53 protein-coding genes (1 of these 53 running past the window's edge) are annotated in these 57,671 nt (G+C 39.5%); 19 read left to right on the top strand and 34 right to left on the bottom strand.

Going from position 1 to position 57,671, the window contains the following annotated elements; translation table 11 throughout:
• The first annotated feature begins 21 nt into the window (after positions 1 to 21).
• Positions 22 to 435 (top strand): VOC family protein, encoded by a 414-nt coding sequence (locus AB4128_RS03555; RefSeq protein WP_055023276.1) that lies wholly within the window; start codon positions 22 to 24, stop codon positions 433 to 435.
• Between the two features lie 20 nt (positions 436 to 455).
• Positions 456 to 851: a VOC family protein gene (locus tag AB4128_RS03550; RefSeq protein WP_372036858.1), complete on the top strand. Its 396-nt coding sequence runs from the start codon at positions 456 to 458 to the stop codon at positions 849 to 851.
• A gap of 90 nt (positions 852 to 941) precedes the next feature.
• Here AB4128_RS03550 and AB4128_RS03545 read toward each other — a convergent pair whose 3' ends face one another.
• The 7 genes from AB4128_RS03545 to AB4128_RS03515 all read right to left on the bottom strand — a co-directional run bounded on the left by AB4128_RS03545 (position 942) and on the right by AB4128_RS03515 (position 9,055).
• Positions 942 to 2,381, bottom strand: a complete 1,440-nt coding sequence (locus AB4128_RS03545) for a DEAD/DEAH box helicase (RefSeq protein WP_372036856.1) — start codon at positions 2,379 to 2,381, stop codon at positions 942 to 944.
• A 186-nt stretch (positions 2,382 to 2,567) separates the two neighbouring features.
• Positions 2,568 to 3,062, bottom strand: a complete 495-nt coding sequence (ilvN, locus tag AB4128_RS03540) for an acetolactate synthase small subunit (protein ID WP_055023273.1) — start codon at positions 3,060 to 3,062, stop codon at positions 2,568 to 2,570.
• Positions 3,062 to 4,780 carry an acetolactate synthase 3 large subunit gene (locus AB4128_RS03535; RefSeq protein ID WP_372036854.1) on the bottom strand — a complete coding sequence of 573 codons (1,719 nt, stop codon included), beginning with the start codon at positions 4,778 to 4,780 and terminating at the stop codon, positions 3,062 to 3,064. Before AB4128_RS03535 ends, ilvN begins: the two co-directional genes overlap by 1 nt.
• Positions 4,781 to 5,189: 409 nt before the next feature.
• Positions 5,190 to 6,827 (bottom strand): diguanylate cyclase domain-containing protein, encoded by a 1,638-nt coding sequence (locus AB4128_RS03530; RefSeq protein WP_372036852.1) that lies wholly within the window; start codon positions 6,825 to 6,827, stop codon positions 5,190 to 5,192.
• Positions 6,828 to 6,830: 3 nt separating this feature from the next.
• Complete coding sequence (locus tag AB4128_RS03525) at positions 6,831 to 7,430, bottom strand: cytochrome P460 family protein (protein ID WP_372036850.1); 600 nt, start codon at positions 7,428 to 7,430, stop codon at positions 6,831 to 6,833.
• A gap of 6 nt (positions 7,431 to 7,436) precedes the next feature.
• Positions 7,437 to 8,087, bottom strand: coding sequence for a hypothetical protein (locus AB4128_RS03520; protein WP_055023269.1), 651 nt, complete (start codon positions 8,085 to 8,087; stop codon positions 7,437 to 7,439).
• On the bottom strand, positions 8,078 to 9,055 hold the full coding sequence (locus tag AB4128_RS03515; protein ID WP_372036848.1) for a cytochrome-c peroxidase: 978 nt from the start codon (positions 9,053 to 9,055) through the stop codon (positions 8,078 to 8,080). The genes AB4128_RS03520 and AB4128_RS03515 overlap by 10 nt, the downstream gene beginning before the upstream one ends.
• 25 nt (positions 9,056 to 9,080) lie before the next feature.
• Between AB4128_RS03515 and AB4128_RS03510 the strand changes: the two genes are divergently transcribed.
• Entirely contained in the window at positions 9,081 to 9,218 is a 138-nt protein-coding gene (locus tag AB4128_RS03510) for a hypothetical protein (protein ID WP_282166162.1), read from the top strand.
• 436 nt (positions 9,219 to 9,654) lie between these two features.
• Here AB4128_RS03510 and AB4128_RS03505 read toward each other — a convergent pair whose 3' ends face one another.
• Positions 9,655 to 10,815, bottom strand: coding sequence for a multidrug effflux MFS transporter (locus AB4128_RS03505; protein ID WP_372036975.1), 1,161 nt, complete (start codon positions 10,813 to 10,815; stop codon positions 9,655 to 9,657).
• Positions 10,816 to 11,114: 299 nt separating this feature from the next.
• Between AB4128_RS03505 and AB4128_RS03500 the strand changes: the two genes are divergently transcribed.
• From AB4128_RS03500 to AB4128_RS03490, 3 genes are all read left to right on the top strand, one after another.
• On the top strand, positions 11,115 to 13,013 hold the full coding sequence (locus AB4128_RS03500) for a choice-of-anchor I family protein (RefSeq protein WP_372036846.1): 1,899 nt from the start codon (positions 11,115 to 11,117) through the stop codon (positions 13,011 to 13,013).
• A gap of 256 nt (positions 13,014 to 13,269) precedes the next feature.
• The gene (locus AB4128_RS03495; RefSeq protein WP_372036844.1) at positions 13,270 to 13,908 is read left to right on the top strand and encodes a GNAT family N-acetyltransferase; all 639 of its coding nucleotides are present in this window, start codon (positions 13,270 to 13,272) and stop codon (positions 13,906 to 13,908) included.
• A gap of 85 nt (positions 13,909 to 13,993) precedes the next feature.
• Complete coding sequence (locus AB4128_RS03490) at positions 13,994 to 14,398, top strand: hypothetical protein (RefSeq protein ID WP_055023265.1); 405 nt, start codon at positions 13,994 to 13,996, stop codon at positions 14,396 to 14,398.
• Between the two features lie 83 nt (positions 14,399 to 14,481).
• Here AB4128_RS03490 and AB4128_RS03485 read toward each other — a convergent pair whose 3' ends face one another.
• The 11 genes from AB4128_RS03485 to AB4128_RS03435 form a co-directional block, all read right to left on the bottom strand.
• On the bottom strand, positions 14,482 to 15,210 hold the full coding sequence (locus tag AB4128_RS03485) for an ABC transporter substrate-binding protein (protein WP_225442245.1): 729 nt from the start codon (positions 15,208 to 15,210) through the stop codon (positions 14,482 to 14,484).
• A gap of 303 nt (positions 15,211 to 15,513) precedes the next feature.
• Positions 15,514 to 15,834 (bottom strand): YdbL family protein, encoded by a 321-nt coding sequence (locus AB4128_RS03480; RefSeq protein WP_055023263.1) that lies wholly within the window; start codon positions 15,832 to 15,834, stop codon positions 15,514 to 15,516.
• An 18-nt stretch (positions 15,835 to 15,852) separates the two neighbouring features.
• On the bottom strand, positions 15,853 to 16,026 hold the full coding sequence (locus AB4128_RS03475; RefSeq protein WP_225442272.1) for a YnbE family lipoprotein: 174 nt from the start codon (positions 16,024 to 16,026) through the stop codon (positions 15,853 to 15,855).
• Positions 16,027 to 16,062: 36 nt separating this feature from the next.
• The gene (locus AB4128_RS03470; protein ID WP_372036841.1) at positions 16,063 to 19,155 is read right to left on the bottom strand and encodes a YdbH domain-containing protein; all 3,093 of its coding nucleotides are present in this window, start codon (positions 19,153 to 19,155) and stop codon (positions 16,063 to 16,065) included.
• Positions 19,156 to 19,432: 277 nt separating this feature from the next.
• The gene (locus AB4128_RS03465; protein WP_372036839.1) at positions 19,433 to 20,278 is read right to left on the bottom strand and encodes a D-hexose-6-phosphate mutarotase; all 846 of its coding nucleotides are present in this window, start codon (positions 20,276 to 20,278) and stop codon (positions 19,433 to 19,435) included.
• A gap of 182 nt (positions 20,279 to 20,460) precedes the next feature.
• A complete protein-coding gene (locus AB4128_RS03460; RefSeq protein ID WP_372036973.1) occupies positions 20,461 to 21,072 on the bottom strand; it encodes a DUF938 domain-containing protein in 612 nt (203 codons plus the stop codon).
• The gene (locus AB4128_RS03455) at positions 21,069 to 21,731 is read right to left on the bottom strand and encodes a response regulator transcription factor (protein ID WP_055023258.1); all 663 of its coding nucleotides are present in this window, start codon (positions 21,729 to 21,731) and stop codon (positions 21,069 to 21,071) included. The genes AB4128_RS03460 and AB4128_RS03455 overlap by 4 nt, the downstream gene beginning before the upstream one ends.
• 285 nt (positions 21,732 to 22,016) lie before the next feature.
• On the bottom strand, positions 22,017 to 22,466 hold the full coding sequence (locus AB4128_RS03450) for an acyl-CoA thioesterase (protein WP_372036837.1): 450 nt from the start codon (positions 22,464 to 22,466) through the stop codon (positions 22,017 to 22,019).
• Positions 22,467 to 22,609: 143 nt separating this feature from the next.
• Complete coding sequence (locus AB4128_RS03445; RefSeq protein ID WP_372036835.1) at positions 22,610 to 23,188, bottom strand: histidine phosphatase family protein; 579 nt, start codon at positions 23,186 to 23,188, stop codon at positions 22,610 to 22,612.
• Between the two features lie 25 nt (positions 23,189 to 23,213).
• Positions 23,214 to 23,930, bottom strand: a complete 717-nt coding sequence (locus AB4128_RS03440; RefSeq protein WP_372036833.1) for an SIMPL domain-containing protein — start codon at positions 23,928 to 23,930, stop codon at positions 23,214 to 23,216.
• Between the two features lie 310 nt (positions 23,931 to 24,240).
• Complete coding sequence (locus AB4128_RS03435; protein WP_119968611.1) at positions 24,241 to 25,320, bottom strand: TonB family protein; 1,080 nt, start codon at positions 25,318 to 25,320, stop codon at positions 24,241 to 24,243.
• A 207-nt stretch (positions 25,321 to 25,527) separates the two neighbouring features.
• On the opposite strand from AB4128_RS03435, the gene AB4128_RS03430 reads away from it, so the two are divergent.
• The gene (locus AB4128_RS03430) at positions 25,528 to 26,781 is read left to right on the top strand and encodes an HD-GYP domain-containing protein (protein WP_372036832.1); all 1,254 of its coding nucleotides are present in this window, start codon (positions 25,528 to 25,530) and stop codon (positions 26,779 to 26,781) included.
• A 160-nt stretch (positions 26,782 to 26,941) separates the two neighbouring features.
• On the opposite strand, the gene AB4128_RS03425 is transcribed toward AB4128_RS03430, so the two are convergent.
• Together AB4128_RS03425 and AB4128_RS03420 are read right to left on the bottom strand one after the other, a co-directional pair.
• Entirely contained in the window at positions 26,942 to 28,006 is a 1,065-nt protein-coding gene (locus AB4128_RS03425; RefSeq protein ID WP_055023252.1) for a 3-deoxy-7-phosphoheptulonate synthase, read from the bottom strand.
• A 213-nt stretch (positions 28,007 to 28,219) separates the two neighbouring features.
• Positions 28,220 to 29,032, bottom strand: a complete 813-nt coding sequence (locus AB4128_RS03420; RefSeq protein WP_055023251.1) for a pyruvate, water dikinase regulatory protein — start codon at positions 29,030 to 29,032, stop codon at positions 28,220 to 28,222.
• Between the two features lie 124 nt (positions 29,033 to 29,156).
• On the opposite strand from AB4128_RS03420, the gene ppsA reads away from it, so the two are divergent.
• From ppsA to AB4128_RS03400, 4 genes are all read left to right on the top strand, one after another.
• Positions 29,157 to 31,526, top strand: coding sequence for a phosphoenolpyruvate synthase (gene ppsA / locus AB4128_RS03415; protein ID WP_055023250.1), 2,370 nt, complete (start codon positions 29,157 to 29,159; stop codon positions 31,524 to 31,526).
• 184 nt (positions 31,527 to 31,710) lie between these two features.
• Entirely contained in the window at positions 31,711 to 32,526 is an 816-nt protein-coding gene (locus AB4128_RS03410) for a RecX family transcriptional regulator (RefSeq protein ID WP_372036830.1), read from the top strand.
• A gap of 169 nt (positions 32,527 to 32,695) precedes the next feature.
• Complete coding sequence (locus AB4128_RS03405; protein WP_055023248.1) at positions 32,696 to 32,986, top strand: putative quinol monooxygenase; 291 nt, start codon at positions 32,696 to 32,698, stop codon at positions 32,984 to 32,986.
• Positions 32,987 to 33,030: 44 nt separating this feature from the next.
• A complete protein-coding gene (locus tag AB4128_RS03400) occupies positions 33,031 to 33,771 on the top strand; it encodes a sulfite exporter TauE/SafE family protein (RefSeq protein ID WP_055023247.1) in 741 nt (246 codons plus the stop codon).
• Positions 33,772 to 33,812: 41 nt separating this feature from the next.
• Here the strand turns inward: AB4128_RS03400 and AB4128_RS03395 are convergent, their stop codons facing one another.
• On the bottom strand, positions 33,813 to 34,739 hold the full coding sequence (locus tag AB4128_RS03395) for a LysR family transcriptional regulator (RefSeq protein WP_065107930.1): 927 nt from the start codon (positions 34,737 to 34,739) through the stop codon (positions 33,813 to 33,815).
• A 220-nt stretch (positions 34,740 to 34,959) separates the two neighbouring features.
• On the opposite strand from AB4128_RS03395, the gene AB4128_RS03390 reads away from it, so the two are divergent.
• A complete protein-coding gene (locus tag AB4128_RS03390) occupies positions 34,960 to 35,655 on the top strand; it encodes an aspartate/glutamate racemase family protein (protein WP_372036827.1) in 696 nt (231 codons plus the stop codon).
• Between the two features lie 84 nt (positions 35,656 to 35,739).
• On the opposite strand, the gene AB4128_RS03385 is transcribed toward AB4128_RS03390, so the two are convergent.
• The 7 genes from AB4128_RS03385 to AB4128_RS03355 all read right to left on the bottom strand — a co-directional run bounded on the left by AB4128_RS03385 (position 35,740) and on the right by AB4128_RS03355 (position 41,533).
• A complete protein-coding gene (locus AB4128_RS03385) occupies positions 35,740 to 35,991 on the bottom strand; it encodes a hypothetical protein (protein ID WP_192022807.1) in 252 nt (83 codons plus the stop codon).
• A 1-nt stretch (position 35,992) separates the two neighbouring features.
• Positions 35,993 to 37,618 (bottom strand): PepSY-associated TM helix domain-containing protein, encoded by a 1,626-nt coding sequence (locus tag AB4128_RS03380; protein ID WP_372036825.1) that lies wholly within the window; start codon positions 37,616 to 37,618, stop codon positions 35,993 to 35,995.
• A 10-nt stretch (positions 37,619 to 37,628) separates the two neighbouring features.
• Positions 37,629 to 37,925, bottom strand: coding sequence for a hypothetical protein (locus tag AB4128_RS03375; RefSeq protein ID WP_065107933.1), 297 nt, complete (start codon positions 37,923 to 37,925; stop codon positions 37,629 to 37,631).
• Positions 37,926 to 38,208: 283 nt separating this feature from the next.
• On the bottom strand, positions 38,209 to 38,586 hold the full coding sequence (locus AB4128_RS03370) for a hypothetical protein (RefSeq protein ID WP_372036823.1): 378 nt from the start codon (positions 38,584 to 38,586) through the stop codon (positions 38,209 to 38,211).
• A gap of 464 nt (positions 38,587 to 39,050) precedes the next feature.
• Positions 39,051 to 39,587, bottom strand: coding sequence for a GNAT family N-acetyltransferase (locus tag AB4128_RS03365; RefSeq protein ID WP_055023240.1), 537 nt, complete (start codon positions 39,585 to 39,587; stop codon positions 39,051 to 39,053).
• Positions 39,588 to 39,755: 168 nt separating this feature from the next.
• Positions 39,756 to 40,421, bottom strand: coding sequence for a tRNA (adenine(22)-N(1))-methyltransferase TrmK (locus tag AB4128_RS03360; protein ID WP_372036821.1), 666 nt, complete (start codon positions 40,419 to 40,421; stop codon positions 39,756 to 39,758).
• A gap of 113 nt (positions 40,422 to 40,534) precedes the next feature.
• Positions 40,535 to 41,533 (bottom strand): LacI family DNA-binding transcriptional regulator, encoded by a 999-nt coding sequence (locus tag AB4128_RS03355; protein WP_372036820.1) that lies wholly within the window; start codon positions 41,531 to 41,533, stop codon positions 40,535 to 40,537.
• Between the two features lie 200 nt (positions 41,534 to 41,733).
• On the opposite strand from AB4128_RS03355, the gene AB4128_RS03350 reads away from it, so the two are divergent.
• The 6 genes from AB4128_RS03350 (at position 41,734) to AB4128_RS03325 (ending at position 49,332) form a co-directional block, all read left to right on the top strand.
• Positions 41,734 to 42,768 (top strand): UDP-glucose--hexose-1-phosphate uridylyltransferase, encoded by a 1,035-nt coding sequence (locus AB4128_RS03350; protein WP_372036818.1) that lies wholly within the window; start codon positions 41,734 to 41,736, stop codon positions 42,766 to 42,768.
• A 99-nt stretch (positions 42,769 to 42,867) separates the two neighbouring features.
• Positions 42,868 to 44,025 carry a galactokinase gene (gene galK, locus AB4128_RS03345; RefSeq protein WP_372036816.1) on the top strand — a complete coding sequence of 386 codons (1,158 nt, stop codon included), beginning with the start codon at positions 42,868 to 42,870 and terminating at the stop codon, positions 44,023 to 44,025.
• Positions 44,026 to 44,411: 386 nt separating this feature from the next.
• Positions 44,412 to 44,891, top strand: a complete 480-nt coding sequence (locus AB4128_RS03340) for a cupin domain-containing protein (RefSeq protein ID WP_225442242.1) — start codon at positions 44,412 to 44,414, stop codon at positions 44,889 to 44,891.
• 347 nt (positions 44,892 to 45,238) lie between these two features.
• A complete protein-coding gene (locus tag AB4128_RS03335; RefSeq protein WP_372036814.1) occupies positions 45,239 to 48,316 on the top strand; it encodes an FAD-binding and (Fe-S)-binding domain-containing protein in 3,078 nt (1,025 codons plus the stop codon).
• On the top strand, positions 48,309 to 48,767 hold the full coding sequence (locus AB4128_RS03330; protein ID WP_055023234.1) for a DUF1285 domain-containing protein: 459 nt from the start codon (positions 48,309 to 48,311) through the stop codon (positions 48,765 to 48,767). Before AB4128_RS03335 ends, AB4128_RS03330 begins: the two co-directional genes overlap by 8 nt.
• Positions 48,768 to 48,921: 154 nt before the next feature.
• Positions 48,922 to 49,332 carry a MarR family winged helix-turn-helix transcriptional regulator gene (locus tag AB4128_RS03325; RefSeq protein WP_055023233.1) on the top strand — a complete coding sequence of 137 codons (411 nt, stop codon included), beginning with the start codon at positions 48,922 to 48,924 and terminating at the stop codon, positions 49,330 to 49,332.
• Positions 49,333 to 49,458: 126 nt separating this feature from the next.
• Here the strand turns inward: AB4128_RS03325 and AB4128_RS03320 are convergent, their stop codons facing one another.
• From AB4128_RS03320 to AB4128_RS03300, 5 genes are all read right to left on the bottom strand, one after another.
• The gene (locus tag AB4128_RS03320; RefSeq protein WP_372036812.1) at positions 49,459 to 52,566 is read right to left on the bottom strand and encodes an efflux RND transporter permease subunit; all 3,108 of its coding nucleotides are present in this window, start codon (positions 52,564 to 52,566) and stop codon (positions 49,459 to 49,461) included.
• Entirely contained in the window at positions 52,563 to 53,903 is a 1,341-nt protein-coding gene (locus AB4128_RS03315) for an efflux RND transporter periplasmic adaptor subunit (protein ID WP_372036810.1), read from the bottom strand. Before AB4128_RS03315 ends, AB4128_RS03320 begins: the two co-directional genes overlap by 4 nt.
• A complete protein-coding gene (locus tag AB4128_RS03310) occupies positions 53,900 to 54,562 on the bottom strand; it encodes a TetR family transcriptional regulator (RefSeq protein WP_299569427.1) in 663 nt (220 codons plus the stop codon). The genes AB4128_RS03315 and AB4128_RS03310 overlap by 4 nt, the downstream gene beginning before the upstream one ends.
• 246 nt (positions 54,563 to 54,808) lie before the next feature.
• Positions 54,809 to 55,966, bottom strand: coding sequence for an iron-containing alcohol dehydrogenase (locus tag AB4128_RS03305; RefSeq protein ID WP_372036807.1), 1,158 nt, complete (start codon positions 55,964 to 55,966; stop codon positions 54,809 to 54,811).
• 64 nt (positions 55,967 to 56,030) lie between these two features.
• Positions 56,031 to 56,735, bottom strand: coding sequence for a type 1 glutamine amidotransferase domain-containing protein (locus tag AB4128_RS03300; RefSeq protein WP_372036805.1), 705 nt, complete (start codon positions 56,733 to 56,735; stop codon positions 56,031 to 56,033).
• A gap of 152 nt (positions 56,736 to 56,887) precedes the next feature.
• Here AB4128_RS03300 and AB4128_RS03295 point away from each other — a divergent pair, with 152 nt between their 5' ends.
• Positions 56,888 to 57,671, top strand: the 5' portion of a protein-coding gene (locus AB4128_RS03295) for a LysR family transcriptional regulator (RefSeq protein WP_192022798.1). Its footprint extends 149 nt past the window's final position; the window shows 784 of its 933 coding nt (coding positions 1-784); the start codon lies at positions 56,888 to 56,890; its stop codon lies beyond the right edge, outside the window.

Genomic DNA, 57,671 nt, shown 5'->3' with positions numbered 1-57,671 from the left:
ATAACATTAAAGGAATAAACTATGCGATTAGAACATTTAAATTTAGTGGTGAATGATTTAACTGAGACGCTGGCTTTTTATCAAGCTGCTTTCCCGCATTGGACTGTTCGTGGTGGCGGTGAGGGCGAATGGCATGGAGTGCAGCGTAAATGGATTCATTTTGGCGATGATAATAACTATTTGTCACTTAACGATAACGGTAAAGGAACAATGAGGCCAATCGAAGGGTACGATCTCGGCCTCGCTCATTTTGCTTATGAGGTGTCAGATCTCGAAGGTTTACGAAACAGAATGGAAAAAGCAGGGTTTGAAATCGCTATCGTTGGTGGAAAAGATGCTAACTACGACAGTGTTTATTATAACGATCCCAACGGTTATGAAGTTGAGTTTGTTCAATATACAACAGATATTCCGAGTGAAAGAAACCAATACTAAGCCGAATAAATGGAGGCATTATGCGATTAAACCAAGTCACTTTACCTGTGAATGATTTGTCGCTTGCTTGCAATTTTTATCTGACGCTGGGCTTTATCCAAATTGTTAGTAGCAATCATTATGCTCGTTTTATGTGTCCAGACGGCGACGCAACATTTTCGCTTTTTAAGCAAGATAAACCACAGTTAGTGGATGATGCGGTAAATTCCAGTGTCATTTACTTTGAGCATGAAGCGTTAGATGAATGGGTTAATGATTTATTGACGAAAGGGGTTGAGTTTTATCAGCTACCTGTGGATGCCGGCTATTTATGGCGCGAAGCGATTTTATTTGACCCATCTGGTAATAAAATTAAATTGTATTGGGCTGGAGAAAATCGGCTTAACCCGCCTTGGCGAGTTAATATAAAAAAGTAGTCTGAGTGCTGCTTTAATCGCAACAACTAAAAAGCCTGCGAAATATAACGCAGGCTTTATCGTATTGACACCACTATACCAACGAAGTGCTTATTGCTTCCAAGGGTTAACTGCGCCAGTGCCATTTGGGACTGAAAATGTAGGTGCTGAGTCAGATCTTGTCTGTTTACGAGCATTATTTTTTGAATTCTCGTAGGGTTTTTTATTGTCTTCTTGGTTAAATTTCTTTGCTTTATTTTTATTGTAATGATTGTTCTTGGGCTTATCTGATTTACCCCGTGATAAGCGTGGTTTGTCATCCTCTGTTTTTGCCCCAGCGTTTGCTGACTTAGGTTTGGAAGAGTTTGGCATTTTAGGGTTTTTAGGGACAAAATCTAAAATTGAAATAGGCACTTCTTTACGAGGTGCAAAGCCGTCTACTTCTTTACGCTCGATGATATGGCCTAAACGACGTTCAATAGCGCATAAATTTTTAAAGTCATCCTTTGAGACTAAAGAAACAGCCAAGCCTTTTGCGCCAGCACGTCCCGTACGACCAATGCGATGAACATAGTCGTCAGCAGGAAATGGCAGGTCGTAGTTAATCACTAACGGTAGTTCATCAATATCAATGCCTCGAGATGCCACCCCAGTTGCGATTAAATAGCTGATTTTGCCAGCTTTAAAGTCCGCTAAAATTTGTTCTCGGATTGGCTGGCTACGACCGCTATGGAATGATTCAGCAATAATGCCACGCTTTTCGAGTTGAGTGACAAGCTTTGCTGCACCATGTTTAGTTTCGATAAAAATTAAGGCTTGTTGCCAATCGTTTTCTTTAATTAAATGGCTTAACAATGCTGATTTTTTATCTTTATCAACCGTGGTTAACCATTGCTCGATTTTTGGCTGTGCATCTTTGTCAGCTTCGACTGATATTTGCACTGGTTTTTTCATCGCTGATTTCGCTAAAGCGCGTACCTGATTAGAAAGCGTTGCCGAAAACAACATATTTTGGCGGTCATCAGGTAAAAGTTCGATAATGCGGTTAATGTCTTCAATAAAGCCCATATCAAGCATTCTGTCAGCTTCATCTAGGACTAAAACTTCTAACTCATCAAAATTAACAGCACGTTGGGTATACATATCAAGTAAACGGCCAGGAGTGGCGACTAAGATATCGATGCCTTCAATTAAACGCTGTTTTTGTTGTTTACTGTCTACGCCACCATACATCACCATCGAATTGATGGATAAATTTTGACTGTACAGTTTGATATTTTGCTCAACTTGCACAACAAGTTCACGCGTTGGAGCCAGTACCAAAGCTTTAACTCGTTTTCCTCGTACTTTTTGACCCGCTTTAAAGCGCTCTAAAATGGGTAAAATAAAACTAGCGGTTTTACCTGTGCCTGTTTGCGCTGCAGCAATGATATTCTTACCCGATAGAGCAACAGGAATGGCTTTAGCTTGAATAGGACTAGGCTCGGTATAGCCTAATTTATTCAACGCACTAGTGATTGGATCGCTTAATCCCAGTTTTGCAAATGGCATGTATTTTCTCGGGTAATGTTCAACAGTTAACTGTCGCAACAGTGACTTTATGACTGCTGCAGTAAAGAATAGACGGTAAGTATACCAGAGTGCGAAAAACTTAGGCTAGTGAAGTGAGGTCAGTGCAAAAAATTAGGAGTAAAAAAAAGGAGCACTAGGCTCCTTTAGTTTTTGGGCTAATGCCAATTAAGCTTTCATGGCCTTATCACCGCGTGCTAGACCCACAACGCCTGAGCGTGAAACTTCAATGACTTTAGTGACTTCGGCAAGTGCACTGATAAAAGCATCAATTTTCTCACTGGTACCCGCCATTTGAATGGTATATAAGCTTGAAGTTACATCAACAATCTGTCCGCGGAAGATATCAGCTGTGCGTTTCACTTCTTCACGCAGCTCACCTTGTGCTTTGACTTTGACTAATGCTAACTCACGCTCAATATGCGCATTTTCAGTAATGTTGGATACTTTTAATATATCAATGAGCTTATGCAGTTGTTTTTCAATTTGCTCATGAACATTGGCTTCGGCATTGACTGTGATATTCAATCTAGAAAGTGTGGTGTCCTCTGTCGGCGCCACGGTTAAACTTTCAATGTTGTAGCCACGTTGAGAGAATAAGCCAACCACACGAGACAATGCACCTGGTTGGTTTTCAAGTAATACAGAAATAATACGACGCATTAGCTTCTCTCCGTTTTGCTTAACCACATATCTTTCATTGATTCACCACGAATTAGCATTGGGTAAACGTGCTCTGTTTCATCGACACTAATATCAACAAACACAAGTTTGTCTTTCATTGCGAGTGCTTCAGCTAATTTTGATTCAAGCTCATTTGGATCGCTAATAGTCATACCTACATGACCATAGGCTTCTGCAATCTTGGCGAAGTTAGGCACTGAGTCCATGTATGAATGTGAATGACGGCCTGAATAAATCATATCTTGCCATTGCTTCACCATACCTAAAAAGCGGTTATTTAGGTTGATGATTTTTACGGGTGTATCGTATTGAAGTGCTGTTGAAAGCTCTTGAATGTTCATTTGGATTGAACCATCACCAGTGACACAAACTACGGTTTCATCTGGCATCGCCATTTTAACGCCCATAGCAGCAGGTAAACCAAAGCCCATGGTACCTAGACCACCTGAGTTAATCCAACGACGTGGTTTATCAAATGGATAGTAGAGTGCCGCAAACATTTGATGCTGGCCGACATCTGATGTGACGTAAGCATCGCCATCAGTTAATTTATGTAATGTTTCAATGACCTGCTGAGGCTTAATTCTATCGGATGACTTGTCATAAGCTAAACTATCTCGTTGACGCCACTGATTGATTTCTTCCCACCATTGGTTAATGGCTTCTGCGTCATTAGATTTTTGTGTTTCATCAAGTAGGTTGAGCATACTGTCGAGAATGTTTTCAGCAGAACCAACAATGGGGATATCGACACGCACTGTTTTAGAAATCGATGATGGATCGATATCAATATGTAAGATTTTTGCGTTAGGGCAATACTTTTCAACGTTATTGGTTGTCCGATCATCAAAACGAACCCCAATACCAAATATTAAGTCACTATTATGCATCGCCATGTTTGCTTCATAGCGACCATGCATCCCTAGCATGCCTAAGCATTGTGAGTGAGTTCCAGGAAATGCGCCTAATCCCATTAAGGTATTAATAACAGGAATATTAAGGCGTTCTGCAAGTTGTAGAATTTGCTTGTCGCACTCAGAGATAATTGCGCCGCCGCCAACATATAATACAGGTTTTTTAGCCGCGAGAAGGGCGTGTAAGCCTCGGCGGATCTGGCCTTTATGCCCTGAGGTTGTTGGGCTATAAGAGCGCATGTTTATGCTTTCAGGATAAACATAGTCATGTAAAACTTCAGGATTTAAGCAGTCTTTTGGTAAATCGACCACCACAGGACCTGGTCGACCTGTTGAGGCTATATAAAAGGCTTTTTTAATGATCTCAGGGATTTCCTGAGGATCTTTCACTAAAAAGCTGTGTTTAACGATTGGGCGTGAGATACCAATCATGTCACATTCTTGGAATGCATCATTACCAATCAAGTTACTATGAACTTGACCAGATAATACCACCATTGGAATGGAGTCCATGTAGGCAGTAGCGATTCCGGTAATGGCATTAGTTGCCCCCGGACCAGATGTTACAAGAACAACACCAACATCACCTGTGGCACGGGCATAACCATCAGCCATGTGTACAGCGGCTTGTTCGTGTCTTACAAGGATGTGTTCGACACCTGCAATTTCATGCAGTGCATCGTAGATATCGAGAACTGAGCCACCAGGGTAGCCAAAGATGTGTTTTACGCCTTCATCGATTAACGAGCGCACAATCATACTTGCGCCGGATAATTTTTCCATTGCTAAATCCTCTTAAGTTACCGTTGTGGGTAAACAGTATCTTGTTACAACGACGGTAATCGTTCTAAAAGTGAAGTTTGAACGGTAATTCAAACTCGTTTATCTCAGTGGTCAATAACCACATTAGATAATGGACTTATTTAAGGTTGAAACTTTTCTAAGATTCAATGAAATAAGATAATTTCATCATATTTATTTTTGGCGTTGATACAAGAGGATTTTAAAAATAGTTTGCTAAACTTGAGTGAAATTCATGATTATTTAATAAAATTGATTTTTTAGTCATATTAACGAGGTATAACCTCAATAAATTACATTTTATTGAATAGTGCCAGAAGAGGTAACCTCGACTAGAACCGTTGACGTAAGCAAATTCGTTCGTTGAAGCTTAACATCATAAGATCAGGCTTTATTTAAATTGTGCGTATTGGTTTTTGCCATTCTCTTTAGCGTGGTACATGGCCGTATCAGCTTGTTTAATGATTGCTTCCATCCTAAATTTAACTTTTTTGTGTAATGGCAGTTGCGGATGTCTAGAATATGAAAAACCAATACTGGCACTGACTTGTAATACTTGTTCTTTATAGTGGTAAGGTTGACTGATTGTTTTGCTTAAGTTTTCAGAGATTTTCTCAATACTATTAATATGATTAATGTCATTAAGCAACACAGCGAATTCATCACCACCAAGGCGACAAACAATGTCTGAATTACGCACCACATTTTTCATTCTTTTTGCAACTTCAATTAAAATAAAGTCACCCGCATCATGGCCAACATTGTCGTTTACGGCTTTAAAACCATCAAGGTCGATATACAGTAAACCAAAAAAATGACTGTTTATTTCAAGGTTATCTTCTCTTTTTGAGCGGCGATTAGAACGGGTTTCTTGATCTAAAAACATTTTAAATAGTCGGTCATCAAAAAATGCCCGATTGGCCAGTTTTGTTAAAGTATCATGGTGCGCTTTATGGAACAGTTTACGCTCGCTTTCTTTATGAATTAAGATATCACTCAATAAGCGTTTATTTTTAAAAGATAAAAATATCACCAAAAGTGCAATCGCTAACGCGACTTGAATTGAGAAACGAATAGTATTTTCCGCTTCACTAATTTGCTTCGACAAGGCGAGGTTACTTTCATGTATTCGCCGTTGTTGCTTGGTGACGAGAACCTCTAATTCTTTTGTGAGCTCTTTGAGTGTTGGTGTGATGTTCTGCTTCATTAATTGACGATCGGCTCGCCAATTATTGCCTGCATGAATATTAATTGCTTGAACAAGCGCAGCCTGATACGCCGCGGTATTTGCTTCGAATTCATCCAATAGGTCGAGTTGATCGTCATCCATTTCATAGCGACGTTTTTCTAATGCTTCAAATGACTGATTAACGCCTGTTTTAAATAGCGCAATTTCATCTATGGTTGGTAATTGCCTAAAGGCAAGGTAGTTTCTGACTTCACTGACGAGCATTATCCAGTTATACCTAAGGTCTTCAATCAAAGGTAAGATGCTTTGCTGTTCATTAATTGCAGTTGCCAGTAATAAATCATTAACGATTTGATTCATATTGATGGCAATAGGCTCAAGTTTTGACGATGCAATCCCAATTGCAGGCATATTTTTATTGTTGTTTTGAGCTAACTCTAGCATTGATAAATTATGAGTTATGATTTTGTCTACTAACTGCCTAATTCGTAATAGTTGTTCAGAATCATCCAGTTCGGGATTTAAGTTTGTTAAGTTAACCAGTTCAGTTAATGTGGAATTGATGTCATTTACCTTTTCCCTATATAGGTTCATGTTGTAATCATCTTTCTCAATGAGGTAATTCCCTAATACACTCAAGCTATGGTAAAAATGCGAGGTTAATTGCATTGCGCTGAGCATTTTAGGTTGATATTGCGATGTGACCTTGGTGAGTCTTTCTTGGGTTGAAGAAAAACTCACAAGTGAAACTAACGTGATAGAAAGTAGCACTAAGACAAGAACAATTGTGGCTGCTATGGCTTTTTGTTTGAGACTAAATCGAGTTAACATATTCATCATGGGTTAGTTTGTGCCACTGTAAAAATTTGAAAATATAAAGTCTCTATCTGCAACGTTTTGGTGACAACCAGCACATTGTTGCTTCACCGTTTTATCTTTACGGCTTCCCTTGATCATTTGTTGCCCATTGACTGAAAATTGTATGTATTCCCAGTTTCCCCCTTCAGCGTCGTATCCTTGGGGGTGCTTAACCATCACTGTTATGGATTTGGGATCCGCAGGTTTGCCATTAAGCATTTGATAATTTTCTTTAATAAAAATGGTGCCAACTGGATAAGTGAAATACTCAGGCTGGTTATCTTCATCTTCTGGGTCGTCAAACCAGGCACTGAATTCTAGAAAGTTATTGCGATAAGCACGTTCTCCATGATTAGTGTAAATCACTACGAACTGTTCCCAATGCAAACCTGAGTGTTCAAAACCTGTCAGTCTCCGCCATTGCTGTTGATAATTTTCTGAATCAGGAATGAGTTGGTGATCGAAGTTAGATATATCGACTTGATAAGCTTGAGTGTTGGCTATTTCAGTTTGTGAAGCGAGCCGAGTCGAAGCGGTAAGCGTCAACAATATTAGGAAAACCTTTATAAATTGATATGATTTCATGGTGGCCTACTTTTGATTAATGGTAAGAAGACCACGGACTTTACCTTTTTTGGTAATCTCAGCTGTCCAGATAGAACCTGATGTTAGCTCGACGGTAAGTAAGTCATATTTGGGAATACTAAAGACGACTTTGTTTGAGTCTGCTGGCACATTTTTGATGCTAAAGGTATATTCTTGTGTCCCTTTTTGAAATTCAAGAATTTGATGAAAGGGCGTATCTATTGCTGCTAGGTAAGTTCTCATTTTAGGGTGAATTTTACAGCCAACTCTCACGATACTGTTTTTATCCCAATCGACTTTTATTTTCTTTTCTCCTCCAGGCGACATTAATCCAACATCAAATTTTGCGGATTGACTTGTGTCATTGGCAAATACGTTGTGTTCAACATCATCTGAATTTTTAAAGGTCACTAGGTTACCCGCATTAACAACAGCCATCTTGCTAGTGAATTGTTTATCAACTTGATCGATTACCGGCGCATATTGGTCTGATTGGCTTGATGGCACATACACAATTCCAACCATTGGCGGCTTTTTTATAAATGATATTGTGCCAGTAATTTCAGTCGCGAAAGCGGCTGGCAAGGCAAGCATATTGGCGAGTAGAATAGTTAACAAGCATTTCGTCTTTGCCGTTTTTGAAGGGTTCATTTCCATATGTTTTCTCCCTTATGCATCTCATTGGGTGATATCTGAGCCTGTGTCATGCTTGGCGGACGCGCTATAAGAACTGGATCAGTTAAGGCTGATAAAAAAGCAATTAAGTCACGAATTTCTGATTGAGACAGATTTAATGGTTCCATTAGCTTGTCTTTATTTGGACCAGAGCCGCCGCCATCATTATAAAAAGTCATTACGGACTCTAAATCAGGCAACGATCCATCATGCATATATGGCGCGGTTAAGGTGATATTGCGAAGAGTCGGTGTTTTAAATCGGTATGCCAGAGAGTTATCTTTAATGACATTGGCTCTGCCTTTATCCTCAAATGCAATACCTAAACTATGAAAACTGTCGTCGGTAAAATTTGCACCGTCATGACACTCAATACATTTCGCTTTTCCTTCAAATAAAGCTAATCCGTTTTTTGCTTGAGGACTTAGTGCGTTTTCTGCTCCCGCGAGGTATTCATCAAATGGAGAGTTGTTGGTAATGATGTCGCGCATAAACGCCGCTAAAGCTTGGCTAATCAAATGAGGAGTGATGTCAGTTTGCTGGTAAACCTGTTTAAATTTTGATTGATAGAATTGGCTCTTAGCGATTCTTTTTAATAAAACTTTCTCTGACAAATTCATTTCTGAAGGGTTATAAATTGGCATAAGCACTTGATGTTCAAGTGATGATGCTCGCCCATCCCAAAATAGGCTGCTTGACCAAGCTAAATTGTATAAAGGAGGGGTGTGTCTCGTTAATGGTTTTCCGTCATGACCTGCACTTAATTTTAATCCGTCACCAAATCCGTTATCAGGGTTATGGCAGGTTGCACATGAAATGGTGTGGTTTCCCGATAACTGTGGGTCAAAGAAAAGGTACTTGCCAAGCGTGATCTCTTCGGCACTTGGAGGCATATCGACTGGGTATTCAATATCATCAATATCAGGTGTTGATAAAGGCTCAGCGAACACGCTAGCACTCGTCAGCATGGACAGTGTGATTAAACAAATTGTTGAAGCTGACAAACGTCTTTCAAGCCTATCAGTTAACTGCCGTTTTAGTACCGAATGTATGATGGTTATTACTCCGTTAATGTCATCATGGGCTGACGTGCTTACTTTGTGTCATCCTTAAATGTTATTAGCAGCTCTGCACTAGCATTCGTACTTCAATGTCACTATGAAATGACTGTCATTTTGACAATAGCGTGATTCATTCTATGGTGTGCAATTCACTGCCGTTTCTTGTTAATTCATTAACATATCAATAGTCAGTCTAGTAGAGTTCTGTGAATTAGCTAAAGATATGATTGTTTTTTTTACTTCAAGACAAATCTCGATATTTGAGTGCGTTAGGCTCGATTTGAATGACGAATACATGGCAGGTGACAGGCAAATGACGGGGTAAAACATGATGGCTTTGTAAGGCCAATTAGGGAAATGACTTCCTCTACAGTTCCAATGAAAGTAGAGGAAGTTAATTGAAGCGTATGATTGTTTAGCGAGTCTCAGTATGAGCTAACGTTTTATTCTAGATCGTTAGCTTATTAACTGTCGTTTTCGCAAGTCGTTTATGGGTTATAAGGTTGCGTGCGTTGATATAGCAAACAGGCCATGACCATCACCACTGAAATCAGCATCAATGCAGAGAATGGAACAGCGGTGCCAGTATAAAATAACGCAAGTAAAGGACCAGCTAAAGAGCCAAACCCAAAACGTAATGTTCCAATAACCGCAGTGGCGGTACCCGTTTCTTTTTTAAACTTCATCAATACAATGGCATCAGCATTGACAGACATGATACCTAAACAGCCCATTAAAGGGATCAGCATTGCAACTGTGTAGTGATAACTTAAATCGACAATATTGACGATTAATAATCCTGTGGCAGCTAATGAGCCAAAAACTGTTGCCACAAATAACATACGGCTTGAACCATATCGAGTTACGATTCTAGAATTGATTATATTTGCCAGCATGAGTGCACCGACATTGGTACTAAATAAAACGGCAAATAAGGTTTTATCGAGTCCGAATACTTCCATATAAATAAATGGTGAAGCAGTTAAATAACAAAAAAACGCAAATGAGGTTAATACACCACACGTGATGTTTACTTTGACGCCTTGGCGAGTTAATACGGTTTTATAGGCAGCAAAGAAAGATTGCTTACTTCGTGTATCAGCCGCTTTATCACTGGGCATTTTTAGCTTGAACAAGACAATCAGTAGCAAGGCAATTGCATAGCAACTTTGACTGAGAAAAATTAACGGCCATTCACCCAGCTCCAGTATCAAGCTACCTAAAGAGGGAGCTAATAATGGTGCGAGCATCATGATTAAGCTGACGTATGACATCCCTTTAGCGGTGTTATCACCATATACCTCTTTGATATAACCCGGAACCACCACTGTGGCAGCTGCGCCAATAAATGCTTGCACAAAACGCAATGCTAAAAACACTTCGATTGAGCTACATATTGAAATAAAGAAGCTGATTACGGTAAATCCGCTGAGACCAAAAATGACTAGTGGTCTGCGGCCAAAACGATCAGCAAGCGGGCCGAATGTAAGCATGCCTAATGCATACCCAGCAAGATAGATACTCAATGACTGCTGCACAGTGGTAACGTGCGTTGAGTACGTTTGAGCGATATTCGACATGGCAGGTAGATACATGTCGATAGCGAGTGGCGTAATGGCCACAATGGCAGCAAGCATTGGAATTAGCATTGCTAAATTCGGCACATTTGGCGGAGTAGTATTGTGATGCGTGTTTAAAGACTGGCTCACTCTAACCTCAGTTTATTGAAAGAATAGGGAAATATGAAGTAGATGAAGAATTAAGTGTTTAAATTTTATCATGAGAACTTGCTAATAGAGCGAAATAATTTTTATGAACTTGTATCAATTTATTTACTAGTTAACCCAAGTTTTTTGTCACAATACCTTAACAGTCTCGTCGTTTGATTGTCATTGAGTTTGCGTAGCTTACTTGAAATTTTTATAACAAGTACGCAACAGGAACAAACATGAAAACAGCAGTTTTACCTTTAGTCGCAATGATGTCTGTAATGACTTTTTCAGGGTGTGATGGCGATGATGGCAGTAATGGACAGGACGGCAGTAATGGAATCAATGGTCAAAGTTCATTATTACTAGCAAGTGAGCTACTGACTGGACATGCACAATGTCCTTTTGGCGGACAACAAATTGAGACTGGCTTGGATGTCAACGGTAATGGAATACTGGACATTGACGAAATTGATTCTTCACAAACTCAAATCATGTGTCAGGAGCAACAAGGTGCCTTATCAGCAGAATTAGTTGGACGTTATCAGTCTGGTATTTTTGGACAAAGTGCTGCTGAAATTGTTGATTACCATACACAAAGTAGACTAGTTTTTGTGGTTAATGCACATAGCGGCCAGGTTGATGCGTTAGATATTTCAGTGCTATCTACAGAAGGTGATAACACTGTAATGACAGCTGATGATATAGCAGCGACTAATTTAGATAATCTAACTAAGGTGTTTAGTTTAGATGTGGCTACCGATGCCGAAATAACAGGCTTAGGTAATGTAAATAGCATCAGTATATATGACGACTTGTTAGCTGTTGCAGTTGAAAGGGCCGATGAGTTAGGGAATGCGACTCAAGGCAATGGCGTTATAGCCTTTTATCGATTATCAGCAACAGGTGAAGCCAGTTATATTAAAGCGGTTACCGTTGGTGCTTTGCCAGACAACCTTGTATTTAGTCATGACGGCGCTCTCGTCATCGTAGCGAACGAAGGTGAGCCCAATAGTGATTATAGTGTTGATCCACAAGGTTCAGTTGCCGTGATTACAATAGCTGATAATAGTCCTGCTGATAGTGCGACAATCATTGATTTTAATGACTTTGATGCTGGTGGTACGCGCCATGATGAAATGAGCGACTTGATTAAGTTAAATGGTCCCGGCGCTTCGGTATCACAAGATCTTGAGCCTGAATATATTGCTGTTTCATTAGATAATAAATATGCCTATGTTAGCTTGCAGGAAAATAATGCCATTGCGGTAATTAATTTGACTGATAATACTGTTGAGCAGATTAATGCCCTAGGTCTTAAGCATTATGGTGATGTAGGAAATGAAATTGATGCAAGTGATAAAGATGATGCTATCAATATCCAAGCTTATGAAGGTGTTTATGGTATGTATCAACCAGATACGATCGCTTCTTATCAATGGAATGAACAAACATTTGTGGTCAGTGCTAATGAAGGAGATGCCCGTGATTATGATGGCTTTTCTGAAGAGGCACGAGCGGAAGATTTACTCTTAGATGCTAATCATCCTCAAGTCGCTGCAGCTCAAGATAAAACGCAATTGGGCCGACTAAAGGTGACAACGACAATGGGGGATGATGATGGTGATGGAGATATGGATAGAATCGTTTCTTATGGTGCTCGTTCATTTTCTATTTGGACTCATGATGGTCAATTAGTCTTTGATAGTGGTAGTCAATTTGAGCGTATTACCGCTGCAATTTTAGCTGACAACTTCAATAATCATAATGAAGAAAGTAAAGGTGACAGCCGAAGCGATGATAAAGGACCTGAGCCAGAAGCATTAGCTATTGGTCAAATTGCAGGTAAACAATATGCATTTATCGGCCTTGAGCGTACGTCTGGTTTTATGATTTACGATATCAGTAACCCTTTTGATGTTCGATTTGTCGATTATGTTGTTAATCGTGATTTTGACATTGAATTTGAAATAGACGGCAGCGACATTTCTGGTCAACCAGAATTAGCAGGCGATCTTGGTCCTGAAGGAATGAAATTTGTTAGCCCAGAAAACAGTCCAAATGGTTTGCCATTATTGATAGTTGGCAATGAAGTGAGCGGAACGACGAGTGTTTATCAACTATCTTTTGCGCAATAAGTATCTAAAAGCATTGGTATTACAGTCGTAAACGATTATGCCGTAATTGAGGCGTCCATTAGGTTACTCAAAGGCTAATATTGATTTATTGGCCTTTTTACGTTTCAACTTAGTAAATCTTGTCCTTTTAGGTCGCTAACACACTAATCGAAAACAATAATTATGTTTCTCTACTGATAAAGATGATTTTTTTCTGATTAAGATCATGTATTCTGTCATTGTGTGACTAAGTTAACTATTTGGTAAGGGAGTAAGAATGGCAAACATAGACAGTCATAGTGTGCTAACCGGCGACCATGTCATTTTAGAACCGCTAAGTATCGATCATGTTGCTGCTCTTAGTTTAGCAAGTGCAGATGGCAACCTTTGGGAGTTATGGTTTACCTCGGTTCCACACCCAGACGAAATGAAAGCTTATGTAGAGAAAGCGCTACAACAAGAAAAACAAGGTGAGTCATTAGCGTTTGTGGTCAGGGATAAAACTTCAGGTGAAATTATTGGCTGTACTCGAATTTGTCATTGGGATCAGCCTAATCGTCGTCTTGAGATTGGCTACACTTGGTATGCTAAACGTGCCCAACGAACGTCAGCCAATACCGAAAGCAAGTTATTGTTATTGGATTATGCTTTTAATACGTTAGATGTCATGGCTGTGGAGTTTAGAACACACTGGCATAACCAAGCATCAAGACAAGCCATAATGCGCTTAGGTGCTAAACAAGATGGTGTGCTGAGAAACCATAAAATTCTTAAAGATGGCACAGTAAGAGATATGGTTGTGTATTCCATTATTGATACTGAGTGGACAACGGTTCAAAAGCATTTAAAGCACCGTTTAGATTATTATCGTCAGCAATATGCTAATGCGATGCTTAATACAGAAATAAACTACTAACTAAAACAAGTCATTAAATATCGTTAGCCTTGTGAATCTAACGTAATGATTGTCTTGTAGAAATAAAATATGTAAAGGAAATTTCATGGGCAAAAAAGGATATATGTTATCTGCCGCTGTGTTGATGACAGCAAGTTTTCAGGCAAGTGCGCAAGATAAGGCTGAAGCGGCGTTTAGTAATGAGTTAGTTCAATGTGCAGCTTATTATGAAATTGCCTCTGGGGTGATCATGGGAATGGATGCGCCGCAGATGCAAGCTGTGGGTTCTCGATTAAAAACCTCAGGTGAAGAAGCTGAAAAATTAGCTGGTCAATATATGGCTGCAGATGCTGTGACAACCGCAGTTGCTGAAGCCAAAGAGCAACAGATTGCAAGTTTAGGTGGCTCAAGTGGTTTAGGCCCTTTAATGGGAAAATATAAAGAGCTATGTAAAAAAGTCGTCTTAGACCCGCAATCACGCTTAGAGTATTGGGCTATGGTTACTATGTAATATCAAATATATAGCCGAACGAAATACGTTTGGTTTTTTTAATCATTAACCCCATTAATTGAACATTTAATGGGGTTATTTTTTTATCTGGGTTTTATCGCTAAATCATATTTTTTTGCTATTCGATTGAGCCGACCTGATTCCTGTAAATCAGATAACCATTTTTGCAATTTCGTTTTAGAAATTACAGCCTTGGGGTTTAACAAAATACTATGAGAATATGTTTGATCTAATTTCTCTGAAATTAGCAGGTTATCTCTGATTTTTGGATACATTTTAATGTAATGCTGCAGGTAAGATAAGGTGACAGGGGCAATGTCAGCTCTGCCTTTTAATACGCTTTCAATTGATGCTCGGTTAGTATGAACAAATTGAATATCAAAATCGCTCATTAGATCTTGTTCATTGTTATTCCACTGGGCAAACTGATAATGATAACCGCTGACTAAACTGAGTGATTTATTTCCAAAACTATCAAAGTACTGCTGATCTTTCACCCCATCTCTAAGTGTTATAAACACTTCGCCATCAACAATGTCTAGAGGAATAAATTCGGCAATGAAGCTTTTCCAGCCCCAAATAGGACTTTCAAAAAACATCATATCAAACCGTCTTATATCATAGGCTTGGTAGCGATTCTCAATACTTGTATTAACAAATTGAAACTCAACTTCAGTTTGTAGTTGATTAAAGGCAGCAATGAGATCAATAGTAAAACCTTGAAATAAGCCGTCTTCGGATACATCAACATAAGGAGCAAACAAATAGCCCCCGACGTTTACTACGGGTTTTGCTTGCAGTGGGGTTGCCACGAAAAGACAAATTGTAATTATTATAGTGAGTGTCTTATTCATATAATTTTAGCGGTTGGATGTGTGGTTATTTGGCACCAGACAAAAAATTGACATGTTACAAATGTAACACTTTTGAACTAGAAAAAATACCATTAAAAAATGTATGGTTTAAGCTTTACTTTGTAAAATACCAGAGAGGAAATGACAGGTTGCGCTTATGGTGGGGTTAAGGGCTAGCAAGAACGTTAATTAAAGACTAAATAGGTCTATTGCTGAAATCTTTGCTTGATCAGTAACCAAGCAAAGATGCGTTAACTGGCATTATTTTTGTTGCCACTTACCAGAAACCGTTTGAATATAATGATCCTTTTTGGCAGCAGCTATGGCTTTTTTTGCTGCGAGCATGGCTACATCATCAGTCGATAACTTATTCTTTTTAGCTATTTTTTGGTAGTGTAGTTTCCGTTTTGCATTGACATCATTCATGACTTTTTTGGCTTGCTCATTGTTGACGACTAACCCTAAGTATCCGTTAGTTTGTTCGCCAAGTAAGCCCTGACTCTTAGCCTGCTGTAAGGTCAATGCAAGTGCAGAACTTGAAAACAATAGTCCGGTTAGTAAAGCAATTAATTGAACTTTCATTGGTATTGCTCCCTATAACTAAAATAATTCGTCATCTTCGAGCAATACATCGAGCTCTTTATCTATTTTGATAATAATTTCGTGCTCGATTTTCACGTTTAGATTAATTTCGATGGGTTTATCTGGTGGCGCGATTTTTACCGTAGGCGAGCATGCCACAGCAGCTAAGCAACAGAAACTGATAAAAATAATATTAACAACGTAAGGTGTTTTCACTGAGTGGTCCTTTTACTTCACGGAACGTTCGATGTCATTTTGCAGTTGATTGCCAATCTGGGTACTTTTATACAGTTGAAATAAATTCTCTTCATGAGAATAGTTCAAATGTATTGGCCTTTCAATGTCTTGGCTTTTACCTTTTACTTGCACTTTCAAACTCGCATCACCATTATCTTTCATATCGAATGTACTGCTTAGTTGGCTATATTCGAGATGTTCTAGGGCTTGCACCACAAAATCAAGATGGGGTTGTGAAGCCCTTATTTGTTCAAGTGCTGGGTTATTAGATACTTGAATTAACCCGCCAGGTTTTCTCGCGGCAAGATGACCGCCCGCTATGGTGACTTTGCCATCCACTAACGTGGCGGGAAGTACACCATCAAAAATCCCATTTGCATAAACACCGACTTGGGGCTGCGCTGCTAATAAGGCTTCTAGACTGATCCCATTAAGGACAAAGTAGCCCTCTGAGATATCGTGTAACCTTAAATAAAACTCAGGAATTAGAAACTCACCATCGAGTAAGTCGCCGCTGGCAGTCAAATTGACGTCAGTATCACTAAGGCCGCTGATTTCTTGTAACCAATTTTTGGCAGGTACTTGTTCGTTTTTACCTAAGGATAAATTGGCTGATAAGTTAATGTTGTCTAGGTTTATCCCTGCGTATGCCTCGGGAATATCTATTTGTGCTTGTTGGCATAGCAATCGACTTTGGCTGAATGTTTCGGGTCGTTCAGGTGTGCTATGTGCTTGTTGCCAATTAAACTGGCAATTAGCTTGAGCTGTCGCATCATACATCACATTTTCGTGGTATTTTGCGTCGATATTGGTCAGCTGTTGCTCGAACTTCATTTCAAAAAGTGACACACCCTGGGCCTCGATTAATGCAAAGCCAGCGTTTAATTTACTGCGGCCATCTATTTTCATGTTATCAGGCAGCATCTGGGTATGTTCAAATGTCGAAAGAATATCTGCCAGTTCAGTGTCAAATGACCATTGTCCGGCGAGTGAGGCAGGCTGGTGCTTTTGGGGCAATTTTAATAAGTGATAGCTAGATAGTGAAAGGGCGTCAAGTTGCCATTGCTCAGTTCCCGTCAGTAATTGTTGTTTTAATGATAGTGTTTGATCTAAATTTATTTGATCGAATCTTAATGCCTTATATCGGCGTGTTCTCGATTTACTCGGGATAAGCTTATCAAGCTTAATATTATCAAGTTGCCAACTAAGAGTTGACTGATTGGTTTGGGATAAGGCTTGCGATAGTAGGTCAATGCTAGGCGTGGTTTCGTTCAATGTTAATTCAATATTTTGTTTAGCTTCAATTCGAAACTTGCCTAATTGAGCCTCATAACTTGGCTTATTAAATGCTAAGGGTGTTGGCTGAGTAAATGAAAAGGAATCGAAGCCTAATGCAAATCCATTTACGTTAAACTTCATTACTGAACGCAATGGCACAGGTGAGTTCGAGGGATTAAGGTTAGATGGCTGCAAAGCAGCATTAGAAGATGTTAAAGAAGGCGTTTGAGATACTGCAAAACTTGACGGCTCTGTTAGCTGCCAATATACATTTTCTGTATTTAGGTTTTTATGATTAATGGTGGCATCGAGTTTATCTGAATATATTGACGCGCTATAAATAACCATGTCGGCAGTATTATTTGTTGCCTTGATTGAAATATCCGTTGTTAGTTCACTATTTTCGAAACTGATCTCATGGGGGAGAAAATCCATAGCGGTTAGGTTGATGTGTTGTTTCTGCTTAAGGTGGCTTAATACTTCTGCGTCAAAGCTGATATCTGAATTATCTTTTACGATATGATTATTTTTTAGAGTGATATCAGCTGACAAAACAGGATGAGAAATGTTGATAGCGGCATCATAATTCGCTGTAATAGTTGCTTGGTCATCCAATCTTGTTTGTATAGTCAGAGGTTTGGTAAGAGCGAGTTGCCAAAGAATAGGGTGCTCAAGCTGTTTTATTAATTCATGTTTCTCTGTTGGCAACACTATTGAAGGCTGCAGTAGTTGGCTCAATTGTTCCAACTGGCGTTTGTCTGTACTTTGTTGCCAGCTTATTGGGGCAAGTTTAACGTTTAGGTTTGGCGAAACCGTATCTGCTTCAGGCTTGTAGTTTATTTCTAGCTGAATTGGCAATGCAGGATTAAAAGCAACGTTTTTAACTGCTGATGAGCTGATAGTTAGCTCATTAATTGTTTGCTTGCTTTGGATTGCCCCAGTGATTAAATCTATTGAAGTTGTACTATTCCAAAGCCCTTTAATTGTCAGCATATGCGTGCTTATGGCACTTTGTATTGAGTCTAATGTTGATAAAAAAGAGGATTGTTCTAAAGAAGAACTGGCTCGTTCCTTATCCTGTAAACCGTCTTTCTGAGTATGTAAGGCATATTCGTTTAGGGTGAGGCTCAGTTGTTCCAACCCTTCACGGAGTGAGTTAAGTTCTGTGTAGTGAGTAAGCTGCCATTGAGTGGAATCGAGTGTTAGAGATAGGTTTGCAACAGCCTGTTGCATGACGAAAAATTCACCGCTTAACGTTTTACGTATAGAACGACTTGGTTGTGCATGACTGAGTTTAGGTGTCAGCAAATTAAGGTGCTTAGCTTGAATAATTGCACGATCATTATTTTGAAATGGTAAATAGATATTTATTGCTGCTAATTTTATTTCGGGAATGTGCGATAAACTTAATCCTACACTCCCAGCGTTATCTGTTTGCTGTTGGGGCTGAAAAAAACTATCTCCCAAGTTAACATCAATTTTATTCACACTGAAATCACTAATATCTTCTAGTGATAACTTCATATTTTTTAAGACATTATACCCATTATTGAGTTGGATTTTAACTTCATGAAGGGCGATTTCACTATCTTGATAACGAACTAATATGAAAGGAAAATGCCATTGATTAGCACTATCAATACTAACCTTGGCATCCAAAACTCTTACACTGTATGGCTCTGCTAACGAGTTCACGATATTCAGTGCAATCGTCCGAAAATTTTGTTGGATGAACACAGCAAATATTGTGGCCAATGTGAGACACACAATGAGAAGTCGTTTAACAGTGAAAATTCGAACTGTCATGTCAAAGTTCTGTCTTAAGGTATTGATTTATGAAGTGCGGTAAAGAATAGCATAGCTAAAAATTGATGGCTGTAGTTAGTCATATTCATCAGCAACATAAAAAGGCTAATCTGATTTTTCGTGTCTTGTCTATTTGACAGTGTTGTCTTTTGTGAGAAGAAAACATGGCCAATCACAGCGCATAAATCTATGTTGGCCAAGTATTAGCGACTAATAAAGCTTGGTTTTAGCTTTAAGCAAAAATCTAAACGTAGCTTCGTGAAGACTGATAGTAATGTTAAACCCAGCGGATATGAGTTGTTAATGTATGGCTTGCTCCCGGTGCTAGCCTAACTTGGTCTTCAAGTACGTTAGCCGCTTCATGGCACACCATAGTGAGGTAATCTTCATCGTTAAAGCGAGATAATCGCTGAGACTTGTCAATCCATGGGTTCCATAGCACTGCAGACTGGCTGTTCTCTCTTGCTACTTCAATTGTCCCTTCTGGTGTGTGTAAATGTTGAACAGGGGCTAAATCGGTATAGACACGATCGGTTTCACGAGTAAAGTTAACTTCATCGCCTTCTTGCGGGTAAGGGCCTTTTGCAAATTCGATGTATTTAGCCCCAGTAAAACCAGTAGCTTTAAGCTGATGAATATCACCGATAGGAAAATAAGTGTGTAATGCTTGAGTTAGATTGACATCGTAGTCACAGTTATTTTTATTAACAATGCTGACTGAAAGGGTTTCGCCTAAGGTAAATAATACGCTAACTTCCGTATCATGAGGCCAGTATTGTTTATTGTCTTCTGTGATAGCCAAGGTAAAAACTAAATCGACAACTTGATTACGCATTTTTACAGAGGCGAGTGACCAAAGACTGGTTCTAGCAAAGCCATGTTGTGGGAATCCGGGGATGTCACTTGCTCCAAACCAAGGCCAGCAAACAGGGATCCCGCCGCGTATGCCATTACCAGGTTGATAATCATCAGCGCCAGATACCCAAAGAAGAGGTGCTTTGTCTTTTGGCTTGAAGAAATCAATTTGTGCGCCTTGAAGAAAAATGCTGGCTTGGCACAAATCGGTTTTTATTTCGACATAATCTAAACCGTTAGGGTGTTTTTTAGTGGTAACCGAACCCATAATGCGCTGTCCTTGTATTGGTGAGGATCATTTAATTTCAAAATTCTAATGGTTAGCTTACAAAGTTTTTACGATAAAAAAAGCATTTCACTAATTGTTTTTACGGATTAAGTTTTTAGTGTTTGACTTAACTCTAATATCTATTTCAACTGAGTTTGTAACTCAATTACTTGCTTTTGAACTTACCGGCTGAAATGCAGTAAGCGATTATTTGCGGGCATAGCGAAGTCATGTTGAAGCTTAAACCCTTGTTCAGTGGCCAGGGTTTCTATCCATTCTATATCGCGAATACCACTCTCAGGATTATTTTCTTTTAACCATTGATCGAATGACTCATTACTGTCACTGGTGTAGCGGCTTTTATAATTAAAAGGGCCATAGATAATTAGCGCTGCATCTTGTGAGATTTGCTTCCCAATTTGGTTAAAAAAGGCGTTAACCATAGCTTGGCTCATAATATGTAATGTATTGGCCGTAAAGACTGCATCAATCTCACTCTCATTCAGCGCCTGAGGCCACGGTTGCATTACATCGAGGGCGATTGCAGGTATTAGATTAACTGACCCTTCGAGCGTAATACGGCGATTTAAATCAGCCAGGTAGCTAGGTTGATCGCTCGCTTGCCATTGTAAGTGTGGTAATTGAGAAGAAAAGAATACGCAATGTTGCCCTGTGCCACTGCCAATTTCTAAAACCTGTTGGCGAGTGGCTAAAATCTGTTGTAACTCTTTAATGATTGCATGCTTGTTGTTCTCACAGGCTTGTGAAAACGGTAATTGAGAGAGTGAGGTTATGATAAATCTACCTTTTCCATTTCTAATTGTTGAAGTGCTATTACCGCTTGAGTGCGATTTCTGACGCCGAGTTTACGGAAAATGGCCGTAGCATGGGCTTTAATTGTGGCTTCAGATACACCAAAGTCATAGGCAATTTGTTTATTCAGTAAACCTTCAGCAAACATTTGTAATACGCGGTATTGCTGCGGCGTTAAATCAGATAACTTGCTTGCCATTTGGCTAGTTGGATCGTCATCAACTTCAAGGATTTCCGTGCCTTCAGGTAGCCAAATATCACCATATAACACAGCATCTAATGCTTCTTTTAGTGTATCCATAGATGCAGATTTGGGAATAAACCCTGAGCTTCCATAATGAATAGCACGGCTGATAGTTTGCACGTCTTCGTGGGCTGAAATGACGACAACTGGGATATCAGGGTAATGACCTCGAAGATGGATAAGGGTCGAGTAGCCATGTGAGCCAGGCATCTGCAAATCGAGTAAGATTAAGTCTAGATCTGCTGCTTTGTCATCAAGCACTTGCTGTAAGGCATCGGCACTGTCAGCTTCAAACCAATTAGTACCTTGAAAAGCATTATTTAATGCTTGTCGTAAGGCATTACGAAATAAGGGATGGTCATCGGCGATAATAATATTTAAGTTTTGAAGCTTCATGGCTTTTTAATTGTCTTGGTTGCACGTGAAGGTAATTTTAATGTAACAGATAATTGGGCAATCGATCCACGATAAAGTGAAACAGTATATCGAAAACAATGATTTTAAATCTGGCTTTAGACCTTTGTCTAATAAGCAGGGTGTTTGAGTAAGAAAAGCTACCACTTTTAGGTGGTTGCAGTGTCAAAATTAAGTTAATTGATTAGTCGAAATTATAAACAGTGTAAGCAATCATTGGGGAAAACGAATACATTCGCCAATGATTGCTATGGGATAATGAAACGACTAAGCAGAGTGTTGGACTGGCCAAACTGGAATTGGGTGACGTTCATTATCGACCGCCACGAATGTGAATACACCTCTAATAGCGTGCTCTCGAAGATCTTGATACATATCCTCAACGTAGATATTTACTTCTACTTTTAAAGATGTATTCCCAACATGAATGACTCGAGCTACGAGCTCAGCAAGGCTCCCAGCAGGAATGGCTTTTTTGAAGTCAATTCGGTCAGAACTCACTGTGACTAATGCTTTACGGCAAAATCGGGTAGCAGCAATAAACGCCGTTTCGTCCATCCATGCAAGGGCATCGCCACCAAAAAGTGTATTATGATGATTGGTATTTGAAGGGAAAATAGCTTTAATGACTTTGGCTTCAGATTGTTCGATTCTGGCTAAAATATCATCGGAGTACTGTGGTGTTTCTTCGTTTTGTTCTTTTCGGGTAAAGGGCATACAACTACCTAATTAATTGCTTAGTACATCTAGTTGGAGGCAGGATTATACGGATAAGTGATTTAAATAGGTAGGTTCGTTAACAATAACAATATTTAACGAGAGTGATGCAAAAAGTGAGTCATGTTGAGTCGTTTAAAGATTTAGTAGCGAAGAACTAATGTCGACACATTCGTTGAATGTGTGTTGTCTTGACTTTCAATAGTAAGAATATAAACACGATCATACTCTGTCGCTTCATCAATATCTTTACCTGATTCCCCTCCAAGTAAATCGACTAACGCAGGCGTGGTGTTACTGTGGCCGACGATTAAAATATGATTATCGTGTGATGATGTGAGTAATTGTGAAAACGAAGCAAGCTCTTTCGGATCATAAGAAGTGATAGGTAATTTTTGACTATCAGCAGTTGGTTTTGCTGTGAGCTGAGTACGTTTGTAATTTGTGCTGTAAATTGCGGATAAAGAAACAGAGGATAGTAAATGGGCCAATTGCTGGGCTCGTTGTTGACCAGCTTTTGATAACTGAGGGTCTTTACCTGATAATTTTTCAGCGTGTCTAACTAATATCAATGTTTTGGTTTTTGACTCATTTACCGTGGTTTCAGCTGCAATTAAACCGCTTGAAAATACCATTAATGTTAAAATGACCAATAAGCCAAAGGTCATGAGTAAACCCGTTATATACCTTCGATTCAGTTCTTTTTTATAGTTATTATCCATTATCTGCCTTCCTTTTTTATTTTTATTAGTCAGCTAAGTAATATTCTATTGTTGATACAACTCGAACCCGTTTTATGTGAGGGTTATTTTTGTCTCTATTTGTAATACTGAACTGTCCTTGAGATGCACGTTTGATTTTTCCAAGTTGGCTTTGTGAGTCGGTCGCAAATTTTTCAGCAACTAAACGTGCATTGTTGGTTGATTGCTCAATCATTTGTGGTTTCACATCATTCAATCGAGTGAAAATGTACTCGATTTGCGCATCATAGTTATTCTGCGAAAATACAATCCCTTGTTTACCGAGCTGAGATATTTCTGGCATGACTTGTCGAACGGTGTCAATCTCTGAAGAGTACACTGTCATTGTTTGTAACGCGGTATAGCGAAACTCAACTGCTTGATTGCCACCATACTGCTGAGCAAGTTTGTCGGTAATCATGGGAGCCGATATTGTAATTTCGTCTGTTTTGATTGAGTGTGAAATTAAAAAATCATTGATAAGTTTGTTCTGCTTTTCAACTTCAACATATAAATCTTCTAGCTGATTACTGGCTGCGGTAAATTGTATCGGCCAAATGACGACATCTGCAGAATATTCGTTCTCTGCTAGACCTTTAACCGTGACACTTCTATCCAGTAACTTGTATTCAATTATGGCTTGTTTTAGTAATACACCGAGCACTGCCATACCTATGAATAATAAAAGGCCAAGAATGGTGGCACTGGTTTTAGATTGTGTCATCAAGCGGTTCTCCTTAGCAGTCGGTATTGGTTTAAAATGTAAAGTTACAGTGCAAATAAAATGTGAATTAACCGAACTGCAACAATTATCTGTTTAAGACCTTAGCCGTAAGTTGACGTGCTCGTCAACTTTTTAACCTAGCGTCGTTGATAATTGACCTGTAAAAGAAGAGGTAGGGTGGAAAGGAACGGATACAATACTTTGTTATTCTAGTGATAAACAGTGGATGGCTTAGCTAATTCTATGGATACAAAAAAGCCTTGAGTAGCGTATCATCAAGGCTTTTAGAAACAAATATTTATCAGGGTTGTTAGCCTAAAGTGAAATCGAGCCTAACCCGTGTTTCAGCCTTAACGGGTTTGCCATCTTCAAACTTAGGTGCATAGCGCCATTGTTCAAGAACTTTAATGCTTTCATCTTCAAATGCTTTACCACCTGTTGAATTGACTATTTCAGGTTCAGATACAAAGCCTTGCTCATTAACAGTAAAGCTTAGTACCACCATTCCCTCAACGCCGCTTCTCGCTTTACTTATTGGGTAGTTTGGATTGACACGGTAAATTGGAGTCTGTTGTTGCTCTTGGCTCCAAGGTTTCATGCTACCTATGGCAAGGCAATGTTCGGTGGCTTGTTCAGCTTTATTTTTTTGACTATAAAGTGTTACTAATCTCGCATGGGCTGCTAGTTCATATGGGTGAGAATAATCCAACATTTGATATTGTTTGATTACTTCCAGTAATTCTATTTCTGCTTGGTCATATTTTTTATTAGCAAGATATACCGCAGAACTTTCAAATCTTGAGTTAACTAAAACAGTCGAGTCCATTGGCAGGAGTTCGCTGTATATTTCTTTCGCTTGCAGTATATATTTACGTACTTGCTTTTTATCATATTTCGTTTGTACAAGCTTGCTATAAGATGCAGAAAGGGTGTGAGCATATAATATTGGCTGTTCGCTATCTGAAGCAATTTTTCGAGCTTTAGAAAGTAAACCTTTAGCAAGTTTCAAATCCTTAGTTTTATCAGCATAGGTTAAGAGAGGATCAACCAATTGGACACTATCTTCGCCGTAATGTTTTTTATACTGCTCTAATGTTTGTTCATAATATGGTGCAGCGTCTTCATGTTGCTTATTATTGCTAAGCGCTATGGCTAAATTAAAACCTAGATTGGTCGTATCGATACTGGTTTCACCGTAGATATGTTGACCTAAGTCATAAGCTTGTTGGGCCGCTTGAGCAGCTTGTTGGGTATTCCCAGCTTTAAATGCGACATTATATGCATCGTAAGCTTGTTTGAATTCTTCCGGAGTTGCATTTACTTGTGAAGAAAGTAATAAGGTGCTTAAAAGCATGCTAGCAAAACTGACATTATTTGTATTACGACTCATTCCAATTCCTTTGAATATTACTCATTATTCCTTGTTGTATTAGAGGAGTGTAGCCTTTGCCTTATTTCATAACAATATAATTTACTCATCAAAGTAATTGATGTGCTGATGATAGATGCTGTCTGTTGCGTTATTGAAAAACTCGACAATAATTACTTGAAGGAAAGCGGGGTAATCGAAATACTCATGCCACTTCAGGGAAGAAATATGTCACTAGCAGATAACGTACTCATTGAACAAACGGCTGAAGGGGATTCGCTTACATTTTGGCGCCGGGTTATCTTTTATCGTATTTTTACCTTGTTAGCTATTGCATGCGTACCAGTCTATTTCACTAGTGTTTATCTTTGTATTCAAGCTGACCTACTTTCAATGGCTGTGTTCGATACCATAGTTTACGCTATTTTACTGTTCATCATTTACGATAAAAACCTCAGTGATAGGACTCGTTTTTCTATCGGAAGCTTATTAGCTTTTAGCATAGGTTTTGGTTTTTTAGTGGCGATAGGACCAAGTGGAGCAGGTTTTTTTTGGTTATTCATTTTTCCACCATTAACATGTATTTTGTTGGGAAAAAAAGCCAGTAACCTTGCACAGGTAATCAATGCTGTATCACTGGTCATTCTTGGTTTTGCATATCATTTTGATTTACATATATGGCCTAGTATTGATGGCTATAATTGGGTAATTTGGGCCGTTGTGGTTGTCAATTTTATTGTGACCAATGCCATTGTTACCATTTCAGCCGCTTACTTGTTAGGTAAGTTATCAAGTTCACTAGAAAGCACTTCAACATCAAGGCGAGCAACCGTCATTGGGTTAGCTAAATTGGCAGAGTATAGAGACAACGAAACTGGCGCTCATTTACTGAGAATGCAACAGTATGCATCCATGTTAGCCAAACAACGTTATGTAGATAATGATGCACCAGAAGAGCTGACTAAAGCGTTTATTACTGAGATAGCCTTATCCTCGGTACTGCACGATATCGGTAAAGTTGGCATTGCCGATGCTATTTTATTAAAGCCAGGCAAGTTAACGGCTGATGAGTTTGAACATATTAAAGCGCATCCTGTCATTGGAGCCCAAGTGCTTGAAAGCATAACTCAATTTGCTCCTGAGTGTGGCTATATTAAAATGGGTCGTGATATTGCCGGTGGTCACCATGAAAAGTGGGATGGCAGTGGCTACCCAAAAGGTCTATCTGGGATTGAGATCCCTTTATCTGCAAGAATTGTAGCCTTAGTGGATGTTTACGATGCACTCACTTCACCACGCTGTTATAAAAAGCCTTTTACCCATCAACAAGCGGTTTCACTAATTTTAGAAGGTAAAGGTAAGCACTTTGATCCTAAACTCGTGGAGAGTTTTATGGCTATTCATACATTGTTTGAAAAGTTATCTCTACAATCTCTGGATGAAGATACAAGCCCGCTTAGTGTTACATTTCTGCCCAGCTAGTTAATCGGACTTTATAAAAGGCTCAGTTATTTGGCTTTAGAAACAAAAATACCAATCATATGATTGGTATTTTTAACTATAACTCATGTTATTGTTTAAGCCATTACTATTACTACCACATTGCAGTAAATAGTCTATTTAGCATTACCCAATATTATTGTTATTTTGCTAGTAGAGCACGGCGATCTTTCGATGCTTGCGCTAGGTTTCTAAGTAATTTTTCAGAATCTTCCCAGTGCAGACAGGCATCGGTGATGCTTTGGCCATAGGTTAATGGCTGGCCGTCAACGACTTTCTGATTACCTTCAACCATAAAACTCTCGGCCATAATACCGGCAACAGCAGTGCTACCGTTACGCATTTGTTCCATAATACTATCGGCAACGTTGAGCTGATTTTTATGTTTCTTTTCACTATTGCCATGACTGAAATCAACAACGATACGCTGAGTTACATCCACTTTTTCAAGTTGCGCTCGAACTGATTCGATATCTTCGGCTGAGTAGTTCGGCTTTTTGCCACCACGTAAAATGATATGGCCGTATGGGTTCCCGTGGGTACGGTAAACAGCCATTGCTCCATCTTTATCTGGAGAGTAAAAAATATGTGGCACTTGTGCTGCACGAACTGCATCAACCGCAATGTTGATATTGCCATCTGTCCCATTTTTAAATCCGACAGGGCATGATAATGCTGATGCCATTTCACGGTGAATTTGGCTTTCAGTTGTGCGGGCACCGATCGCACCCCAAGTGATTAAATCAGCAATGTATTGGCCATTGACCATGTCTAAGAATTCAGTTGCGATTGGCAATTTAAGTTCAGTGATTTGCTGTAATAAATGGCGAGCCATTCTTAAGCCTTTATTAGGGCTAAAACTACCGTCTAGATCAGGATCTGAAATTAATCCTTTCCAACCAACAATAGTACGAGGTTTCTCAAAATAGACACGCATAACAATGCATAAGTCTTCTTTTAACTCGTGATGTAATTTCGCTAAACGTTGAGCGTAATCTAAAGCTGCTTCCGTATCGTGAATGGAGCAAGGGCCAATAATTACTAAAAGTCTTTGATCTTCGCCTGCTATGATGGCTTCAACTTCACGACGTTGCGCAACTAAATAGTCAGCAGCATCTTGGGTTAATGGGTATTCAGATGCGAGTTGCGCAGGTGAAATTACCTTACATAAAAGAGAGGTACGTAGTTCGTCAGTTTTAATTGTCATTCATTTTACCGAGCATGTTTGCGATGAATTAACATCATATTGCTCGGGATTATAACGAATTAGCAGGCGATAGACACGTTGAAATCGACGAAGTTATTGAACAAAAGTGGATAATTTGACCTAAGTTAGCTGAAAATGCTGTTAGTTCAGCATTTTCGCTAACATGAATAATACGTTAAATTAGATTTAAGGCATTAAATAGCATAATAAAACTTAAAACATGTGGCGTTTTAAGCCTGTGACATCAAGAATTTTTGCTGAAATTTCTTCAACAGAGTGGAAGGTGGTGTTCACAAACGGGATACGTTCTTTTTTATACAGCATTTCGACTTCTTTCACTTCGATTCGACACTGCCTTAAAGAAGAGTAGCGGCTATTTTCCATTCTGCCTTGACGGATCTCATGCAGGCGGTTGGGATCAATGGTTAAACCAAACAGTTTAGATTTATTACGCTTTAACGCCTCGGGTAACTTTAAGTTATCCATATCATCTTCAGTGAACGGATAGTTAGCAGCTTTAATACCAAATTGCATCGATAAATATAAACTTGAAGGGGTTTTACCACAGCGTGAAACACCCAATAAAATGATGTCGGCTTTGTCCATATGCTTCATGGTTTGGCCATCATCGTTCTCCATTGTGTAATTTATCGCTTCTATCCGAGAGTCATAGCCCAAGTTACTTTTGCCATGGGTACGGTTCATCACCGGCTGGGCTTCGATACCTAATTGTTTTTCTAACGGGCTAACGAAAGTGTTTAAAAAATCGTAATCTAACCCTTCGCTGGAATAAATGATGTCCCGAATTTCTGGTTTAACGATTGAGTGGAAAAGTATTGGTCTTTCGCCTGTTGTAATAAAACAATCATTTATTTGTTGCTTAACCTTCTCTGCTTTTTGAATAGTTTCGACAAACGGAATTGTAAATGTCTCAAATTCCACAGGAAATTGTGAGAGTACGGCATGACCAAAGACTTCTGCTGTGATTGCTGTGCCATCTGATATATAAAATACTTTTGGTGCCATTATGACCTCTTGTAGTAATAAAATTACAAATAAAATTATAGATTTACGTCACTTGTGTGGGAGTGTAGAATGCCGCTGCCCTCGTGTGAAGGGGCCATTGAAATAAACTTGTGGAGAGATAACTGTGCAGCAATACATACTCTGGTATCAAGAACTAGGCATGGGTGATGTAAACAAGGTTGGCGGTAAGAATGCGTCACTTGGTGAAATGATCAGTAACCTAGCAAACGCTGGTGTTCAAGTCCCTGGTGGATTTGCTACAACCTCTCATGCGTTTAATGAGTTTCTAGAGCAAAGTGGTGTTAACCAGAAAATTTTCGATATTCTAGCAACATTGGATGTTGATGACGTAAATGAATTAGCGAAAGTTGGTGCACAGATCAGACAATGGGTAATCGATACCCCATTTCAACCAGAACTAGAAGATGCGATTCGTGAAGCTTACGAGCAACTTTCTAGCGAGACCCAAGAAGCATCATTTGCAGTGCGTTCATCAGCAACAGCTGAAGATATGCCAGATGCTTCATTTGCTGGTCAACAAGAAACTTTCCTAAACGTTAAAGGCTTTGACGCTGTATTACTTGCGATTAAGCATGTATACGCTTCGCTATTTAACGACCGTGCAATTTCTTATCGTGTTCACCAAGGTTACGAGCATCAAGGTGTCGCATTATCTGCTGGCGTACAACGAATGGTACGTTCAGATAAAGCATCATCAGGTGTGATGTTTACTATGGACACTGAGTCAGGTAATAACGACGTTGTCTTTATCACTTCATCATTTGGTTTAGGTGAAATGGTTGTACAAGGCGCGGTTAACCCTGATGAATTCTACGTGCACAAACCAATTTTAGCGCAAGGGCATCAAGCCGTTGTGCGCCGTAATATCGGCAGCAAGTTAATTCAGATGGTTTACTCTGATGATGCTTCACATGGCAAACAAGTTAAAATCGAAGATATCCCAGCTGAGCAACGTGGCGTATTCTCAATTAACGATGAAGAAGTCATGGAGCTGGCGAAACAAGCGGTTATCATTGAGCAGCATTACGGACGTCCAATGGACATCGAGTGGGCTAAAGATGGTAACGACGGCAAACTTTATATCGTTCAAGCACGCCCTGAAACAGTTCGCAGCCGTGAAGATGTGCAGCTGATTGAGCGTTACCACCTTAAAACTAAAGGTGACGTAGTTTCTGAAGGTCGTGCAATCGGTCATAAAATCGGTACAGGCGTGGCTAAAGTGCTTGCTTCTATCGACGATATGGATCAAATCGAGCCTGGTGATGTATTAGTTACCGACATGACTGACCCAGATTGGGAACCAATCATGAAGCGTGCTAGTGCGATTGTTACTAACCGTGGTGGCCGTACTTGTCACGCAGCAATTATTGCGCGTGAACTAGGTGTTCCAGCTGTTGTAGGTTGTGGTGATGTGACTGACCATATCAAGAACGGTCAAACAGTGACGGTTTCTTGTGCTGAAGGTGACACTGGTTTCATTTACGATGGTAAGCAAGAATTTGAAGTTGTGACCAATCGTGTTGATTCATTACCTGAATTACCAATGAAGATCATGATGAACGTGGGTAACCCAGATCGTGCATTCGATTTTGCCCGTTTACCAAATGAAGGTGTTGGTCTAGCGCGTCTAGAATTCATCATCAACCGTATGATTGGTATTCATCCTAAAGCATTACTTGAATTCAACTCACAACCCGCTGAGCTTCAGCAAGAAATCAATGAGATGATTGCAGGTTATGAGTCTCCAGTTGAATACTATGTTGCTCGCTTAGTTGAAGGTATCGCAACGATTGGTAGTGCGTTCTATCCTAAGAAAGTTATCGTACGTATGTCAGACTTTAAGTCTAACGAATACGCTAACCTTGTTGGTGGTGACCGTTATGAGCCAGAAGAAGAAAACCCAATGTTGGGCTTCCGTGGTGCTAGCCGTTACATTTCAGAGTCATTCCGTGACTGTTTTGCACTAGAGTGTGAAGCAATTAAGCGTGTGCGCAATGAAATGGGCCTTAAAAACGTTGAAATCATGATCCCATTCGTTCGTACAGTTGACGAAGCGGCGCAAGTGATTGAGCTATTGAAAGAGCAAGGCCTAGAGCGTGGTAAAGACGGTTTACGCGTTATCATGATGTGTGAGTTACCTTCAAACGCATTGCTTGCAGACCAGTTCTTAGAGCACTTTGATGGCTTCTCAATCGGTTCAAATGACTTAACTCAGTTAACGTTAGGTCTAGACCGTGACTCTGGCATTATCAGTCATCTATTTGATGAGCGTAATGATGCTGTTAAAGCATTATTATCGTTAGCGATTAAAGCGGCTAAAGCGAAAGGTGCATATGTTGGTATTTGTGGGCAAGGCCCATCTGACCATGCCGACTTTGCTCAATGGTTAGTTGAACAAGGTATCGATACTGTATCACTTAACCCTGATACCGTAATCGACACTTGGTTATACCTAGCAGAAGATCATGCATAATCGATTGCTTGAAACGTCTTAATGACGTTACAAAAAAGCCGCTTAATAGCGGTTTTTTTTTGCCTTAAGAACAGTATTAGCGCTAAATTTACAAATGACTTGAGTGTCACTCGATAATCTATTCATCTGAATAACGTATATCTGCTAGACTCAGTAGGTTTTTGGTTATTAAAGAAATTCAACTATGAATCGGACTCCGTTAAAGCAAGCGAAAACAATTGATAATGTATTCAATAGTGCATATTGGCATCTTAGCCAACAAGATTTCACTATTGAAGAAATTCGTCAAAAGCTGCTGCGAAAAACAGACAAGATTGAATGGGTTGATAAAGTGTTGGCACAGCTAATTGAAAGAGGTTACCTAAAAAAAAATTACGAGTTTGCAGTACGCTTTTGTGAGCTTGCCTATAGTAACGAACAAGGTAACGGAGCGATTAAAGGTAGATTACAACAACGTGGAGTTGAACTAACCGATATTGAACGTGCAATTGAGCATGTTATGTTTGAGCAAAATATTGATCTTAATATTCTTGCTTCTGCTAGGTTGAGTAATAAGTATGATAACTTTTTAAGTACCACTAAAGAAAAAGTGTATAGCCAAATGACCACTAAAGGCTTTACGCGTGCGCAAATCGATTACGCTTTATCAATTCACCCACAAAAAGACACTTTACGCTCAAAGCTCTCTATTAAAGCTGAGAAAGCTGATTTAAAGATAGAAATCATAAAACTATATTACAAAGGCAAAGGTAAGAAAGTCATTTTACAAGAACTAACACAACGTTTAATTGATGTCAGTGACTTTGAGAACGTGGTTTATCAGTTAACCTTGTCTCAAGAGGTTGATTTTTATGAGAGCTGTCAAAAGCAACTTGCTAAAAAGAGATATGTTCTTAGTGATTACAACGAGAAATCTAAAGCTTATGCCTACTTAATGCGAAAGGGCTTTAATAGCGACGAAATTAAAGAAGCCTTCTCTGCAGCTGTCGACCCAGAATAAAAAAACAACTATTTGTGTTTAGCAAACATCTTTATTTGTGATGTTAGTTATCAATTAAAATTTGAAAATGTTTCAATCATTAGCGTGTTTTTGTTGTTTAAAAATAGCGATATTATGTATTCGTCAACACGGTTCACAAAGATCCAAATACATTATTAAGGGCTAAATTATGAGTAAATTAACGATTGTTGCCAACATTATTGCAAAAGCAGACAAAGTCGAATTGGTTAAAGCAGAACTAGTAAAATTGATTGATGTAACTCGAGTTGAAGAAGGTTGTATTAATTATGACTTACATCAAGATAATGAAAATCCAGCTCATTTTTTATTTTATGAAAACTGGCAGTCACGTGAGTTATGGCAAACACATATGAACAATACACATTTAGCTGACTACATGGCTGCGACAGAAGGTGCTGTCGACTCGTTTGTATTGAATGAAATGACTCATATCGGTTAATTATTTGATAAAAGCCTTTTTGAACAAGGCTTTTTTGGCGTTTTATGATTTCAGATTTTAACTTTTATCTTGCCGCTATACCCGCAGTGTTTTTTTATGGCATGGGCAAAGGGGGCGTAGGAGGTATTTTGGGAATGCTGTCAGTACCGCTGATGGCATTAACTGTTTCTCCTATACAAGCCGCAGCAATACTATTACCTCTGTTATGCGTTATGGACTTGATTGCCCTTTATTACCATCGAAAAAATTGTAACTATCATGAGTTAAAGCAAATGCTGCCTTTTGCCATCATAGGTATTATTGTTGCTGCTTATTTTATGGGAAGTCTGCCTGCACATATCGTGGAGTTTATAATTGGTGGCTTAGCAATGGCTTTTCTAGCGCAAAAATTTCTATGTAAAAAAAGCCAGACTCCTTCAAAAGTTAATAATCACTTGTTAATGCTGACGTCAGGTTTTGCCAGCACGATTGCCCATGCTGGTGGACCACCAGTGAGTATGGCGTTATTACCTAAAAATTTACCTAAAGCGCAATTAATTGGTACAAGTGTGGTGTTTTTTGCCCTGATTAACTTTATAAAGCTTATTCCATATACCTATATGGGGCAGTTTGATGCAGCAAACCTGAATACCTCATTATTGTTAGTGCCAATAGCTTTTTTAGGTGTAAGAACAGGTGTTTGGCTGGTTAATCGCATTTCACAGCAGTTGATTTATACCTTTAGTTATTGGGTATTATTTCTAGTTGGCATAAAAATGATCTATTCAGGAGTCACTGGTGGATAAACTAAAAACAGAGGTTAGGGCACGTCCGTGAACACTTGATTTTAATCATTGACAATTATGCCTTTATTTACCAGTTGAGTTTTCAGTCCTGCGACTTTATCCCTAAATAAATCACGTAATCGTCTCACTGTAGGGGTGATTGACTGGCGGCTTGGACAAATTAACCACAGCTCTGTCGGGGTAGCTTGATAATCTAATAACAGTGGCGTGACGCGTTCATTGAGTAAATCATCAGCCATATCTAAGCATGATTTTATTGCTATACCTTGCCCCGAAACACACCAACGTCTCACTAAATCGCCATCATTGGAACTTCGGTTACCGACAAGTTTAGTTTTAATCGTGTCCTGCTGTTGGGTAAACGTCCATTCATCTTGAACGACCTCACGCAGTTGATACAAAAGTGCATTGTGATTTTTTAACTCGTGCGGATGCTGCGGTTTACCTTGCTTTTTAAGGTATTCGGGAGCTGCGCATACTACACGTGGAATATCGCAGATTTTAAACCCATAAGTACTGGCATCAGTGGGGGAGCCATATCTTAGCGCCATATCAACTGAGTCACGATAAAAATCGATATTACTATCGCTGATATTGCTACGTACGCTAACGTCAGGATTAGAAATAAGGAATTCATCAATCCAAGGGATGACAACATTTCGACCTAGATCTGATGATAGTGCTATTCGGATTTCTCCTTGCAGTACATCAGAGTCATCTCGTACGTTTTGTTGGGCATTGTCGAGTAATTGAACGGCTTGTTGACAGTGTGGAAGGTAACGCTCTCCCGCTGGTGATAACCTCAGCTGTCGTGTGGTTCTTATGAATAGTTCAACCCCTAAATGTGTCTCGACGCGTTTGACTGCGGCACTGGCTGTCGCAACTCGCATATCAAGACTGTTTGCAGCAGCAGTTATACTGCGAAACTCTGCTACTTTTAATATCACTTGTAAATCTTGAATCAGCATAATATCAACTTAATTTTGAAAATCTTTTACACATTATAGTGTTGTTAATGATGAAATATTGAGGCAATTGTAAAAGAAACCCGATAACAATTTGAGCCTTATTCGATAAGGTTATGAGCATATTGAATGACTGTATGAAAGAGTGGCGTATTAATGGCAGTATGTACAACAAATTGAATTGGATGAATCATGTTTTTCGCATGTAAGATGGGATGACACAATGAAAACAATAGGCTTGTTAGGCGGAATGAGCTGGGAGTCAACCAGCAACTATTACAAGGCAATCAATCAAGGAATCAAGGCGTCACTAGGTGGCTTACATTCAGCCAAAATATGTCTGTTTAGTGTTAACTTTGCTGAGATTGAGTCACTACAGCACCAAGGTGATTGGCAACAAACTGCAGAAATTTTATCAAACGCGGCTAAATCGGTTGAAGCGGGTGGTGCTGATTGTTTACTTATTTGCACTAATACCATGCATAAAGTGGCAGAAGAAGTACAGCGAGCTATCTCTATTCCTTTGCTGCATATAGCTGATGCTACAGCTAGCACTCTGCTTCTAGATGGTGTTCGTACCGTGGGTTTACTTGGCACTCAATTTACCATGTCACAAGATTTTTATAAGGGAAGGTTAACCGAACATCATGGTATTGATGTCATTGTCCCGAACGGAACACAACAAAAGATGATTCATCACATTATTTATTCAGAGTTATGTCTTGGTGAGATTAAGGAGTCATCTCGTCACCAATATCTTGAAATAATCGATGATCTTTACCAACAGGGGGCTCAAGCGGTCATCTTGGGCTGTACTGAAATTGCCTTATTGGTACAGCAACAAGATACTCAGGTGCCACTTTATGATACGACACAGATTCACGCAGCGAGTGCGGTGAAATTTGCCTTGCATAAGTAAGCGGCTAGCTTATTCCTCACCTATCAATAACTGCTATTAATTAACAGTTAACTCAATGCCCCATTCACTATTGATGCTAACAAGTTAGCTTATATCGTTGGCTGAAATTGTTGTATTACGATTGAAAAAACTCAATATAATCCCGAATAGTGCGATAACAGCAAGGTATACAAAAACGCCACGCGCGGTACCGTATACGGTAATAAACATCACCACAGAAGTAATATTCAATAATGCCGAAAAACCTTTACGGATGTTGTTATTAGTAAATGTACCTGCCGCATTTAATAATAATGTCGCAAAATATGCCGTCATTAACGCGAATAATAATGTCATGCTAGATTCCTTCTTTAAGTTGCAGTGTTGAAGTTTGATACGTTTCATTCAACGATAAAGTGCTATTTAATTTTTGATACATTAGTAATAAAGCAATACCCAAGATGCATAATACTAAATCGACGCCAACAGAGACGTAATGACCTGTAACAAAGACATTAAGAAGGTGACTGTTGGTTAAGATGGCGTCCATTGGCATGATGAGAATCAATAACCAAGATGTGGTAAGGGTGAGGCATTGCATGGCCTTTTTGGCACTCATAACAAAAGGCAGACAGCAAGCCAGAAACCAAGTTATGAAGAACACATAAAATAATAAGCTGGTGGCATCAATACCTGGATACCATTTATTGACAATCAATTGAGTTGGGAACAACACTACGGTAGCTAAAACTAGTCCTGCACAACTACCTATAAGTAATTTATTGAATCTAATATATGTTTCTCGACTATGTGCAGGGTGCTTGGCATTCATACCTCTTTCTATCCATAACATAATGCCTGATATTGGTATCAGTGCAGTACTCAGGCCTAATATCGCCCAAATCGCTTTAATGAAAACGCCGCCAAAATTTCCGAAATGTAATGGAAACATCGCGTCTAGGATTTTTCCTGTTATGCCTTCAAGCCGACCGAAATTTGCTTGGGTGTTAATATACTCAGCATTGCTACCTTGATAAATTAAGGTCTCACCGCCGAGCTGTTCACCACCGGTTCCGAATAAGTAGACTAAAGCATTTTTATCGCCATAGCCCATTATTGCTACACGATTAAATGTTAAGTCTGGTCTTTGTTGTTCGCTAGCTTGTAAAATTGTTGCAAGCTTTGTTGGTGCTGCGACCTCGGCCATGATTGGTGGCTTTATTGCGGTAAAGGTTTCAATTAATTTTTCTTGGTCGCCATTAAAGCTGACGTAAGCTGCTGCAGGCACTAAAATGACAGTTGCTAAGCCTAAAAAAGCACCTGTAAATGCAATCATAGAGTGGAAAAGCACAGCCCAAACACTCATTACTTTATGGCCATCATTTAATGCAAGTGAAAAACTTTTACTGAGTCTAAAAGAAAATAATTGAGCCAAAATTTTTCTATGAATAACTATCCCTGTGGCGATCGACACCATTAGTGTTAAGCCTAATAATCCGGTGAGAATTAACCCAATAGGTCGCCCTAAATGTAAGTCTGCATGAAAATGAGCAACGAACGTGGCCATATTGAGTTTAATATGACTAAAAAAGCTCTCCATATCGGTTTTATTAGTGATCTTAAGTGTATTGGGATCTAACTCATAAACTACGCCTTTGTGCTCTTCCTTGCCATTTTCATCAATAAAGTGACCTTCATAAATAAGCCGAACCGTGGCCGAGTTTTTAGCATCAGGTAGTTGGATATGAACTTCTTCTAAATATTCAGGACCAACTTCAGCGGCATGCTGATGCACTTTTTCTGCTAATTGTGAAGAGGTACTTTCAATTGGACCTCGAATTGCGTTATTTGCCCATACAGTTAATTCTGGTTTTGCAAAAACAGCAACGGCACCTGTAAAGGCAATAATGAACAGTAATATTCCAGTAATGATGCCAACCCAGGAATGGAGTTTATATAGTTTTTTTATTGTTAGACTTTTCATTACTTTACCGTTAACCGACTAATGAGAAATAGGCTAGAAGAGAGTGAGAAATAATCAGCGTCAACATAATTAAATACACGTACTTTACTGAGGTCGCCATATAGCTGTAGATGAAAAGAGCTGTCCAAATAAAAGAAAACAGTAAAATCGGGATACCAATAGCATCATTTTGATGAAAAGGAAGGTAAGTTGTCATCCCTGGGATCATGACAGTCGCTGTTATTAATGCCAGCACAATAGCGGCAAAGCTACGGGCTTTTAAATGTGTGAATGTGGCATTACCTTGGTAACTATCTGTTTTATCCATAAAAGTAATTTGTCTAATCCGAGGTTAACTTAATCTAAATCCTAATGCTAATGATAATTGTTATCGTTACCTGTGTAAAGTGAACTTCCTATCTATTTCGGATTTGGTTTAAATCAGATGTTGTGATTCGAGTAAAGTCAGGGAGCAGTTGAGGTTTTCTTGTGAGGTAATTATTCGTTGGCAAGTAAAAGTATAACGAGTTTATAGGATTGAAGTTAACTAGGCATAGTTAAAACAGTATATTACAAGCGATTCTCACACTTATAATATACTGATAAACAAATTATTCAGCAGTTTCACTCACTTTATTGTCAACATACTCGTTAATTGAGATTGCTCTTTGATTAATTCTTCCACATCCACGAGCTAGTTGTGTTCGCTCAACACTATTAACCCCTAAAGCCATGGCTTGGTAAAATCGGCTGTTGTATTTATTAATTGATACACGAACTTGTTCTTGATCATATAGACTGAGCACACTTTCAATAGCACTAGTATCTTTACCAATAAAATCATATTTTACATAGCAGTCAGAAAGGTCTTTTAATAATTCGTTTGCAACGTAGTCTTTATGGTTTGGAGCTGATATGTCATCACTTGCAACTGCGCTAAAACTCAATAGGATTCCTAAAGTCGTTAATATCGATTTATATGTTTTCATGTTTAACATCCCAAAATAGTTAATGTCTAGATAAAGGTAATACAATCAAACATTTGCTCAGAAGCATAAAGGGGTAGTATTGCACTCCTTCCTTGAGCTATTGCATCCTTTCCTTGGTTAAATCAATAAATAATTCAGTAACTTGTATTATTACTTGGTAATAATACAAGCTAAAACTAAATTAACATTGATGAATTAATATTAGCATAAGTATATTTTCTGTCTAACCAGAATTGATTTCAGTTAACATTGAGCAATTATGTGGTTGTGTACTTATAACAATTCGCAGAATAGTTACAATAGAAATGAAAACATGAGGGAAGTCGTGCCAGCTTGCAGGGGTAGGTTATGTAATTAAGTCATAAGTTCTTGCAAGCAGACTTAATCGGACAATTAAATCCTTATTAAATTTCATATATCAGCGTTTATTCAAATAACGGGTAATTGAAATTATTTACAATAAATTACCAATATTTTTGTTTGTTCAGCGCATCAACACAGCTTATAACGCTGTCTTGTTTGCTAATCTCTACCTCATTAAGCGTTTGTGCAATCCAGCCTTCTGGATACGTTAATGTGAAGGGGGCAGTAATAATGGCATCGTTAATCTGCTTAAAACCAACCTTATTATAGTAGTTAGGGTCGCCATAACTAAACACACGTTCAACACCAGTTGCTTTAAGATAAGACAAACCTTCAAGAATCAGTTTCTGCCCGATTCCCTGACCTTGGTTCTCGGTATTAATCGCAACAGGAGACAAGATAAATGCGTTTGCGTTATTCGCAGTAACAAGTCGACTGAAGAAGATGCAACCAATAACAAACTCGTTTTCAGTGGCAACAAAACCAATAAGATCCTTTGAGTCAGTTGTTGTGATTAAATCATCAACAAGCCTTGCAATAACTTGCCCTTCATCAGCTCCCTCTGAGTCGGAAAATACATTAGCAAAAAGCTCTATAACGGTTTCTGCTTGACTTGCTTGGTACTGTGCGATTTTCATGGGTGCCTTTTTTACTTAAATGAGAACGTAATAACATCGTTAGAATTAAACTGATTACATGTCGATTAACAGTGTAGCCAAATTTGCTTAATAGGGGCTGAATAAAATTGAACGTACAAAGATAATTATGCCAATAATTTGTGCTTTTATGTATTTACGATCTTAAGCTTATAGTAACTGTTCATAAGCGTTAATGACGTTTTTGACCAGCAAGGGTTGTCCTTTTTGAATTCGCTGATAATGCGCTAACGTTTTATGCAGGTATTGCTGATTTATCAATTTTTGCTCTTCGCAATCTGTTTGCCAAAAAAGCTCACCAGTTAAACTAATTGGTTTCATCTTGTCAGCGTTATTGGTGACATGAATGACTTCATAGTAGCGGCCATTTTCTTCAATCAATACTTCCGCTTTTAACGATAAATGTAGATTTGAAAGATTTTGGCGCAGTTCAAATTGGTGATGAACTGGACATAGGAGTATATCTATTACTTGATCAGGATGAGCATGAAGTATGTTAGTGACTAAATCACTCATTAAGTCGCCGCCAATGCCTGCAATGATTACCAAGTGATGGCCTTGGTATTGAGTTAACGGTAATAAGGAAACATCGATACAGTGGGTTTGCCAAGTGTTGGTATTAGCAAAAAAATGGTTCAATTTGTGGCTTAAATTTGACATCAATTCTGGCACAATATCAACAAAATGGACCTTAGCAGATTGTTGTTTTAATAGTGCAGCGCCGAGGTAACCATGATCGCAGCAACAATCCCAAATATGATCAAACCCTGGTTCTACCATATGACATATTTGTAATAAGCGTTTACTGAGTTTCATTAGTTTATCTAGCCAGATCCTAAAAAGGCGCTATTTTAGTCGGTTTTAATGCTTTTTGCTGCAATATTTACAGCACGTACTTCAATTTTTTTACAATGAAAATGGTCGATAATTTATAAGGCTTGAGTAGACTCTCTTATCACTAACTCTGGTGAATAAGATGATGATTGCGCTGTTGGATTAATAGTAGCTAACAGGGCTAATAAGGCTGCATTTTTAGCCATGGAATCAATAGGATAACGTAAGGTTGTTAGCTTAGGTCTTGAATAACGTGATAATAACACGTCATCAAAGCCGATGACGGAAACATCATTAGGTACTGACAAGCCTTTATCTTCAAGGGTAGAAATAACACCAATGGCCATAGCGTCGTTATATACAAATATGGCACTGAAGGGAGTATTTTGTTTAAGTAAATCTTGAGCCGCTTGTTCTCCACCTTGCAGGCTAGGTGATGCATAGGTGATTAATTTATCATTGAGTGTTAAGCCATGACTTGCTAAACCACGTTGAAATCCTGCCAAACGTTCTTTTGGATCATCAATATCCAGATTACTGTTTACACACGCAATATTGCTATGATTTAACTCGGAGAAATAGTCTGCCGCTTTTTGACCTCCAATGTGGTTATCAAGCCAAATACAGCGGTGACTGATTGCTTCAATATAGCGATCAATTAATACAAACTTTGGGTTATCGTTAAACAAAGCGATTAATGTTTCATCTGGTATTTTTTTGCTATGAATCACGATTGATTCACAGCGCTGTTGCATCAAAGACGCTATCGCTTTCATTTCTGATTCAGCACTCACTTGGCCTGTACTGATAAGTAGCTGCACTTTATTTTCTCGCGCAATTTGGTCGATTCCATTGGCGAGTGCTGCAAAAAATGGGTCAGCAACATCAGGAATAACCACACCAATGGTAGCTGCTTTTTTCATGACCAATGAACGGGCATTAATATTGGGCTGATACCCCATAGTGCTAATTAGGTGTTGAATACGTTCTCGGGTTTTAGCGCCCACTTTGGGTCCATTATTAACGACACGCGATACAGTAGCCACAGATACATTGGCGGCTCTGGCGATATCTTTAATGGTTGCTTTTGACACAACATATCCTGAATGAAAGTTATTAGTAGCAGTAAATTACCTTTCTAACTCGGGTTTAGCAAACAAATAGTCCAATTAAAAATAGCTATTGCACAAAAGAGGGTAAACGTTTACCCTTTTATCATTGTATTGTTTTTAAACAGCACGTGTGCCATCGAGTTATTAGCATTATTGTTTATAAAATTGAAATGGAAAGCATCATGACGTTTGATCCTACTGAGCATCCTCATCGCCGATTTAATCCATTGATAAATGAGTGGATACTTGTTTCGCCACATCGAGCAAAGCGGCCTTGGCAAGGCCAAGTTGAAAGCATTGATAATGACGTTAAGCCTAGTTATGACGAGTCATGCTTTTTGTGCTCAGGTAATACGCGAATTAATGGAGAAGTGAACCCTGAGTATCAAGATACTTTTGTATTTCAAAATGATTTTGCTGCATTAAAACCAGACACCCCTAAACACAGTGAAAACGATCCTTTATTTAAAATAGAATCAGAGCAAGGTGAAAGTCGTGTCATTTGTTTTTCGCCTGATCACAGTAAAAGCTTGCCGCAGCTATCTGTTGCTGCCATCACAAAAGTCGTGGCCTGTTGGCAAGAGCAAACTCGAGAATTAAGCGAGCAGTATCAGTGGGTACAAGTATTTGAGAATAAAGGGGCGGTAATGGGCTGCTCAAATCCTCATCCACATGGCCAAGTTTGGGCGCAAAATCATTTACCAACGTTAGTGCAAAAAAAACAACTGGCATTGTCTTCGTATTATGAGGCCCATCAATCAAGCCTTTTAAATGACTACGTTGGCAGAGAACTGGACAATGCAGAACGCATTGTAGTGGCTAATGAAGATTGGGTCGTTGTAGTGCCTTATTGGGCGGCTTGGCCATTTGAAACATTAGTCTTACCGCGTTTTAGTGTAACTCGCATGACAGAACTCAGCTTTGCACAACAGTCGACACTCGCCGATATTATTAAAAAAATTACCATTAAATACGACAACCTTTTTAATTGTTCTTTCCCGTATTCAATGGGGTGGCATGGTGCGCCATTTGATGGCAAAAAACACCCTGAATGGACATTACATGCCAGCTTTTTACCACCACTTTTACGTTCTGCCAGTGTACGAAAGTTTATGGTGGGATATGAAATGATGGCCGAATCTCAACGGGATCTCACCCCAGAACAAGCAGCCACAATGCTTCGTCAGCAAAGTGATGTGCATTATAAATCAGAGTAAGCGGCCATTTGGGCAAGTATAAGGACTACGAAATATAGCCAGTAGCTGGCGCATCGAAGCGCTTTATTTAAAGAGATAACACAGATAACGGATTGAATAATGAGTGAGCAATTGATAAAGAATGTAAAACACGCTTTCGAAGCGCAATTTGGTTATGCCTCTAGTCATGTCGTTACGGCGCCAGGCAGAGTCAACTTAATTGGCGAGCACACTGATTATAATGATGGTTTTGTGTTGCCATGTGCCATTAATTACAACGCAGCAGTCGCTGCAAGTCGTCGTGATGACAATGTCGTACGAGTTATTTCTTTAGATTATGGCTTAGCTGTTGATGAGTTTAGTGTAAGTGAAGAAATAACTCATGCAGAGCATGATTGGGCTAATTACATTCGTGGTGTGGTAAAGCACTTATTATTACGTGGTTATCATTTTAATGGCGCCGATATCGTTATTAGTGGAAATGTCCCACAAGGCGCGGGGTTAAGCTCATCTGCGGCATTAGAAGTGGTAATAGGTCAAACCTTTAAAACCTTATATGACTTAGCTATATCGCAACAAGAAATCGCCCTAAATGGCCAAGAAGCTGAGAATAAGTTTGTTGGGTGTAATTGCGGCATTATGGATCAGCTTATTTCGGCGCAGGCCAAAAAAGGCCATGCGTTATTAATTGATTGCCGCTCATTAAAAACTCAGCCAGTAAAACTGCCTGATGGTTTCAGCGTATTAATTGTAAACTCCAATAAAAAACGTGGTTTAGTCGACAGTGAGTACAATACTCGCAGGCAGCAATGTGAAGATGCAGCAGCTTATTTTAATGTTCAGGCACTGCGTGATGTTGATATCGCAAGATTTAATGATCAACAAAGTGAACTTTCATCAGTTATCGCCAAGCGAGCAAGGCATATTATCACCGAAAATCAACGTACTATAGATGCTGCTGAGGCAATGAGAAATAATGACATCAAAACATTACAACGACTTATGGCAGAATCGCATGCATCTATGCGAGATGATTTTGAAATAACGGTATCGGAAATCGATATTTTAGTGGAGATCATTAAAGCTGAGATAGGAGAGGCTGGTGGAGTAAGAATGACCGGTGGAGGCTTTGGAGGTTGTGTGGTTTCACTCGTACCTGATGAAATGGTTGAGCAAGTGATTAAAGCGGTTAATGCACAATACGAGCAGCAAACAGGCCTGGCTCCAAGTATCTTCATATGCAGTGCGGAAGAGGGAGCGACTGCGGTAGATGAGTAAGTGTTATTTATTGTTATTTTTTCTTAATAAGCCATATCGTCTGTAATACCGTCTATTGTGTTACACGACACATGTAATTTAGTATTCTGATCAACACAGTTTATCACCTATCTAGTTTGCATGATGACTCGATAGGTGTTTTTTTATTGATATCTTTTCACTGGTTTTTCATAAGCTTGGTATTTAAGCTGTATATAATAAGAATCTGATAAAAACAGATAGCAATCCAGCTATTGCTAGTTAGCGCTTCTGATTAAGTACTTCTGATTAAATACTTTGGATTTAGCATCTCAAATTAGTGCTTCAGATAGATTTGTATAAAACGGATTTTGAGTCTGCTTTAATATTCATCTCTGATTTAAAATCATCGACTATAAGGAAATAACATGATTTACCACTTCACAGCTAAGAAGATACCGTGCCTAGCAAGCGCTTTACGTTCAGTAATGTTTTTAGGTGTAAGCCTGACTTTCGTTTCTAGTTTTTTGAGTACAGCTGTCGCCATAGAGCCAACCGATGATATTGCAGTTGAGCAACTCCTTAAAACAAGCAAAAGTTGGGATGGTCGTACACTACCTAGTTATCCAACAGGTCAACCAGAAGTCACTATTTTAAAAATAACCATTGCCCCCGGTGCGACCTTGCCATATCACCAGCATCCGGTCATTAATGCTGGCATATTAACGAAAGGACATTTAACTGTAACGACAAAAGCCGGTAAACAACTCGTTATGAAAGCGGGTGATGCAATAGCTGAAGTCGTTGATAAGTGGCATTACGGTACTAACTCAGGAGTAGAACCAGTCGAGATAATTGTTTTTTATGCAGGAATAGAAGGTAAACCGTTAACAATCAAGCAGAAATAAAGCGCTATTTAAATTTTGAACATTACTCTAAAACCGATATGAACTTACTCTGTAGGTATTAACAGGTCGTTTATTGTTAGGCTCGGTTATCAATTTGGCCAATTAATTTTTGCCAATTATTGTCTACCAATTAATTACAGACATTACAATTGTGCCAATGATGCTCAATGATAAGTCATCATATTCATTAGGATGAGACAGATATTTATCAATTGATGAAATATGCGGCCATGATTTTGTAGAATATTCAATCGATATCAAAATTTAATGAATTTTACTAACTCAACTACTTAGCTGTTATTTTTTTGTTTATAATGATGACAAAATTACTATAACAGAAGTCGACTATGCTGCCGCTGCTATCCCATCATCAAACATTAGAACCTATCTATTTACGCTTTTTAGAAGCGCTTGAAGCCTCTTCGTTTGCAGGTGAAATAGATAAACGTTACAGCGCAAGGCTAATCCAAGCGACCGATAATTCTGTTTACCAGTTTTTACCTCAAGCTGTAATTTATCCGCTAAATCAAACTGATGTTGAACTGGTGTTAACACTGGCTTCAGAACCTCAATATAAGCAAGTCACTTTTAGTGCCCGTGGCGGCGGTACAGGTACTAACGGTCAGTCTTTAACTCATGGCTTTATTCTTGATGTTTCAAGGCATATGAATCAAGTGCTTGAAGTCAACGCTGAAGAAGGTTGGGTCAGAGTACAAGCCGGTGTCGTTAAAGATGCATTGAACGATGCACTGCGGCCACATGGATACTTTTTTAGTCCTGACTTATCAACCTCTAACCGTGCCACTGTTGGCGGGATGATTAATACTGATGCTTCAGGTGCGGGCTCTCTTGTCTATGGTAAAACCTCAGATCATGTATTAGGACTAACCAGCGTGCTGGTTGATGGCAGTGTACTAGCAACTTCACCAATGCAAGGTGATATTGCACTGGGTAAACAAGGTGATTTACACCAACAAGTTAATCAAAATTCCTTTGCTCAACATATTGTCAGTCATATTGCGAGTCGTTGTCATGAAAAGCGAGACTTGATTGTTAAGCAATTCCCTGCGTTAAATCGTTTTTTAACGGGGTATGATTTACGCCATGTCTGGAATGATGATCTGACTCAATTTGATTTATCGCGGATATTAGCAGGCTCTGAAGGCACGCTAGCGGTCTTAACCGAAGCTAAACTTAATATTACACCGCTTCCTAACACGCGAATGATGCTTAATATCAAATATGATTCGTTTGAGTCAGCATTACGGCATGCACCTTCTTTGGTTGCAGCGAGTGCCACAGTGGTTGAAACGATCGATTCAAAAGTGCTTAACCTTGCCCGTGAAGATATTATCTGGCATTCAGTTTCACACCTGATTGAAGCTGTACCTGATAAAGTCATCGAGGGGCTTAACATGGTTGAGTTTGCGGGTGATGAAGAGGATGTCAAAGCACGTATTAGCAAACTGGAATCTGTGTTGGCAAGCCAACTTGCCAATGAAGAAGCTGGTGTTGTGGGTTATCAAATCACTTCAGATAAACCAAGTATCAATAAAATTTATGCGATGCGTAAAAAAGCTGTGGGATTACTTGGGGCAACAAAAGGTCGCCGTAAGCCACTCGCATTTGCCGAAGACACCGCAGTGCCGCCTGAAAACTTAGCTGACTTTATTATGGAGTTTCGTCATTTATTAGACGGGCATAAGCTGCAATATGGCATGTTTGGTCATGTTGATGCTGGTGTGTTACATGTTCGTCCTGCACTAGATATGTGTGATGAAGCAGATGAAAAGTTATTGAAAACCATTTCAGATCAAGTGGCAGAGTTAACGCTTAAATATGGCGGCTTGATGTGGGGTGAACATGGTAAAGGTGTTCGCGGAGAATACGGTCCAGCGGTATTTGGCGATGAACTGTACGGTGAGCTTGAAGAAATTAAAGGTTTATTCGATCCGCAAAACCGTTTAAACCCAGGTAAATTGGTTGCTCCAAAAGACAGTGGCCCTATGATGTTTAACGTCGACAGTGTTAAACGTGGCACATTCGACCGTCAAATCCCAATCCAAGTACGTGATGCGTTTCCTGATGTGATGAACTGCAATGGTAATGGCCTTTGCTTTAATTACAGCAGTTATTCTTTTATGTGTCCGTCATTTAAAGCAACGGGCGACCGTATCCATTCGCCAAAAGGGCGCAGTGGCTTAATGAGAGAATGGCTACGTTTACTAGAAGCTGAAGGTGTTGATGTTGATGCCCTAGCTAAGTCAAAACCATTAAGTTTTTTACAACGTGCTCAGAATAGCTATAACGCAGAGCGTGACTACGATTATTCCCATGAAGTGATGGAGTCTTTGAAAGGATGTTTAGCCTGTAAAGCATGCTCTGGACAATGCCCAGTTAAAGTAGATGTGCCTAAATTTAGAGCCCAATTTTTTAATATCTATTACAAGCGTTATATGCGCCCAGCAAAAGACTATTTGGTCGCAGGTATTGAAGATATGTTACCTATGATGGCCACAATGCCAAAGGTGACTAACTTTGCATCGCAAAATAAACTCAGCCAATGGGTGATTAAAAAATCGATTGGTTATGTCGATGCGCCAGCATTATCGGTGCCGACACTCAAACAACGCTTAGATGGACATGAAAGTCGTGGCTATGATTTAGAAGCGCTACAGGGTATTCCTCAATCAGAGCGTGCTCAATATGTGTTAGTGGTTCAAGATCCTTTTAACAGCTTTTATGATGCGGATCTGGTGTATCGCTTTATTCAGCTAATAAAAGAAATGGGCTTAAAGCCGGTATTATTGCCATTTAAACCTAATGGTAAGCCTACCCACATAAAAGGTTTTTTAGATAAGTTTGCAAAAACAGCGCAATCTAGTGCTGACTTTTTGAATCAAGTGTATGCGCTTAATATGCCAATGGTGGGGTTAGACCCAGCCTTAGTCTTATGTTACCGAGATGAATATCAGCAAGTATTAGGCAATAGGCGTGGTAACTTTGAAGTGTTATTAGCAAATGAATGGCTAACGGATGCCATCAATTCAATACCAACACTGAATAAAACGCAGCAAAAATTTAGCTGGTTCAGCCATTGTACTGAATCAACGGCAAAACCTGCCACGCCAGTAGAATGGAAAACCATATTTAGTCACTTTGGGGCTGAATTCGATGTGATTAACGTTGGTTGCTGCGGTATGGCTGGCACCTACGGTCACGAACAAGATAATTTAGGTCGTTCCACTAAATTGTTTGCTATGTCTTGGCAGCCGACCTTAGATAAGATTGACGATAAAACGCAAATTTTAGTGTCAGGCTATTCATGTCGAAGCCAAGTTAAACGTTTTGCAGGCTTCAAACCAAAACATCCAATTGAAGCCTTATTGCAATTGTTAGTTCAAGCGAAACAAGATAATGGCTGAACCCATTAACATTGCCGAACAATTGGGGCAATTAAGCCCCAATAATGACGAAAGCCAGCAATCGTCTACACCGTTATGCAGTGATGAACCACTATTTAATATTAATATGCAAGGCGAGTGGACGTATTTGGGCAGTCCACTGCCGAAAAAGTTTGCTAAGTTATTTGCTAGTGTACTTAATGGTATTGATGGGAAGTATTTCTTGATTACGCCAGTGGAAAAGGTGCAGGTGACAGTTGAACGTCACGCTTTCGTGATTGTTGATTATATTGAAAATGATGATAACAGCTTATCCCTAATTAGCAGTATTGGTACTGAGCATATAATCAACAACCCTTCATTGGTGAGATTGTTAGAAGATGCTATTGAATTTCCAGTAGAAAGAGGCGTCATTGCAGGGTTAGGGCGTGCTTGTTACTACCGCTATATTAATCAATTTGTAACAGACTGACTAAAATAGCGGTCTTATACGTATCTTACCTAGCTTAAGGTGTTAACCTGAGTATATGATGGTAATCTAAAATACAACTCAGAAATCTGCATTCTTGGCTTGATTCGTTAATTTACCTAGTAGCTAAGGATTGCTGAGCATGTAGGAGGGTTTTATGAAGCGGTACGAAAGTCTTTATTATCAAATCTCTCACCTCAACATCACGCTTCAAAATGAGCTTGATGAACGCTTAAAACGTTATGAATTAGACGTTAAGCTTTGGCCGGTGCTGTTTTCTTTATGGCAAGAAGAGGGCATAAGCCAAACTGAACTATCAAAGCTATGTGATGTGGCTAACTACACCATGACGCGTCTGCTTGACCAATTACAAGTACAAGGCTATATCACTCGCCACCAAGAGTCAGACAATCGCCGAGCATTCCAAATTTTCTTAACTGACGCGGGCAAAGCGCTAGAGCAAGACTTGATCCATGAAGCGCAGTGGGTCAATGAGAAGTGTCTGGAAGCTCTCGATGAGCAAGAACAGCAAACTTTATTGCAATTGTTGAATAAAATAAATAAATAAATAGCCTGAGCATGAGTAAGAGGGAGTCTATTTTTTGTTTCAGTTATATTGAACTATCAATTAAAAGGCCGTTAATGTTGTCATTAACGGCCTTTTGTTTCTTGTCAGTTTGAGCTTATGGTTTGTTTAGGCTGACAATTCTTCATGCTTATGCACGAGATTAAAGTCAGCTAATACGGCATAAGCACTTGGTATAATAAATAATACCAATAAGGTAGAGGTGAAAATACCAAACACAATAGAGATTACAATCGGTTTTACGACTTGCGCCTGTAATGAGGTTTCCATCAGTAATGGCAGTAACCCTGCAGCTGTAGTAAGCGATGTTAAAAATACCGCTCTAAACCTATCTCGGCTCGCTTTGACTACTGCTTCTTGAATGTCATCACCTATATCAACGTGGTGCCTTATGTATTGCACCAATAATATGGAGTCGTTGACGACAATACCAGCTAATGAAACAAAGCCTAAAATTGATGGCATTGATAAGCTGTGACCTGTTAATAAGTGTCCCCAGAATACCCCAATTAAGGCAAGTGGGATGGCTAACATCACCACAAATGGTTCTAAGTAACTTCTGAATTGAAAACTTAAAATGGCGAACAAGCCAAATAAGCCAATGATGAAACCTTGCATGAACGAGGCTCCAGTTTTAGCGGTTTCTTTAGCCGCACCTTCATAGTCCACTCGTAAACCTGGGTATTTTTCCCGTAATTCATTGGCATATTCATTACGTACTTTGCTGACAATCTCACTACCATTGGCTTTAGCATTATCAATATCAGCCATTACGGTTACGGTGCGCTGACTTTCAATTCGCTGTATACGTACGTAAGAGCGCTCATAATTCAATGTAGCGACAGCATTAAGTGGCAGCTGACTCCCATCACTAAGCATAATAGGAAAGTTGGCTAATGCCTGTAAATTCCCTGCTTGTTGTTTATTTAGGCGTACTTGAATTTCAATGTTTTCGGGTCCTGCTTGCACGTCATCGGCAGTTTGCCCAAAGTAAGCTGCGCGCAGTTGTGATGCGATCATCTCGCCATCGACACCGAAATTTTCTGCGCCGTCACGCAGTTTAACGAGCACTTCTTCTTTACCAGGGCGCATGTCGTCCAAAATACCATTTACGCCTGAGAACTGGCTTAAATAAGATTGCAGATCGACTGAGGCCATTTTAAGTAATTCTAAGTCATCATGTTGAAGTCTGACTTCCACATCACGCCCAGCAGGCCCCATACTTGGTTGCTTAAAGACGAGCGATAATGGCTCAGCGATGTCTCCACTTTCTAGACGCCAATCTCGAATAAAGTCATCGATTAAGCTTTCTCGAGTCTCCGCTGACAATAAATCTAACCTGACTGTTGCAACGTGGGGACCTGATTCACCGGCATCGGCGTTCATGTTGTATTGTTCGGTGATATAGCGAATCAAATTTGAGTCTTCTTGATTCTCTTTGGTATAACGGTCACCTATTTTATTCGCACTGGCGACTAACTTTTCGACCACTTGTTTGGTTTGATCCAGTGTTGAGCCTGGCGGCAATATAATGCGCGCTTCAGCGATATCACCATCAAGTTCAGGGAAGCCAACAAATTTCACAGCGCCGCCGGCAACTAGGGCAATAGAGACAAAGAGTAAACCTAAGGTTGCCCCCAGGCTTGCATAACGCCACTTAACCACAAAGGTGACAGCTTCAACTAAATTGTTATTACGAAAATGCTCAAATTTTTCTAAAAAGACACGCTTAAATTTAAGCGGTGGTTTTTCTTGTTTATTTGATTTTAATGAGTGGCTTAAATGGTTCGGTAAAATCAAAAATGCTTCAATCAAACTGACGCTGAGCACCATAATTAAGACGAGTGGTACAACGGATAGTACATCGCCCATTTGGCCGTCGAGCCACAACAAACTGCCAAAAATAAACACTGTCGTTAAAAAGGATGAGAATACCCCTGGTGCGACTTTTTTAACTCCTTGAGTGACAGCATCATTAATGGGTAAGCCTTTTTCTACATGGGCAGCAACTGACTCTGCGATCACAATGGCATCATCCATCATGATACCAATAGCCATCAACAAACCGACTAGGCTCATGATGTTAATGGATACGCCAAACACCCACATTAAAAATAACCCGCCCATGAAGGCGACAGGCAGACCTGCGGACACCCAAAAAGAATAACGTAACGAGAAAAACAGCCACATTGAAAAGAACACTAAGATGATCCCTTGCCAGCCATTCTTAAGCAGCATGGATAATCTGTCTTGAAGCAATGATGACATATCATTTGTGAGCGTGAGCGTTACGCCATCAGGGGCGACGAGTTGCTCTTGAGCCACAAACTCGGTGACACGCTCTTTAATGCGCAAAGCATCATCAGCTTTATTTTTTTGAACTTTTAATACCGCTGCAGCTTTACCATTAAATATGGTGTGCTCTTCTTCTAGTTCAAATAAGTCTTCAATTTTAGCGATGTCACGTAAGCGAACCACACCGCCTTCAGGGTTTGATGATACGATTATTTTACCCAAATTATCTGGGGTAATTTGCCGCTCATCAAAACGGATCAATAAGTTTTTATCTGATAACTCTACGCTGCCTGCTGGCATTTGAACGTTCTGACGGCCAACTTTGTCGGCGACTTCCGCCACAGTAAGTCCTAAACGTCTTATGTCAGCCTCGTTTAGCTCGACTCGGATTTGATGATCTGAAAAGCCTGATACCGTGACTAAATTTACCCCTGCATCAATCTTTAACCGTCGTTTTAAATCTTCAGCGTAAGACTTTAAGTGAGGCAAACTGGCATCGGCTGCAATAGCAATATCGACGACAGGTTCTGCCCAATCAAGCTCTTTGACGGTCGGTGGGTCAATTTGTGATGGGAAGTCTTTAATGGCGTTAATTTCAGTCTGAATATCGACTAAACTGCGGCCCATATCGGCATCACCTGTGAGCTTAACGGTAAGAGAGGCAAAGCCTTCTTGTGCATCACATTTAGTTTCTTCAATGTCGCTTAGGCCATCAATGGCATCTTCCATTCTCAAACATAAGCTTTCTTCAACCTCTGCAGGAGAGGCGCCAGGATAAACGACACTGGCAATAATGTAAGGCGGGCTAAACTCTGGGAATGTTTCTCGCTTAATTTTGCCAATACTACTTAGGCCGACAACAAAAAACGCCAGCATCATTAAGTTTGCGATGGTTGGATGTCGAGTGAAAAAGTTAATCACTGGTTTAACTCCTCATCACTTTGACTGTTTTGTTGTGCCACTTTTAAACTCATGCCTGCAATGGCAGGAATAAGATCGTTAGTAACGATTTGCATGTTTTGAGTTAATGGTGCAGTTGTTGACTGGCTTTCGATTGCGACGCCCTTATCAGTGCGATATACCACTTTAACCTTAATAATCTGTAGTTTTCCTTCAAGATCCATGACATAGATTTGGTCGCCATGGAGGGCTTTTTCAGGGATAACAAATTGCTCTGACGGGTAGCCATGGATATAAGCTGTAACAAACATGCCATTGGTTAATGGTGGGCGTTTTACCAGATCCATATCATTAAAGTCTTGTTCAACTTCAAGGTAAAAGCCTATGGTTGCTTGATCCGGATTAATGGTATCGGCTATACGAGTGAGCTTTGCTTGCCACTGGTGATGTTTTTGTCCCATGTTGATTTCAACATAAGCATCAAAGTTGACTTTTTCGATTGATGGCAATGATGCTGTATCACGTGGGATCCCAGAGATGCTGCTAATCAGTGTTTCAGCATCTGGCAAAGAGAGCTCGGCTTTGATTTCTACAGCGCCGAGCTGGTGGGCTTCAAATAACACCGAACCATTCGTCACCGCTTGAGCTCGCTCTATGTTCACCTCAGCAATACGGGCGTCAAAGGGCAGGGTAAAGCGGGTATTGTTGAGTTGCCGCTGTGCATCATTCAGTAAGGCTTGGTTAACTTTGACTTGAGCTTGGGTTACTTTTCTATCATCGGGCAGTAAACTCAAGCTGCTGTTTAAGTCTTGAACTAGGTTACGCTGGGCAAGTAATGCTTGCTTTTGGGTTTCGAGTTCTGACTTAGATATAAGATTTTTCACATTAAGCGCTTGTTTACGCTGGTACTCTTGATCCACTAACGTGAGTTTTTGCTTTTCAATTTGCAAACTGGTTTCAAGGTTAACTTCTTTTTGGTTTAACTGAATTAACTGCGCCTCTGCGGCATTCACATTAGCTTCAGCTTGTGCCAATTTAAGTTCGTATTCGAGTGGATCAATAGCTAATACTAAGGTGCCAGCTTTAATTAAGCGGCCAGTTTCAAGTTCTGGGTGACGATAAATAATTTTACCACCAACCTCGGCAATACCTTGCCAACTGTGCTTGGGCGCGACTCTGCCATACGCTTTAATCACTGGCATACTTTGTTGTTTGTCGAGATTAATGACTTCAACTAAACGAGATTTGTCATGACCTGCTTCCAGTTCAGGCGATGAGCGCATTGCAATAGCGATAAATAAAATAATAAATCCGGCAGCAATCCCCGGGAAAACATAACGTCTTTTTAAGCTGGTCATTTTTTGCAGTCCTGGCTTGGTTGGTTGCCATCGGCAAAAAGCCCATGACGTAAAAGTGATGCATTGTGCTTCGCAAGCTTTTGCATAAATTCAGGTGAGGTTTCAATGCCTACGGCTTTTTTAAATAGCTCAGGCATCAAAAAAGGGAAAATCAGTAAGCTAATAAAACTCATTTTGGCGCACATTACATCAACATCCGCTTTTAAAATATCGGCATCTTTAATTTTGTCTATGATGGCGAATTTAGGTGATGGCATTAAGGTTAATAGCCTTGCTTGTAGTTCACGATTTTGCGGTGAGTCAGGCAAACTTGCAGTGCGATAAATGAGCTTCGGAAAATCTGGGTTTTGACTCATCATACTGTAATAAGTGCTAAGTATTTCTTCTGGTGAGTTGTGGATCATTGCTTTGTTAGTTTGAGATATTTTTTGCGTCAGTGGTGCTAATGTTTCTTTTAGCATTTCACTGAATAAGCCCAATTTGGATTGAAAATAATAACGGATCAGACTGGCGTCAACATTCGCTTGCTGTGCAATCGCACGTACAGAGACTTTGTCGTAATCACTTTCAACAAAGAGTACGCGAGCAGCTTCGATTAATGCATTGCGATTATCGACCTGAGTTAACGGTCTACCAGCAGTTTTTTTAAGAATGGGCATCGGTAAGCACTAATGTATGAATAATTCTTCAAGTGTAGAATATAGTAAGCCAACCTGAGTCTTTCGTTTACTATTTAAATTCATCAATATTCCACATTTGATGAATTAATTGAAAATTTCAACACTAGATCACACTTCTTTCAGTGGCGATTAAAATATTAAAACAGTATAAAAAACAAAAGCTAGCAAGATGCTAGCTTTTAGTCACAACAGAGTAAAAATCTGTGTTCAATTAAGTTAAATCATTTATAACGCTGTCGTTAGTATTTCTCGGCTGACAGTTAAATCAATATCACCATGTTCACCTAGTTTTGTCATACCGTGTTTTTCAAGGGCGTTAACCATTACATCGACTTGATCTGTACCTAAATCAATATCTCCTAAACGAATTGGCACTTGCATTCGTTTAAAGAACGCTTCTGTTGCAAGAATCGCTTGATCAATTTTTTGCTTATCAGTGCCTGTAGTGATGCCAAATACACGTTCAGCATATTGAACTAGCTTGTCATGTTTTTGTTCTCGGCGCACTTTCATTACCGCAGGTAACACAATTGATAAAGTACGTGCATGATCAATACCGTGGCTGGCTGTTAATTCATGACCAATCATGTGAGTCGACCAATCTTGTGGTACGCCGGCACCAATTAAGCCATTAAGTGCCATGGTGGCTGACCACATGATATTAGCTCTGACTTCAAGATCTTGTTTTGTATCGGCAGCCAGTGCTTTAGGGCCTTCTTCAATTAAGGTTTGCAGTAAACCTTCACTGAATCTGTCTTGTACTTTACCGTTGACGCTGTAAGTTAAGTATTGCTCCATAATATGAATGTAAGCATCAATAACCCCATTACTAATTTGTCGATCTGACAGTGATAGCGTCACTGAAGGATCGAGTACAGCAAATAATGGTCTGACTAATGGGCTACCAAATGGCAGTTTATTACCATCACGAGTAATAACGGAGCCGCCATTAGACTCTGAACCTGTCGCTGGCAGTGTTAAGACTGCACCGATTGGCAGTGCTTGTTTAACACTTGCACCTTTTGCAACGATATCCCAAGGATCTTGGCCTTCAAATTTTGCAGCAGCGGCTATAAATTTAACGCCATCAACGACTGAACCACCGCCTACTGCTAGGAGGTAATCAATATTTTCCGCTTCAATGATGGCTTGCGCTTTCATTAACGTATCGTATTGCGGGTTAGGCTCAACACCAGAGAACTCAAACCAAGTATGGTCTTTAAGTGCTTCGGTGACTTGTTGGTATACGCCATTTGACTTAATCGACCCGCCACCATAAACCATTAATACTTTGGCATCTGCTGGGATTTCTTGGCTGATTGCGCTGATTTGGTTTTCACCAAATAAAATTTTTGTATTGTTTTGAAAAGAAAAATTTAACATGTGTCGTTCCTGATAATAAAGTGATGCACTGTATTACACAGTGGGGATCAAGACTAATTGACGGTTATGCATTGAGCTGGCTAATCAACTTTTGTGCTGTTAATGATGAGCTAGCAGGATTTTGACCTGTTATGAGTAAGCCATCTTGTACGGAGAAAGCATGCCAATCTGCCGCTTTTTGGTAATCAGCACCACGGGCGATAAGTTCATCTTCTAATAAAAATGGCACAATATCCGTTAATTGGACAGCGTCTTCTTCTGAGTTCGTGAAGCCTGTTACGGCTTTATCAGCGACAAGATGCTTACCGTTTTGGTCTTTGACATTTAATAACACTGCTGTGGCGTGGCAAACTGCTGCGATAGGTTTATTTTGAACCACAAATTGGTTAATCAGTGAGATTGAATCTGCATTGTCAGCTAAATCCCATAATGGCCCATGTCCGCCCGGATAAAATACGCCATCAAACTCTGCTGGATTTATGCTAGATAATACATGAGTGTTAGCCAGCAATGATTTAAGCTGCTCGTCGTTGTCAAAACGGTGAGTGTCCTCTGTTTGAAAATCAGCTAATTCACTTTTGGGATCAATAGGCGGCTGTCCACCAAGAGGAGAGGCTAAAACGACTTCATAGCCAGCATCGGCAAATACATAATATGGTGCTGCAAACTCTTCAATCCAAAATCCGGTTTTTTCACCTGTATCGCCTAACTTGTCATGTGAAGTTAGCACCATTAATACTTTTTTGGTGGTTTGTGTTGCTTGAGTCATGATATTCCCTTAAACAAGTTTGTGTAATGAGGCTCTGAATAATGCAACACAGTATAGAAATACATTTAGATTCGTACAATGCAGATATTTTTGACTTCATTGTTTAATTAATTGATACAATAGTCGGAAGGTTTTAAGCGGAGTATTGTTAAGTGAACGTATCGTTTGAACAGTTAAAGAGCATGGTGGTTTTTTCACAAGTAGTGGAGCAAGGTAGCTTGAGTGGCGCGGCAAAGCACATCGGCTTATCTCGTGCTGTGGTGAGCTATCATTTAAAAAAGCTTGAAGCGCATTTATCAGTAAAGTTACTTAACCGCTCAACAAGAAGCATCAGCCTAACCGAAGAGGGCAAAGCCTATTATCAGTCATGTAAAGTGATTGCTGAGCAAGCTTTTAATGCGAATCGACAAATTGAAAATATGAAAAGTGAGCCCGTAGGGCTAATTCGTATTACTTGTCCGGTTAATGCTGGGCTTGAAACCATAGTGCCAGCCTTGAATGAATTTAAAGTGCTGTACCCCAAAATTGAACTTGATGTCATGTTGACTGATGAAATTGTCAATATCATAAATCAAGGGTTTGATTTAGCGATTAGAGGTGCGCCATTAGTTGATTCAAGTTTACAAGCTACAAAACTCTGTGTATTAACGACTTGTTTGTGCGGTTCTCCTGATTACTTTGAGCGTAACGGACGCCCGAGTTCGCCGGCTGATCTTAGCTCACATGATTGGGTTATCTATAAACCTCTTAAAAAAGTGTTGGAGCTGAAGAAAGGTGCTCGATCGTTCAGCATTGAAATGAAAGGCTCGATAACCACAAATAATGCTTCAGCACGAACAGCCTTTATTGAAGGAGGACATGGTATAGGAAGGGTGCCGACTTATGATGCTTGGCCTAAGGTTAAGCAAGGAACCCTTGAAACCGTGCTCGATGATT

The sequence above is a fragment of the Shewanella sp. 10N.286.52.A9 genome (assembly GCF_041468985.1).
In the GTDB taxonomy this organism is placed as follows: Bacteria; Pseudomonadota; Gammaproteobacteria; order Enterobacterales; family Shewanellaceae; genus Shewanella; species Shewanella japonica.
This window is presented reverse-complemented; position numbering and strand designations above follow the sequence as displayed.

Excerpts from the sequence above, each read along its gene's own strand:
- AB4128_RS03555 (WP_055023276.1), top strand. The coding sequence starts at position 22 with ATGCGATTAGAACATTTAAATTTAGTGGTGAATGATTTAACTGAGACG.
- AB4128_RS03550 (WP_372036858.1), top strand. The coding sequence starts at position 456 with ATGCGATTAAACCAAGTCACTTTACCTGTGAATGATTTGTCGCTTGCT.
- AB4128_RS03545 (WP_372036856.1), bottom strand. The coding sequence starts at position 2,381 with ATGCCATTTGCAAAACTGGGATTAAGCGATCCAATCACTAGTGCGTTG.
- ilvN (WP_055023273.1), bottom strand. The coding sequence starts at position 3,062 with ATGCGTCGTATTATTTCTGTATTACTTGAAAACCAACCAGGTGCATTG.
- AB4128_RS03535 (WP_372036854.1), bottom strand. The coding sequence starts at position 4,780 with ATGGAAAAATTATCCGGCGCAAGTATGATTGTGCGCTCGTTAATCGAT.
- AB4128_RS03530 (WP_372036852.1), bottom strand. The coding sequence starts at position 6,827 with ATGATGAATATGTTAACTCGATTTAGTCTCAAACAAAAAGCCATAGCA.
- AB4128_RS03525 (WP_372036850.1), bottom strand. The coding sequence starts at position 7,430 with ATGAAATCATATCAATTTATAAAGGTTTTCCTAATATTGTTGACGCTT.
- AB4128_RS03520 (WP_055023269.1), bottom strand. The coding sequence starts at position 8,087 with ATGGAAATGAACCCTTCAAAAACGGCAAAGACGAAATGCTTGTTAACT.
- AB4128_RS03505 (WP_372036975.1), bottom strand. The coding sequence starts at position 10,815 with ATGCTAATTCCAATGCTTGCTGCCATTGTGGCCATTACGCCACTCGCT.
- AB4128_RS03500 (WP_372036846.1), top strand. The coding sequence starts at position 11,115 with ATGAAAACAGCAGTTTTACCTTTAGTCGCAATGATGTCTGTAATGACT.
- AB4128_RS03495 (WP_372036844.1), top strand. The coding sequence starts at position 13,270 with ATGGCAAACATAGACAGTCATAGTGTGCTAACCGGCGACCATGTCATT.
- AB4128_RS03490 (WP_055023265.1), top strand. The coding sequence starts at position 13,994 with ATGGGCAAAAAAGGATATATGTTATCTGCCGCTGTGTTGATGACAGCA.
- AB4128_RS03480 (WP_055023263.1), bottom strand. The coding sequence starts at position 15,834 with ATGAAAGTTCAATTAATTGCTTTACTAACCGGACTATTGTTTTCAAGT.
- AB4128_RS03470 (WP_372036841.1), bottom strand. The coding sequence starts at position 19,155 with ATGACAGTTCGAATTTTCACTGTTAAACGACTTCTCATTGTGTGTCTC.
- AB4128_RS03465 (WP_372036839.1), bottom strand. The coding sequence starts at position 20,278 with ATGGGTTCGGTTACCACTAAAAAACACCCTAACGGTTTAGATTATGTC.
- AB4128_RS03455 (WP_055023258.1), bottom strand. The coding sequence starts at position 21,731 with ATGAAGCTTCAAAACTTAAATATTATTATCGCCGATGACCATCCCTTA.
- AB4128_RS03450 (WP_372036837.1), bottom strand. The coding sequence starts at position 22,466 with ATGCCCTTTACCCGAAAAGAACAAAACGAAGAAACACCACAGTACTCC.
- AB4128_RS03445 (WP_372036835.1), bottom strand. The coding sequence starts at position 23,188 with ATGGATAATAACTATAAAAAAGAACTGAATCGAAGGTATATAACGGGT.
- AB4128_RS03440 (WP_372036833.1), bottom strand. The coding sequence starts at position 23,930 with ATGACACAATCTAAAACCAGTGCCACCATTCTTGGCCTTTTATTATTC.
- AB4128_RS03435 (WP_119968611.1), bottom strand. The coding sequence starts at position 25,320 with ATGAGTCGTAATACAAATAATGTCAGTTTTGCTAGCATGCTTTTAAGC.
- AB4128_RS03430 (WP_372036832.1), top strand. The coding sequence starts at position 25,528 with ATGTCACTAGCAGATAACGTACTCATTGAACAAACGGCTGAAGGGGAT.
- AB4128_RS03425 (WP_055023252.1), bottom strand. The coding sequence starts at position 28,006 with ATGACAATTAAAACTGACGAACTACGTACCTCTCTTTTATGTAAGGTA.
- AB4128_RS03420 (WP_055023251.1), bottom strand. The coding sequence starts at position 29,032 with ATGGCACCAAAAGTATTTTATATATCAGATGGCACAGCAATCACAGCA.
- AB4128_RS03410 (WP_372036830.1), top strand. The coding sequence starts at position 31,711 with ATGAATCGGACTCCGTTAAAGCAAGCGAAAACAATTGATAATGTATTC.
- AB4128_RS03405 (WP_055023248.1), top strand. The coding sequence starts at position 32,696 with ATGAGTAAATTAACGATTGTTGCCAACATTATTGCAAAAGCAGACAAA.
- AB4128_RS03400 (WP_055023247.1), top strand. The coding sequence starts at position 33,031 with ATGATTTCAGATTTTAACTTTTATCTTGCCGCTATACCCGCAGTGTTT.
- AB4128_RS03395 (WP_065107930.1), bottom strand. The coding sequence starts at position 34,739 with ATGCTGATTCAAGATTTACAAGTGATATTAAAAGTAGCAGAGTTTCGC.
- AB4128_RS03390 (WP_372036827.1), top strand. The coding sequence starts at position 34,960 with ATGAAAACAATAGGCTTGTTAGGCGGAATGAGCTGGGAGTCAACCAGC.
- AB4128_RS03385 (WP_192022807.1), bottom strand. The coding sequence starts at position 35,991 with ATGACATTATTATTCGCGTTAATGACGGCATATTTTGCGACATTATTA.
- AB4128_RS03380 (WP_372036825.1), bottom strand. The coding sequence starts at position 37,618 with ATGAAAAGTCTAACAATAAAAAAACTATATAAACTCCATTCCTGGGTT.
- AB4128_RS03375 (WP_065107933.1), bottom strand. The coding sequence starts at position 37,925 with ATGGATAAAACAGATAGTTACCAAGGTAATGCCACATTCACACATTTA.
- AB4128_RS03370 (WP_372036823.1), bottom strand. The coding sequence starts at position 38,586 with ATGAAAACATATAAATCGATATTAACGACTTTAGGAATCCTATTGAGT.
- AB4128_RS03365 (WP_055023240.1), bottom strand. The coding sequence starts at position 39,587 with ATGAAAATCGCACAGTACCAAGCAAGTCAAGCAGAAACCGTTATAGAG.
- AB4128_RS03360 (WP_372036821.1), bottom strand. The coding sequence starts at position 40,421 with ATGAAACTCAGTAAACGCTTATTACAAATATGTCATATGGTAGAACCA.
- AB4128_RS03350 (WP_372036818.1), top strand. The coding sequence starts at position 41,734 with ATGACGTTTGATCCTACTGAGCATCCTCATCGCCGATTTAATCCATTG.
- galK (WP_372036816.1), top strand. The coding sequence starts at position 42,868 with ATGAGTGAGCAATTGATAAAGAATGTAAAACACGCTTTCGAAGCGCAA.
- AB4128_RS03340 (WP_225442242.1), top strand. The coding sequence starts at position 44,412 with ATGATTTACCACTTCACAGCTAAGAAGATACCGTGCCTAGCAAGCGCT.
- AB4128_RS03335 (WP_372036814.1), top strand. The coding sequence starts at position 45,239 with ATGCTGCCGCTGCTATCCCATCATCAAACATTAGAACCTATCTATTTA.
- AB4128_RS03330 (WP_055023234.1), top strand. The coding sequence starts at position 48,309 with ATGGCTGAACCCATTAACATTGCCGAACAATTGGGGCAATTAAGCCCC.
- AB4128_RS03325 (WP_055023233.1), top strand. The coding sequence starts at position 48,922 with ATGAAGCGGTACGAAAGTCTTTATTATCAAATCTCTCACCTCAACATC.
- AB4128_RS03315 (WP_372036810.1), bottom strand. The coding sequence starts at position 53,903 with ATGACCAGCTTAAAAAGACGTTATGTTTTCCCGGGGATTGCTGCCGGA.
- AB4128_RS03310 (WP_299569427.1), bottom strand. The coding sequence starts at position 54,562 with ATGCCCATTCTTAAAAAAACTGCTGGTAGACCGTTAACTCAGGTCGAT.
- AB4128_RS03305 (WP_372036807.1), bottom strand. The coding sequence starts at position 55,966 with ATGTTAAATTTTTCTTTTCAAAACAATACAAAAATTTTATTTGGTGAA.
- AB4128_RS03300 (WP_372036805.1), bottom strand. The coding sequence starts at position 56,735 with ATGACTCAAGCAACACAAACCACCAAAAAAGTATTAATGGTGCTAACT.